This window comes from Peribacillus muralis (assembly GCF_001645685.2).
Taxonomy (GTDB): Bacteria; Bacillota; Bacilli; order Bacillales; family DSM-1321; genus Peribacillus; species Peribacillus muralis_A.
In genome coordinates, this window is sequence record NZ_CP017080.1 from 2145488 (window position 1) to 2203158 (window position 57671).

The window sequence follows — 57671 nt, forward strand, 5'->3', positions numbered from 1 at the left end:
CTTCATTTTAACGGGCATCAGCCGACTGATATCTTCGGCGATCGGGTGGTCAAGCTTGAAATGAAAGGCATGTAGGGATAGACCAAATAATATAGAATATAAGATGGCAAAGATAAATCGTTTCATAATAAATCGTATATAGCTCCTCTATTTAATATTTTCCAGTATATTCATGACTGATTCACAGTTGTCTATTTTGGAAGGAAGAAGTTTGCTTTCCAAATTTTTCAGCTGTTGTAATTCTATCATAATCTTTTATATTAAAAAGACTAATACTGAAATGATTGGACGCTAGTTATATCGTAAATCAAAAGAGGATGGCTACGAGTGGGGAATTTGCCTTGATGACTTGTTAGAAGCATTCGCTTTCGAATAGAATGGAGGAAAGCAATGCTTGCATTCTATTAATGAAAGCTTCTTGGAAATGGTGGTGATTAGGTGGAAATCCATTTGGTGGCAAAGGATGAGATAGAGGCTCAAGGGATTCAGTGGATCGTGGAATCCCATCTTACCGGAATCAAGTTGGTTCTTTGGGAAACGATTGAAGAATTTGACAGGGGGATGCGCAGTCAGCAGCCGGAATTCGTTATATTAGATATGGATATGTGGACAAATGAAAGTGAAGCGCTGGGGATTTCATTAAAACGGAAGGGAATTCGATGGTTAGGCATCTCATCAGAGAGAATTTTTCAAACAGCTTATCGGGCCTTGCAGTTTCGTGCCGAAGATGTCCTGTTCCGGCCGTTTTCTTCAACGGATTTGGTGAAGCATATTCAACAATTGCGTTATCAATTAAGAAATGGACAAGGGATTCACGCGACGAACTTGATGGGAGAGGAACATTCATTGGATATTGATTATCCGGATTTCTTCCTGACGGAACGGAGGCATGATCATCGGATTACCATGGCAGCCTTTTTGACGCCTGATAATAAAACGCTTCCTCTCGTTTATGAAGAACTGCAGCGGTACTCCTTTATCGGAAAAAACCAAATCTTCGCTTTATCGGATTTCATTTTATGTGTACAGGAATCAAAGGTATTCAAGGAAGAATACCAAGCATTCCTTGCTCATTGGAAAGAAAAAATGGATGAGCCTCTAGCCATCATCATCAAAGCGGCCACGTCCGATGATCCTTTGAAAAAGATTTATCAGCAAACACGTGAATTGACAAGACAAATCTTTTTTGATGGATATGACATCATCTTGGCTGAAAGTCAACAAATGTCCCCTCAGGAGATGGATCCATTCCTTACGCCTCTTGAACAAAGACTATGGATAGAAATGCTCGAAAGACGTGATGCGAAAGCGATCAAGGAATGGATTGAGCGAGAATTCCTTACTTTCCAACGTCCATATCCCGACCCGGAAATCGTTCGCATTCGCCTAACAAGCGTACTTGCGCAAATTAGCAGGCATATGAAATCGTATAACCTGCAAAACGGTTCTTTAGAATCGATTTATTATGACGTCTTCCAGCAAATCGTACATAAACCGGTCATTCATCAAATCGTAAAAGCGTTGCACTCGTTTACGACCCATTTACTTCAGCAGGATCATGAACAAGTGCAAGAAGGAGGGAACACTCTAAGCGAAAAGGCAAGGGAACTGATTGAGTCCAACTATTGGGATTCCCAATGGAATTTATCAGCCTGTGCAGACATCCTGCGTCTCAATAAAAGCACGCTCAGCCGCCGTTTTGCCGCTGAGTCAGGTACGTCATTCCGCAGCACACTGCATCAAGTGCGAATAAGGGAAGCGAAACGTCTCTTAAAGGAAACGGATCTATCCTTGGAGGAAATCGCACAATTAGCAGGTTATTCACACCAAACCTACTTTAATGCTAAATTCAAATTGTTTGAGGCGTGCACCCCCTCAGCATATCGGTCGGGGTTAAAGGGCTCAATGTAAACATTTAAAACAAAATGCCCTGTAAAAATGCATGCTTGCAGACAACATCCAACTTGTGCAAACAGATTTTCAGCGAGTTTGCAGCCTGAACGATTCAGTCCCTACTGAATCGTTTTTTTGATCAATATAATAATTTCGGTGAAATAATTTATAAAAAAATAAAATTATCTTTAAAATATTGAAACTATTTATAAAATAATAACTATATTATAATTAATTTTCTGAATTTTTACTATAGAATGAAAATATAACGAATCAAGGAGGCAATAAAATGAACACAATGACAAATAAGGTAATCCGTTATAGAGGAACAGACTTGAATACAAAAGGATGGCAGCAAGAGGCAGTGCTGAGGATGCTGATGAATAATTTGGATCATGAAGTCGCCGAACGTCCTGAGGATTTGGTGGTATATGGCGGGATAGGGAAAGCCGCTCGTAATTGGGAATGTTTCGACGCAATCGTCAAATCACTGAAGGAGCTAGAAGACGATGAAACTTTATTGGTTCAATCCGGTAAGCCCGTGGCCATTTTTAAAACGCATACAGATGCGCCGCGCGTACTGCTTGCCAATTCCAACATCGTCCCTGCTTACGCGAATTGGGAAACATTCCATGAACTCGATAAAAAGGGCTTGATGATGTATGGACAAATGACGGCAGGCAGCTGGATCTATATCGGGTCACAAGGAATCGTGCAGGGTACATATGAAACCTTTGCCGAGCTAGCCAAACAACATTTCAATTCTTCATTAAAAGGCACGATTACGTTAACGGCAGGTTTAGGCGGTATGGGCGGGGCACAGCCTCTAGCCGTTACGATGAACGGAGGAGTCTGTATCGGCATCGATGTGGATGAGACGAGGATCGACAGAAGAATCGAGACTCGTTATACCGATGTGAAAACGGATTCATTGGATGAAGCCATTCGTTTAGCAACCGAAGCCAAGCATACAGGGAAAGCATTATCGATTGGTTTGATTGGGAATGCTTCCGATCTTCTTCCTGAAATGATCGCACGCAACTTCATACCGGATGTCTTGACGGACCAGACTTCCGCTCATGATCCGCTAAATGGATATACACCTTCAGGCTTTTCTTTGGAGGAGGCTGCAAAATTAAGGGCGGTAAATCCAGAAGAATATATTAAACTATCAAAAGCTTCAATGGCCAAGCATGTCAGTGCGATGCTTGAAATGATGGAAAAAGGGGCCGTGACGTTTGATTATGGCAATAACATCCGTCAAGTTGCGAAAGATGAAGGGGTGGAGAATGCCTTTGACTTCCCTGGTTTCGTTCCAGCCTATATCCGACCGCAATTTTGTGAAGGAAAAGGTCCGTTCCGCTGGGTTGCGTTATCTGGTGATCCTGAAGACATTTATAAAACGGATCAAGCGATTCTGCGCGAGTTTGCTGATAATGAACATTTATGCAATTGGATTAAAATGGCTCAAGAAAAAATTCAGTTTCAAGGTCTTCCTTCACGCATTTGCTGGCTTGGCTATGGGGAGCGCGCCCGCTTCGGTAAAATCCTTAATGATATGGTTGCAAGTGGTGAATTGAAGGCGCCGATCGTAATTGGACGTGACCATTTGGATTCAGGCTCGGTCGCTTCACCGAATCGCGAAACGGAAGCGATGAAGGATGGTTCGGATGTAGTCGCTGACTGGCCGATCTTAAATGCAATGGTGAACGCAGTGGGCGGAGCCACTTGGGTATCCGTACATCATGGCGGTGGAGTCGGAATGGGGTATTCCATGCATGCAGGGGTCGTCATTGTGGCTGATGGCACGAAAGAAGCAGGAGCGAGGATTGAACGCGTCCTGACGACGGACCCGGGGATGGGTGTAGTTCGACATGTGGATGCAGGATATGAATTGGCAGAGAAAACGGCCCGTGAAAAAGGGATTAATATCCCGATGCTTAATAAAGGAAATGATCAGTCATGACAAAACCTATTTGGATAAAGCATGCCGCACAGCTCGCCACACTTGCACAATATGAACAAAGCCCTCGTTCCAAGGAGGCAATGTCTGAACTGGGATTGGTTGAAGACGGCAGCATCTGGATGGAAGCTGGTTTGGTTCAAGCGGTCGGGACAACCAAGGAATTGGAAGAACGCTATGCAGATAGGCTTCATGAAGCTGAAGTGGTCGATGCAACAGGCCATTTGGTGACACCAGGGCTAGTTGACCCACATACACATGTGGTTTATGGAGGGAGCCGGGAGCGTGAATTCGAGATGCGTCTCGAAGGTGCAACATATATGGACATCATGAACGCAGGCGGGGGGATTCATGCCACCACACGCATGACCCGTGAAGCAAGTGAACAAGAATTGATGGAGCAAACCGCACGCCGTCTTGATTCATTTCTCACTCATGGTGTGACAACGGTAGAGGGTAAAAGCGGCTACGGGATGAATGTGGAAACTGAATTGAAGCAGCTGAGGGTGATGAAAAGGCTTCAGGAGGAGCATCCGATCGATCTTGTTCCCACTTTTATGGGCGCCCATGCGGTACCTAACGATTATAAGGGCCGTGAGGATGAATATGTCGATCATTTGATTAATGAAATGCTTCCTATTGTATCAAAAGAGAAGCTGGCCGAATTCAATGATGTGTTTTGTGAAAAGGGTGTATTTACTCCTGAACAATCGGAGCGGATTTTAACGGCGGGAAAAAAATATGGACTGATCCCTAAAATCCATGCCGATGAAATTGAGCCATATGGAGGAGCGGAATTAGCGGCGAAGGTAGGGGCTATTTCAGCCGAGCATTTATTGAAGGCTTCACAAGAGGGGATTGCGGCGATGGCAAAGTCAGGCACGATTGCCTGCTTGCTTCCAGCCACCGCTCTGTACTTGCGGGAAGAAGCGGCCCCTGGACGGATGATGATCGATGAAGGCGTAGCCGTTGCCATATCTACCGATTGCAATCCCGGCTCCTCCCCGACGACTTCCATGCCGCTCGTCATGAACCTGGCATGCATTTCGATGCGCCTCACCCCTGCCGAAGCACTGACGGCGGCGACTTACAATGCCGCTTGTGCCATCAACAGGCAAGACAAGGTCGGCTCACTTGAAGCAGGGAAACAAGCGGATGTCGTATTATGGAATGTTGAAAACTATCAGGAATTACAATATTTATTCGGGGTCAACCATGTTAAGTCTGTTTGGAAAAACGGCGTTCAAGTCGTGAAATAAGGAACGGCTTGGTAATCTTGCACGTAATTTTTTTTGGGTGCTCCAGGTGTATTCATCTCCTGTGAGAAGGGAGTATGCCTGGAGGCGATCCAATCAATTTCTTTACATGAGTTAAGCAGGAGTGAGGGTTCTATCTTTCAAGGCAACAAGGGGGAACTATATGTTGAGAAATAATTATCGCTATTTTATCATTTTCATGATCATTGTCATTACGATCATTAACTACATTGATAGAGGTGCCTTGTCGTATGCTCAGGCAGAAATCATCGATGAGTTTGATTTAAATCCGGCTAGCTGGGGGGCAATCTTAGGCTACTTTGGATATGGATACATATTCGGAGCATTGTTTGGGGGAGCGTTGGCAGACAAAAAAGGACCGAAATTCATGTGGATCATCGCCGGTACCACTTGGTCGATTTTTGAAATAGGGACTATATTCGCAGGCCATATCGGGACAGCATTATTCGGTGGTTCAGCATTAGCGGGATTTGCCGTATTTCGCGTTTTATTCGGATTTGCTGAGGGGCCTACACTATCCGTCATGAACCGGACGATGGCCAATTGGGTTTCCCCGAAGGAAAAAGGCTTTGCCGTGGCACTAGGGTTGGTTGGAACTCCAATCGGAGCTTTGATTACTGCCCCTGTTGTAGTGGGCTTGCTTACATATACCAATTGGAAGGCGACGTTTGTAGTTCTGGGACTATTGGGAATCATATGGGTCGTTATCTGGAACAAAGTCTTTACAAACCTGCCTGAAGAACATCCAAGAGTCACTAAAGCGGAGTTGGAAGGCATTCGAAGTGCCGACCAATTGATTCAAGGAGAAACGAAATTGGATGAGCAAATGCATATACCATGGTACCATTTCTTCAAGAACCCTACCTTGGTTATGAATGCCATCGGGTATTTCGCGTTTTTATATGTCAATATACTTTTATTGACCTGGACTCCCAAATACTTGCAGGACGAATTCAATTATTCGCTTTCATCGCTTTCCTATATTGGGATGATTCCGTGGGTAGGGGCCATCATTACGGGACTATTAGGCGGTAAAATCTCGGATCTGCTGCGTGTGAAAACAGGGAATTTACGGATTGCAAGATCTTGGTTCACGGTCGTTTCCCTATTTTGCACGGCTGTTTGTTTCATGTTGATTCCAACGGTCGAGAGTGCAGCCGCCGTTCTTGCCTTGATGTGTCTCGGCAATGCGTTCAATTATTTGCCCAATTCGATTTATTGGATTGTCGTTCTGGACACGGAACCGACAAAAGCAGGCACGTTCGGAGGGGTGACGCATTTCATTGCCAATCTCGCCACGATCATTGCACCTACGCTGACAGGAAGTCTTGTCGCCATTCATGGCTATAATGCGATGTTCATCGCGGCATCCATCGCCGTCACGATCGGCATGATCGCTATGGTTTTCGTCAAGCCTGGCAAGCAGGGCCCTTCCGCGAAGGTCAACAATGAAGTGGCTGATTCGAAAGCATAGCTACATTAAGAACTTACAGCTTGGCTGGAGCAATCGTCACAGCGATTGCTCTTTTTTGAAAGATATCGCTTCGATGTTAACCTGGGACTTTTGAGTGCAAGGCTATGGTGGGACCTGAAGCGGACATATCAAAATTTTTTATTGGTTGAAATCTGAAAATTATAATAATTGAGGGGGCGTTTATATTGAGTGAGGGAACATTTACAATTGATGATGCACCATTTAAAAAGTTTCACTTTAGGATTGCAGGGCTTACTTTCGGGTCAAGCTTCTGTGACGGCTATTCCTTAGGCATCATTGCCATGGCACTGACATTTCTCGGTCCGCAATTAGAGCTGAATGCCATGTGGAGCGGCTTGATTGGGAGCTCAGCATTAATCGGCCTTTTTGCAGGTGCATTGGTGCTTGGAAAACTATCTGACCGTATAGGCAGGCAGAAAATCTTCCTTGTCAATTTTTTGCTTATTACCGTTGTTACGATTCTTCAATTTTTCGTTAATGGCCCGGCAGAGCTATTTGTTTTGCGATTGCTGATAGGTTTTGGGCTTGGAGGAGATTATGCAGTCGGGACAACATTACTTGCAGAATTTTCCCCGAAAAAGTATAGGGCCCCACTCCTTGCATCTTTAAACGTCGTTTGGACGCTTGGTTATGTAGCATCGAACTTTGTCGGTTATTATTTAGGCCAAGCTGGATCAGATTCATGGCGCTGGATGCTCGTCAGTGCGGCCGTTCCAGCTGTAGTGGTTTTATTCTTGCGGATTGGAACGCCAGAATCACCAAGGTGGTTAGTCAGCAAGGGACGTGCAGAAGAAGCGCGGCTTATCGTGAAGAAACATCTTGGAGAGAACGTGGAAATGGGCGAAACGTCGGCACATGCAGAAAATCCATCCGATTTAGGATTTCGTGGCCTTTTCAGCAAAAAGCTTCGCAAGCGTACCGCTTTTGGCGGAATATTCAAATTGACTCTCGTCATTCCGTATTTCGCCATCTATACCTTCCTTCCGTCCATTTTGCATACGATGGGTTTTAAACAAAACTTTTTTGCCGATACGATGCTAAACATTTTCTTGCTGGTCGGTGCGATCGTCGGCCTTTGGTTCCTTGCGAAATTTTCCCGCAGAGGATTTACAATAGGTGCCTTCACGATCCTTACAGTTTCTTTATTTTCCCTCAGTCTCCTGCACGATGGCTCACAATATTTCATGTTGACATTCTTCCTGATTTTCACCTTTTTCATGTCGGCTGCTTCCAACCTAACGTTAGTATACCCTGCAGAACTATTCCCGACGGAGATTCGTGGAACGGGAATCGGCATGGTCACGGCAATCAGCAGGATTGGATCTGCTATCGGAACTTTCCTTCTGCCTTTAAGTCTCAATTCCTTCGGTTTAAGCTCTTCAATGGTCGGCATGGCTATCATCTTGCTAATCGGTTTGATCGCATCCATAGCCTGGGCACCAGAGACAAAATCACTATCGCTAAATGAAGCTAGTGATCCCATGCTTGAAGGTGGGCAGCCTGCCGCTGGAAGTCATGCTTCATTGCAGCGAATCAGAGAAGATATTAAATGATGCTATCCGATGGATTATCATTAAATTATAGTGTTGAAGGAGTGATGAACCGTGACAACGACAAATTGCACGCACGCAAAGGATATAAAAAAAGTCGTGTTGGGCGATGGTCCCATCTCCATCAATGAGGTGATTGCTGTTGCAAGATATGGGGCAGAGGTCTCCTTTACAAGAGAGTATTGTAATAGGGTGGATGAATCAAGAAGTTTAATTGATAGGTTCCTGCAGGAAAATAGAGTTATTTATGGTGTGACAACAGGGTTTGGCAGCAATGTGACAAAGGTGATTTCTCCGGAAGATGCAGAAACGCTTCAACGGAATATCATTCGTTCTCATGCTGTCTCCGTTGGGGAGCCGTTAGAAAAAGAAGTAGTAAGGGCCATTCAACTAATGATCCTGGTAAATTTGGGGCAAGGTTATTCTGGAGTCAGGTTACAGGTTTTGGAGCTGATTGCTTCGCTGTTGAATCACGATATTGTCCCTTTTGCCCCCGGTGATGGGTCAGTGGGATACCTGTCACCAGAGTCTCACATGGCCCTGGTGCTGATAGGGGAGGGAAAGGCATGGAAAGACGGTGAATTCATCCCAGGAGCGGTTGTCTTGGAAAAAGCCGGGTTGGCTCCTGTCACATTAGGTCCTAAAGAAGGATTGGCGCTTATTAGTGGAACGACTTCCGCCACGGCAATGGCCGCTTTAGCGTTATACAATGGCATCCAGGCCGCGAAAACTGCGGATATCACAGGAGCTATGTCCTTGGAGGTTCTTAAGGGTACAATTCATGCTTTTGATCCTCGCTCCCACAAATTAAAAAAGCATGGAGAACAGGCAAAGACAGCCAGAAATGTGTCAAGGATCCTCGAAGGAAGTCAAATCATTGACACATATAAGGATTATAGATTACAAGATGCACTTAGTTTACGATGCATTCCACAAATTCACGGTGCCATAAAAAGAGCGTTGAAGGACGCTGAGGCCACTATTGAAAATGAAATGAACTCTGCAAGTGATAATCCTATCATTTATCCAGATGGTGCTGACGGGACTGCGCTTATGGGGGGGAACTTTGATGGATCATTCGTAGGAATCTATACAGATATGATGTGCATCGCCCTGGCAAATCTGGCTAAAATCACCGAAAGAAGGATTGATCGCCTAGTAAACCATCACCATAGTGAGCTGCCGAATTTTTTGGTGGCAAACCCGGGTTTAAATAACGGCTACATGGTCCCGCAATATACGGCAGCAGGATTATTGAATGAAATCAGAGTACTTACCCAGCCTGCAACAATCGATAATGTGCCGACATGTGCAAATCAGGAAGACGTCATAAGTTTTTCCTATTTCGCTTCGAAGAAAGCCTATCAGATTTCAAAGAAGCTTGAATATATTTTAGCTATTGAACTTATGACGGCAACGCAAGCTATGGATTTTCATCACCCATTGAAACCTGCCCCCATCACGGAGAAAGTGTACCGTTTAATACGCAGTAAAGTACCTACGGTAAAGGAAGACCGATTCTTTCATCCTGACATAGAAGTGATTAAAGGGCAAATTCATGAAGGAGAACTAACCAAGCTTGTCGAATTGGAAATGGGTGAGATGGAGTTTTAATGATGGGTGCACCAGTTTATGCGGATGCATGCAGCAAGATTTCATGACCTGCCACATTATTAAAAGGGTGTCACCATCAAGAACGGAGGAATAACGGAAACATGCATTATGATGTAATTGTAATTGGAGCTGGATCGATGGGTATGTCGGCAGGGCATTACCTATCCAAGGCTGGGAAGAAAGTGTTATTATTGGATTCTTTCGTCCCGCCTCACAATAAAGGCAGTCATCATGGAGAAACAAGGATCATTAGACATGCTTATGGGGAAGGAACGGAATATGTATCATTAGTCCTTAGAGCTCAAGAACTATGGGATGATTTAGAAAAAATAACGGAAAGAAAATTATTTCTTCGGACTGGCGTTCTGAATGCGGGCAGTCAGCATTCCCCATTCATTAAGCAAGTGATTGCAAGTTCAAATAAATTTGATTTACCATTGGAAATCCTTGATACGCATCAAGTTCATGACAGGTGGCCCGGGATCATCCTGCCGGAAGATTATATTGGTTGCTTTGAACAGAATTCAGGCGTGTTAAAAAGCGAAGAGTGCATACGTGCATACCAGCAGACTGCCGAATTACACGGTGCTGATATTAAAGTGAACAGCCCGGTGAGGAACCTGATTGTCCAGAGTGATGGGGTTACGGTGAAAACTGCTGACCAAAGCTATCATGCCGATGCATTGGTCGTTGCAGCAGGAGCTTGGTCACCAAAGATTTTGGAGATGTTGGGATTGGATGTTCCGCTAGCCCCTATCCGGAAAACCTTCGCCTGGTTCGATGCAGATGAAAAATTATATGGTCACAATGGTTTTCCTGCATTCACGTTCGATACACCTGAAGGTACATACTATGGCTTTCCGAGTATAAGTGGAGCTGGTTTGAAACTTGGGAGGCATGACGGGGGAAACCGGATAAATCCCGATGAAACGATGGCCCAATTTGGAGAATACGAGGAGGATGCTGGGGATTTGGAGCGCTTCTTGAACCGGTTCATGCCTTCTGGTCAAACATTGAGACATGGAAAAAACTGCATCTATACGATGACGCCAGATGAGGACTTTATCGTCGACCTACATCCTGCGTTTCCCCATATTGCCATCGCAGCGGGATTCTCGGGACATGGATTCAAGTTCAGCAGTGTGATTGGCGAGAGTTTAAGTGATCTTATTCTTTCGGGAAAGACTGAGAATGATCTTTCCCCATTTTCGCTAAACAGATTCCAATAGGTTCATAGCTTTGTCAACCAATAGAATGAATAGGCTAGCCGTCGATTCCTTTTCAAGAGAATCAACGGCTTTTTTATATGGTTCCCTTGATTTATAAGTTCAGCGTGCAATAGACATCATACAGGCTATCTGTCAACTATTGTCTAAAAAAATAATGCGTGATAGAATAAGAATATTCCGAAATTTGAAACTCTAATTCCGAATTTCGGTATTTCACTACATGCTTTTAAGAAATAGATAAACTGGAACCATTTAAACTGAAGGAGGAGGAACAATGAATGTCGTTGATTTGAATTGTGATTTAGGAGAGAGTTTTGGCACCTATCGGATGGGAAATGACAAGGAGATTTTAGATTATGTCACATCTGTCAATGTGGCATGTGGATTTCACGCCGGCGATCCATCCGTCATGCGAGAAACGGTACAGCTTGCCTTAGAAAAAGGTGTCAGGATCGGAGCACATCCAGGTTTACCTGACTTGATGGGTTTTGGGAGACGCAATATGAATATTGCCCCACAGGAGGCTTATGATATTGTCGTTTATCAGATTGGCGCTTTAAATGGCTTCTTGCAGTCCGAGGGAGGAAGCATGCAGCATGTGAAACCGCATGGCGCGTTGTACAATATGGCGGCCCGAAACGAAGCGTTATCCTTGGCGATTGCCGAGGCGATATACAAAGTGAACCAAGAGCTCATTCTCTTTGGTCTGTCAGGCAGTGAATTAATTCGAGCTGGTGAAGCAGTCGGCTTGCGAACGGCCAGTGAAGTATTTGCCGATCGCACCTATCAAGAAGACGGTTCATTAACTTCCCGACTGGAGAAACATGCATTATTGGAAAATGATGAAGATGCTGCTGCACAGGCGATTCGGATGGTAAAGGAAGGGAAGGTCATGTCCCAACAAGGATCCGATGTCGCTTTGAGGGCAGATACGATTTGCATACATGGGGACGGTGCACATGCATTAACCTTTGCCCAGCATGTGAAAAATTCTTTGGAATTATCTGAAATAACAGTCAAGTCATTTACATAAACCTACATAGGAGGTCATTCCATTGGAGCCGAACAAACATACTGCAGTTCAGGAAGAGATTCCCGCTAAGCCGAAAACGAACCGCACTTTATTGCTGGGTGCTGCCTTCTTGATGGCAACATCTGCAATAGGGCCAGGATTTTTAATGCAAACGACCGTATATACTCAAAGTCTTGCGGCTAGTTTTGGTTTCGTCATTCTTATTTCGGTCATACTCGATATTTTTGCACAAACAAATGTATGGCGCATCATTGCTGTATCTGAAAAGCGGGGTCAAGAGATTGCCAACATGGTGCTTCCTGGACTTGGTTATGTCCTGGCGGCACTCATCGTCCTGGGAGGCCTCGCCTTCAATATAGGCAATATTGCAGGAGCAGGTCTTGGCCTCAATGCAATGACGGGGATATCGCCAACTGCGGGTGCCGCAATAAGTGCGGTCATTGCGGTCTTGATATTTGTCGTCAAGGAAGCAGGAAAGGCAATGGACCGTTTTACGCAAATTGCGGGCTTCTTCATGATCTGTTTGATGATATATGTAGCCTGGACAACCTCACCCCCCATAGGGGAAGCGGTAGTGAGGACGTTTACACCTATCCACTTCGATGTCATTGCCATCGTAACTTTAGTGGGAGGGTCGGTCGGCGGATACATAACATTTGCAGGTGGTCATCGGCTATTGGATGCAGGCGTGAAAGGGGTTGAAGCATTACCTCAAGTCACTAAGAGTTCGGTAGTGGGAATCTTGATCACCACCGTCATGCGCGTCGCGTTATTTTTGGCAGTACTTGGTGTCGTATCGAAAGGTTTGCAAATCGATCAGGATAACCCGGCAGCGTCCGTTTTTCAACTGGCTGCCGGAAACGTAGGATACCGCATATTCGGGGTTGTGATGTGGGCTGCAGCAATCACTTCCGTGGTTGGAGCTGCATATACCTCCGTTTCATTTATCAGAACATTCAGCGAAACGATCAATAAGAAGGCGAACTGGATAATCATTGGGTTTATCGTCGTCTCGACAGTTTGCTTTTTGTTAATTGGCCAGCCGGTTAAAGTACTGCTTATCGTCGGCGCCATTAATGGATTGATTTTGCCAATCGCGCTTGGGACATTATTGATTGCCGCGTATAAGCGAAACATTGTCGGCGATTATAAACACCCGTTATGGTTAACGATTTCCGGAGTCTTTGTTGTAATCGTCATGGCGTTGATGGGAGGATATACATTGATTAAACAATTGCCGGCACTATTTTAATTGAATGATTGTGACGGGCAGTCACTTCTGATCTGCCAGTCCAGAATAGGAGATGTATAGGTATGATAAATCTTTCTCAAGTGACACCTTCTGAGCTGCGTTCAATGATTCGAAAGGATGAATTGATTAAAGCGACCGCAGGAATGGCTAACGGGTATGCCCAAGCAAACTTAGCCATCTTAAAAAAGGAGCATGCTTTTGACTTCTTACTATTCTGCCAGCGTAACCCTATATCATGTCCATTGCTGGATGTAACGGAAATTGGTTCACCCATTCCCGCATTAGCCGCTCCCGATGGGGATATACGTACGGATATCCCTAAATACAGGGTATACAAATATGGTGAATTGGTGGATGAGGTAACCGAAATATCAAAATACTGGGAAGAGGATATGGTTGGTTTTCTGATTGGGTGCAGTTTTACATTCGAATACGCGCTATTAAAAAATGATATTCCGGTTCGCCATATTGAAGAGGGCTGCAATGTACCCATGTTTAAAACCAATATTCCTTGTATGGAGGCAGGGATTTTCCATGGGAAAATGGTGGCTAGCATGAGACCGATACCACAAAAGGATGTGGTGAGGGCCGCCCAAGTGACCTCGCGTTTTCCAGCAGTGCATGGGGGACCGATCCATATTGGTGACCCTGAAGCAATCGGGGTATCAAGCATTCAACATCCAGACTTTGGTGATCCCGTAACGGTGCATCCCGGGGAAGTGCCGGTCTTTTGGGCATGTGGCGTAACGCCTCAGTCCATCGCGATGGAAACCAAACCGGAAATCATGATAACTCATGCACCTGGACATATGTTTATCACAGACATCCGTGATGAAAAATTAGGTGTATTATAAATGTCAGAAAGAGATGAGCTTATGTGGAAAAACCCTTTAAATGAAACAGCTTGTCAAATGTCTCCCTTGGGCGATTCCGCCATCGTACTTACATTTGGGAATGGAATTGAATACAGCATTCATAAAAAGATAAAGTTGTTTATGGAGATGTTGGAAGAAGAACCCTTTGCCGGGTTTGTGGAATGTGTACCGGCTTTTACGAATTTGACGGTTTTTTATGAGCCGCTCGTAATCTATAACACTCATAAGCAAAGCGATGAAGCTATTTCTCCCTATCACGTGGTTCGGTCGATTTTGGAGGAGAAACTGCTGGATTTAATGGAAGATAAAAAGCTGTCCCATCGGACGGTTACCATTCCCGTTTGTTATGGTGGGGAATATGGCCCTGATTTGGAATATGTAGCTCGTTATCATGATTTGACCACTGATGAAGTCATTCATATCCATTCAACCGGTGAGTATTTGATTTACATGATAGGATTTGCTCCTGGGTTTCCATTTTTGGGAGGACTTTCGGAAGACATCGCCACACCAAGGCGATCTTCCCCGAGAATGACGATACCAGCAGGGGCGGTAGGAATTGCCGGTAAGCAAACGGGGGTATATCCGATATCAACACCAGGGGGATGGCAATTGATCGGACAGACGCCAGCGAAACTATTCTTACCGAATGTAAATCCACCAAGCTTATTACAGGCGGGAGACATGGTGAAATTCCAGCCAATCTCTGAACAAGAATATAAAGAGATGAAGGGGGGATAAAATGAGCCATCGTATAATAAAGCCGGGGTTAATGACTAGCATTCAAGATCTTGGCAGGAAAGGATTTCAACAGCATGGGGTGATCGTAGGCGGAGCGATGGACGGCTATTCACTGCGAATGGCGAATATGTTGGTAGGCAATGATGAAGGGGAAGCGGCCTTGGAAATTACCCTCATGGGCCCCACCATTAAAATGGAGAAAGATTGCCTGATATCGATAACGGGAGCGAATTTATCACCTGCAATCGATAACCAGGCCGCTCCGATGTGGAAGCCCATTCATGTAAAGGCAGGATCGATTCTGCGGTTTGAAGGGTGTATATCAGGCTGCCGAGCTTATTTATCCGTTGCCGGTGGATATGCCATACCAGAAGTGCTGGATAGTAAGAGCACCTATTTACGAGCAGGAATTGGCGGCTATATGGGTAGGGCTTTAAAGGCTGGAGATATACTGGCTTGTAATGAGCCTCCAAGTATGATGGATCGGTGGGAGGTAAAAGGTTCTTTCTCTTACCCAAAGTGGTTTGTCAATGAAAGGGAGTTCATGCCAGTTCGAAATCCTCTAATCCGATTCATTGATGGAAGCCAGTACGAGCATTTCACGAATTATAGTAAACTTCGGTTTGTAGAGGGTTCATTTAAAGTTTCCAATCAATCTGACCGGATGGGATATAGACTATCCGGCCCGGCACTTGAATGCCAAAGTCACGAGGAATTGCTTTCCGAAGCGGTCACTAATGGCTCGATCCAGGTTCCGCCGGATGGAAATCCGATCATTCTCCTGGCGGACAGGCAAACGACGGGCGGATATCCTAAAATGGCTCAGGTGATTTCTGCCGATTTACCGATAATCGCTCAAGTTAAACCTGGGGAGTCGATTCAATTCTCACGGGTGACCTTAAGGGAGGCAGAGTGCCTGTACCTTCATAAAGAACGACAAATGAAAGAATGGAAGGCTTCGATTTCATTGGCCTTGCATGACTGGCATATCTACTAGTTCTCTATCAGGAGGTCCCCATATCGGGCGCCTTCTTTTCCTGTTTCAGATATTTTTCGTTTTTTCCTTACATCTTTTTGCGAAGTTTTATAATAGAATGAGAGGAGATAGGGAGCAACATTGAGGAAGACCTTGAGAGGAGACAATACATGCAAGCACATAACAAAACCGTCGTGAAATCCATGCAGATACTTACGCTTTTCATAAATCATCCGAAACTTACCTTTAATGAAATGATGGAGCACTCCAACCTTCCCAAAACCTCTTTGCACCGAATGGTCGGTTCATTGGAAGAAATGGGGTTTTTAACGCGTGATGAACATGGCCATTATTCACTTGGTCTAATATTCTTGCAGTTTGGCCAACTGGTTGGTGAGCGTTTGGATATTAGGACAATTGCTTATCCCATCATGAAAGAACTGCGGGATGACGTTGAAGAGGCCGTGAATTTGATCGTGCGGGATAAGGGCGAGGCCATGTATATTGAAAAGGTGGACACTTTGCACCCCGTCCGGCTTTATACCTCCATTGGCAGGCGTTCACCACTTTATGCCGGCGACTCGCGGATCATACTCGCCTATTTGCCTGAGGAGGAACGTGAAGCGTATATCGACTGCACCGAGCTTAATCCGATAGCAATGGGAACGATAATCGATGAAAACACACTCCGACATGCTTTGGAAGAAGCAAGGTTAAACGGCTACACGATAACTTCGTCAGAATTGGAGAACTATACAAAATCTGTCAGTGCCCCAATCCTTAACGGAAAAAATCAAATTATCGCTGCCATTAGCGTCGCTGGGATTGAAGCGAGATTTCAGGAGAAGCGTTTGCCTGAATTGATAGATAAAGTAACGAAAGCTGCCAAAGAAATTTCCATGAAACTAGGTTCACAAACTTCTTAAGCCAGTTCTTGCTTTACTAGATCAAATCGATTTTTCTTACATAAATGGAAATACCCCTAGTGAAAAATTTTTCCCGGAACAGTTACTGCCTTGATTACTCGATATTGTATAGTGAAAACAAGAAAAAATAATGAGACAGTTATATAGGTTTCATGGTAAAAAGGCTCATAAGTACTCATGTGTATAAGAGGAACGAATGTTCTTTGTTCCCTAAAAGCATTGCAAAGAGTACCCATCTGTTTGTATAATCCCCTTTACCGTTTCATATGGGGAGGGGAATTTAGTTTTGCAATGTGGTCCATTATGTGAAAATAGATAGAAAAAGAGGCTGCCAAAGGGTAGCCTTTTGAATGTATTATTAATATACAAATTTATAATAAGGCTAATCATCCTCTACCTTCAATCCCTCAATTATCGCCCCTATTCTTGAAGATAGATTATATGACCATTACTGTCCTATATGGGATAGCTGTGTAAAAAAGAAAGTGAGTAGGCCATCTTTTTTGCAAAATTCAATGGAGGTTCAATAGATTGAATGTGAATATACATAATTGCAGGATCCGTAAATAGCCAATGATTATGCAGGGCACTCACAATCAAACCCTGTTGGACAACTGAATGTAGGAAACTGGGGATTTCTTCTTGTAAAACGGCGATTTCAGCCAAGTTTAATGCATTCCCACTTTGATCCAAGGATTCAAAGATGAATCCTGCCGGCACTACCGTACTGCTTTGGCGCCCTTGTACCATTACCTTAAAATCGCGGTGTAACGATACTGAACAACTCCCTTGATTTACTTCACTTTTTCCCTTAAGGAGTGTAGCAAATTGTTCACAAAGTGAATCAAAGTTATTCATCCTATTGGCCCTCCCTTTGAAATGATTCCTCCAATTCCTAGTTTCTTAATCATTATAACTATATGAAGATGTATTATATTAAAGAAAAAAGCATCACATCTTTTTTATAAATATTGTGGCTCAATTTATGCCACATTATTATAGAAAGATAATTAAAGATTACCTGAACGTTAGGTGAGCAAAACCCTTCTAAATCATATGATTAAAAAAGTTCTTTATTACTTATGAAATACCATAAAAAAGCAGGGCATAATGATTTATAGTGGCATTTTCCCTTTTTATTAGAAACACCCGATAAATATACATTATTGAGAAAGAAAGTATTCAATATTGTGCTGGTAATTGTGGATTCGATCATGCAAGCAGCAATAAACATGCGCATAATCAGGCAGGGCGATTTAATTTGTGTCAATTATTTGAAGATGATAAAGAAGTTATTAAAGAGCTGTTCGCAAGAGTTAGTCTTGAGCGATCGATACCTAAAGATCCATATTAGTCGTATTTGAATTGTGTAAGATTTAACGTCATGCAATAAGAAAATTCTTGAAGGGCACTGCTAAGGAAGAAGTTAAAGAAATAAATTGAATATGTCGATTTTGTGACCTGGAATCGACTAATCCTAAGGTTTATATATAGTGAGAAAATAGAGAAATTAATTAGAGGGAAAGCTGAAAATCAATGGGAACTTAAAGAAGGTTCGTTTTAAAAAGGCTTGAGAAAAATAAAGGGATTGAGCTTGTTTGTTGGTTGAACAAGAAACTGGAGGAGTCCTAAAGCCTTGAGGGATAACTAATCCATGGCTTATTCCATAAATGCTACTTCTTCTTACAAAACCTTATCAGCAATAAAATCAGTAACGGCAGGAGATTTGTAAAACCTGAATTCATGTATTTTCCCTTAGCTGTCCTAAAGGAAAAGAGGTTGCCGTTAATCGGAAAACCTCACATAGAATGAAGATTCTAAATATTCCAATATAATTTATTTTGATGTAATATATTTACAATTATGGATAAAATGGTATATTTACTTATGTTGGCAATTAAAAACTAATTTAGGAGGAGTTATTATGTTTAAGAAACTAGCAATTGGAGCATTAGCAAGTGGAGTGATGTTTTTTGGGACTGGGGGAGTATTAGCTGCTGAACAGCCATTAACTAATCATCAGACAGAAAATGTTTTAAATTCAATTATTCATCCTGAATTACAAGCTACGTCACAAGGAAATGTTACCGAAACTATAAATGGAATTTCCTCTTATGCATGGTATCCAATATGGGCGCCAGCAGGAAAAAACACATTTAAAGTAAAAATAACTGGGAACAGTACAAAAATCTCGGTTTATCCAACTAGAAATAGTAAAAGTGGTGCTATACAATCTTGGCCCGGAGGAAAGTATAACTCTATAACATTAGACGGTGGACAAACTGGACAGGTTTACTATTTACATGCTGGCCTATTAGAAGATATTCAAAATGTAACGTACCAATTAAATTGGTATTTTAAATAAACTTTTCAATTATACTAAGTCGGTATTCCCTTAAAGTGGGGAAACCGGCTTGTTTTTCGATATCCCTTTGTTACTTGTGCTAGCTGATTGATCCCTCCTCTGCCGATCTCTTATCTCTTACCTTTTTAAGTGTTACCTTTTTGCGTGATTGGCTTCCTTCGGTAAAGTTTTCATTGATATCCCAGTATATTGAAAAATTTGGATTCGTGGGTACGAAGAAGACTCAAAATGTCCCTCTGGAAACAGTGGGAATTTTCAAGGACGGGACTAAGTAAACTCAAAGCCCTAGGTGTTCATTCCGGAAAAGCATATGAATGGGGTAATAGCGGAGAGGGTTATTGGTGCATTGCTCATAGCTCTTTCCTATAAGAAACCCTTTAAGGGTTAGGAAATCTATATGAACGATATACAAAACTACGTCTGACTTAAACTGAAACGCCGTATACCGAACGGTACGGTTGGTGTATAAGGTCGGAGGCTAGGTGCCTCCATTGTGGAATGAATGGATCCCACCCTTTTATTGCTTGCTCTTGAAAAAGCTCTCAATCTCATTAACCAACTTACATACGGAAACAGGCAAATAACGATCCGTCAAGTAGGCCATATAAACCGTCCTTTCCAAAAACATCGAATTTATTTCAAGTATGGCAGTATTTCTAGTTGCAACGGATTTAATATAGCTTTCCGGTAAAATGGTAAAGCCCAAGCCTTCGTCCACCAGACTGCAAGCTGTTTCCAGCCTTTCAATCTCGTAACGGATGTTTGGTGTTACCAGCTCATTTTTGAAAGCCCCCAAAATATCATCTCTTGTTTGAAATCCAGATGTACTGATGATCATTTCCTTCTCCTTAAGGTCTTGTAAAGTGACGGAATCTTTTTCATTCAAGTCGTCATCTTTATGAACCAAAAGCATGAAATTTTCCTTATAGAGGGGAGTGGCTGTGATCTCGGCATGGTTTATCGGCTGATTGGTGATCGTGAAATGAACTTGATACTGGTTTAGCGAATCGATAACATGTTCTTCGCCCAAGATTTCCCGAACCTCTAAATGGATGGTAGGATGATCATGTTTAAACGTCCTGATGATTTTTGGAAACCAGTATTTGAATGATTCAATTAAACCGATAGATATTGTTCCGCTTCCAACCTGTTTCATTTCCTCAAGTTCCACTTGCATATTATTGAACCTTCTCAGCAAATCCTGCGATCTTGAATAAAAAAGGGCACCTGCCTCTGTAAGCTCAATTCCCCTCGTGTTACGTTCCAGAAGTCGTGAATCGATTTCTTTCTCCAGTTTCATGATCGCATTACTTAATGAAGGCTGAGATATATGTAATAATTTAGCCGCTTTGGAATAGCTCATCTCCTGGACAATGGTGTTGAAATAACGAAGTTGGCGAAGATCCATACTAGTCTCCTTTTATAGCTTTAAACTATGTATATATTGGTTATTGGTATTAGTAATTATATATCTTCTCCATTATACTGTAAAAAAAGATATTTCTGAATTTTTTAACGGAAGGAGAAACTATGTATAATGAACCGACCTTAAAGCATTGGAACGGCAGAGTGGATTCCGAAACGGACTTGGATAGCTTCAGATACCACCAAAGAGTGAACGTGACGCCGATTACTGAATTGACCATCCCTGCAAAGGAATCAAAAACTTTTGGAATGATGGGCTTCAAATGTGATGAAGGTGTCAAAAGGAACAAAGGGCGGATCGGTGCTGCAGAAGCCCCTGATTATATTAGGCAGTCCTTGGCCAAGCTTCCCTGCCATTTACCAGCGAAAACTAAGCTGGTGGACGTTGGCGATCTTGTATGTGAAGAAGGGGAAATGGAGGCCGCACAAGACCGATTGGGCGCAGCCGTTGCCCGGATTTTGGAGAGTGAAGTGATTCCCATCATTTTAGGGGGTGGACATGAAACCTTTTATGGTCATTATCTCGGGGCAAGGAAATTCCTTGGGCCGAAGGCTAAATTGGGAATGATCAATATCGATGCCCACTTTGATATGCGTCCCTATGAAAAAGAAAGTTCATCAGGCACGATGTTTAAACAAATCTTGGACAATGATCAAAATTGCGGATATTTATGCATGGGAATTCAGAGGCAAGGCAATACAAAGGCGCTATTCGAAACGGCTAAGAAAAACAAGGTCGACTACATATTGGAAGAGGAATTGTCTTTGGGCGAAATGGAAGATACCAAGCATCGGATCAACGAATTTATTAAGGAAAGAGACTACATCATCCTCACGTTATGCACGGACGTCATCGATTCAGCGTATGCACCTGGCGTAAGTGCACCATCGCCATTTGGGCTCGATCCTAAATTGGTCCGTTCGCTGCTAAGGCATGTCGCATCAAATGAAAAGATCCTTTCCTTTGATATCTCGGAAGTGAATCCAAGTTTGGATGAAAACAATAAAACCGTTACATTGGCGGCACATTTAATTAATGAGGTTTTGCTCCATTTTAAATCATGAGCAGCAAAAGGGAAAAGGATGCTTATATCACGGGTTGAAACGGATCCATCATCTCCTGCCCATTGCAAGCATGAGACTGTCGTGAAATTCACGGCAGTCTTTTTGTTTAAACAAGAGGACGCGAGTGTTACATGATGATACATCGATGTTAATGGTTTATAATATCTACCATTCAGGCTTATGAGGGGGAATTATATGAATGAATATCGTGTAACCGTCAAAAACGGCAGTACCATGGTTTTGTCAGAAATCATTGTAGCTGAAGACGAACGGGAAGTGCTGGGCACGCTTTTGCTTACAAGCGAATTATTTAATCAACCATTCACGGATATCAGGATTTTGGAGCGCTGAGTTGTTCCTGTCTGCTTCTTTTGTTAAACTGTAATAAATTTACAGGATGGCGGGAGATAGTATGTGCGGACGGTTCACTCTTTTTGCAAATTTGGAAGAAATAAAGGAACGCTTTGATATTCAAGGGTCATTCGATGAAGAATATCAAAATAGTTATAATATAGCCCCTTCCCATTCCGTGCTTTCCGTCATTAATGACGGAATCAGGAATCGCCTTGGATACCTTAGGTGGGGACTTATCCCTTTCTGGGCCAAAGATGAAAAAGTGGGTTATAAAATGATTAATGCCAGGGCGGAAACGATTGCAGACAAGGCGAGCTTCAAGAATGCGTACAAGAAGAAAAGGTGTTTGATAATCGCTGATTCCTTTTATGAGTGGAAGAAAACACCCGAGCGAAAAATACCGATGCGAATCAAACTGAAGGATGCCTCTCCATTCGGTATGGCTGGGCTGTTTGAATCGTGGAAATCTCCAGATGGCAAGATCATCCATTCGTGCTCGGTCATTACCACTGTCCCCAATGAGCTGATGGGCGGCATTCATGATCGCATGCCCGCCATTCTTAAACCTGAAGACGAAAAAGCTTGGCTGGACCTTTCCAACCATGATACGGCATATTTGCAGCAATTCTTAAAGCCCTTTGATTCGGAACGAATGGAAGCATTTGAGGTATCTACTGAAGTGAATTCACCTAAGAACAATTCGCCAAACCTCATCCAACCAACTTGCTGAAGGGCGTAGAGGCTTTTTTGCATCCGGACAAACTTCATTTGATCCATGTATGTTTTTAACATTCATGGATATTTTTACTGTTATCACTCGTTTATCAAGGGGCGGGTTTGGAGCCTTCCCGGTATCCTGATTGCCATTTTTAGAATGGAAGTGAAATACTTTCAACTATTCCTTGCGAAACTATACAAAATGCTGTACTCTTATATTTGCTTTTCGATGTGCTTATGGTGCCATTGATATTCATACAACCATATAAATCTTCTTATCAAGAGAGACGGAGGGACTGGCCCGAAGATGTCTCGGCAGCAGACTTTTCAAGAGTGCTGTGCCAAATCCAGCAGGTTCATTTAGCCTGAAAGATAAGGAGGGTGTTTTTTATAAATTAAAAGACCTCTTCTTGCAGTAATGGAAGAGGTCTTTGTTTTTAATTGGATTTGGATATACACGATCAAGCTGAATTACTTGGGCAAATCAATCTAAAAAGGAGTTCATCATGACTGCACACAATAAAGGAAATCCGTGGGCTTTGATCCCATTTGTCGTTTTTTTGATTTTATTTATAGGTTCAGGAATCATTACAAAAGATTTTTATTCATTTCCAGTGTTGGTGGCGATTTCCATTGCATCGGCTGTGGCATTGTCCATGAATCGTAAAGAGTCATTCGATCAAAAGGTCGAAATTTTTTGTAAAGGAGCCGGGGACTCCAATATTATGTTAATGGTTATCATTTTCCTTTTGGCCGGCGCTTTTTCAGAAGTGGCGAATGGCATGGGCGCGGTTGAATCAACGGTCAATTTTGCCTTAGCTGTCTTTCCACAAAATCTTTTGATGGTAGGGATATTCATAATTGCCTGTTTTATTTCTTTATCCATGGGAACGAGCATGGGAACGATTGTAGCTCTTGCTCCTATTGGGGTAGGGATTAGTGAGCAAACGGATATAGCACTTGCGCTTTCAATGGCTGCGGTTATCGGTGGTGCCATGTTCGGCGATAACTTATCGTTCATTTCCGATACGACGATTGCGGCAGTACGGACACAGGGAACGAAAATGAAGGACAAGTTTAAGGTTAACTTTTTCATCGTCCTGCCTGCGGCCATCATCACTTGCGGCATTCTAGGAATATTAACGATAGGTGAGCAAGCGGCCATTACGCAACATTCCTATAATTGGTTGAAAATCCTTCCATATCTGTGTGTATTGATCACGGCATTGGCAGGTGTCAATGTCTTTGTTGTCCTTTCTGTAGGGATTGTATTTGCAGGTATCATCGGATTGGCTGATGGAAGTTATAAATTGTTGGATGTGATCCAAAAAACGGGTGATGGAATGGCTGGCATGTATGAAATCTCTTTCCTTGCCATTTTAATTGCTGGTATGGTAGCGGTCATCCAACATAACGGAGGCATTGATTTTTTACTCCATGTCGTCACTCAAAAAAGCAAATCAAAAAAAGGTGCTGAATTCAGCATTGCCGGACTTGTTGGTTTGACAAACCTTTCTACCGCTAATAATACAATTTCGATCATCATTGCCGGCCCATTAGCGAAAAATATTGCGGAAAGGTATGGTATCGATCCTCGGAAATCAGCGAGCCTGCTAGACGTTTTTGCCTGTTGTGTCCAAGGGTTGATTCCATATGGCGCACAACTGCTCGCTGCAGCGGGGGTGGCAAGAATTTCGCCAATAAGCATTCTTCCATATTCATATTACCCGATACTAATTGGAATTTGTGGAGTTATTGCCATCTTGATAGGGTATCCGCGATTTAAGGCAAAGGATATCGAAGTAAAAGAACGGGCATCTTGATCATGGAAACGCCCTGAATCATAAGATTCAGGGCGTTTGATTATATTCAGATAGTTTTGCGTTCTGAAAAAATATTTTTATTTTCTGTTTATTGAAGACGTTTTTTGGCTTTTTAATACAAATTCTTGAATGAAAAAAATAGAATCGTAGGATATAATAGATTATTGTAAGGAAATTCATGTTTGAATTTCCTTTTTGTTTGTTTATTTCCCGGAGGAAACGGGAAATAAATTAGAGTGAAATATGTTTTCATAATAATTACACGTAGATTAAAGGGGTTATTGGTTAAAATGGATTTTATAGGTAATTTCATTGCGGAGACAAATAATTTATTATGGTCGTACATATTGATCATTTTACTGATTGGCATGGGCATTTATTTTTCGATTCGTACGAAGTTTGTCCAATTCAGAATGGCAAGGGAAATGTTCAGGCTTTTGGGTGAAGGTGCTACGGCGGAAAAAAAGGGTGTTACATCCTTTCAAGCTTTTTGCATCAGCACTGCTTCACGGGTAGGAACTGGAAATCTTGCAGGTGTAGCAATTGCCATTACGATGGGCGGCCCAGGGGCCGTTTTCTGGATGTGGCTAATCGCTCTGATTGGGTCTGCGTCTGCTTTCATAGAAAGTACACTTGCCCAAATCTATAAAGTCAAAGATGGGGACGCTTTCCGTGGAGGCCCTGCGTATTATATGGAAAAAGCTTTGAATGCACGTTGGATGGGCATCACATTCGCTGTATTAATTTCGCTTACATTTGGCCTTGCTTTCAACTCGGTACAAGCCAATACGATCACAAGCGCATTCAATGAATCATTTGGCATTGAAAGGTGGGTTACTGCAGTCATTCTCGCTATCGTTACCGCTTTCATCATTTTTGGTGGCATTCAAATGATTGCAAAAGTATCTGAAGTCATTGTCCCGATCATGGCCGGAGCATACGTAATCGTGGCATTGACAATAATCATCATGAATATATCCGAATTGCCCAGTGTTTTAGGGCTAATCTTTGAAAGTGCATTTGATGGTATAAAAGAAGTGGCTGGCGGAGCCTTGGGAGCTGCCATGATGCAGGGAATAAAGAGGGGTTTATTTTCCAATGAAGCCGGGATGGGCAGTGCACCTAATGCCGGTGCAACCGCAGATGTCAGTCATCCCGTCAAGCAAGGGTTGATTCAGTCTCTTGGCGTATTTGTAGATACGCTCGTCATTTGCAGTTCGACTGCCTTTATCATTTTGTTTTCAGGTCTCTATACCTCGAAAGAAGTGGATGGAATTGTTCTTACCCAAAATGCTCTTGGTACGGCACTGGGTTCATGGGCTGGTGTTTTCCTTGCCATCATTGTACTGTTATTTGCTTTTAGTTCCATTGTGGGAAACTATTATTATGGAGAATCCAACATTGGATTCATCAATGAAAATAAAGTTTGGTTGAACGTTTATCGGTTCGCAGTCGTAGCGATGGTACTATTCGGTTCTCTAGCATCACTGAAATTGGTGTGGGGTCTAGCTGACTTATTAATGGGGTTAATGGCAATTATCAATTTAGTTGCGATAGCTTTACTTGGAAAGATTGCATTTGCGGCCTTGGCAGATTATCAAAAACAAAAGAAGAGTGGACAAAATCCTGTCTTCCATATTAATAATATTAAAGGTTTGAAGAATGTGGAATGTTGGGGAGACCCAACAGATAATATAGACGCTAATAAGGAAAACTAGGCTTTTATTCAGCTTACAAGCATCGGTCCTGAAATGGATTTTGCTTGTAAGCCTTTTTCCATTTTCCCATTGAAGAGCATATAAAAAGTCAGGCTTTGATATATTTCCCTCATGCCTGTATAATGCTTTTTTTTTTGCATAAAATACCTTTGTCTTTATGTAAGACCGTCAAGCAATGATGGGACAAGTTGAATAATGGGAGTGAAAATAATGAATAACAAAAAATCAAATGAAAAATCTTCAAATATTGCCGGAAGAGTATATGATGTAAGTGATTACAAACGGGATGACACGTTATCATCCGGTCTTGCCACCACCCACGAACAAGTTTCGGACGCGTATAACGCCGGCGGGATGACATCTGCAGATCAAAATGAACATGACAGTGAGAAGGAGAAAGAAGGAACTGAGTAAAAGAACGGAAAATCGATCCCCTGCTTGTTGAAATTTCCCAACAAGCAGGGTTTTTGTTTTAATTTTAATCCCTTCATCATGGCGGCCGGTTCATTAGAGGCATGGACCGTCTTCAGCGAAGTGTGAGTCTTCGGATTCTGCCATTTTCCGACTCTTAATAAAAATGAAGCTATCCGGTTAGCCAGACTGCCAGATACGGAATCGTATAATGATGTGCCTAATGATTCCGATTTGCCGGACGTCCTTCATCATCGTCGAGCCGCTAATATCCCCACGCTTCGTTATGTTGGCAGGTGAATGAGTGATGCGTAACGAATTATGATATATACTGGAAATGGAATGGCTCCCCATATCATTTTTATGGAATAAAGCGCAACAGGCATTTATTGTTCATGCTTTGGAAAAGCCCATCCGCAAGTCCCGACTGAAGATGACTTGACATTAGCCAGAACATTCATGTGTTCATGACAGGTAAGAATGCAAAAACGAGCTTATGGATATGGTGAATTGGTATTATACAAACATTCGTCTGGGCAGTCACGTATTTTGGGGTAAAGGGGGATCGAAATGAAGGCACGATCGATCATGATACAGGGAACCGCATCTGATGTAGGGAAAAGCTTGATTTGTACGGCACTTTGCCGTATTTTTGCGAATAAAGGGTACCGTGTCGTTCCGTTCAAATCGCAAAACATGGCTTTGAATTCTTATGTAACCGTGGAAGGCGGTGAAATAGGACGGTCCCAAGGAGTGCAAGCCGAAGCGGCAAGGATCGTGGCAACCTCCGATATGAATCCCATTTTGCTGAAACCAAAGCAGGATATGGTTTCGGAGGTCATCGTCCACGGAAAACATTTTCTTGATATGAATGCCATGGACTATCGAAATCAGTTTGTTCAAGAGGCGATGCCGATCATTCGAAAGTCAGTCGAAAAACTGCAGCAGGAATACGACATCATCGTTCTTGAAGGAGCAGGAAGCCCTGCGGAAATTAACCTTAAAGACCGGGATATTGCCAATATGCGGATGGCTCAACTTGCGGATGCCGCCGTCATTTTAGTGGCTGATATCGATCGTGGCGGGGTATTTGCGTCCATCATCGGGACACTCGCCTTATTGGAAGATGATGAACGTAATCGTGTAAAAGGGATCATCATCAATAAATTTCGGGGCATTCGTGAATTATTGGACGACGGTATCGAATGGCTGCAACAGGAAACTGGAATTCCCGTACTCGGGGTGCTTCCGTATTTAGACGTGAGCATTGAAGCGGAGGATTCGCTGGCACTATCCTCCTTGCGTTTCAAAAAAACTGAAAAGGACGAATTCCCCATTGATGTAGCGTTCTTAAGATTCCCGCACATCTCAAATTTTACCGATGTGGATCCTTTTTTCGATGAACCGGGAGTGGGCGTCAGGCTTGTGGGGAATATCCATGAATTAGGAAGGCCCGACCTTCTTATTTTGCCGGGCACAAAAAATACGATCGAAGATTTAAAATGGATGAGAGATGCAGGATTCGATATGGCGATAAAAGAACTTCGAAAACATGGAACGATCATTGCCGGGATATGCGGCGGATTTCAAATGCTCGGTACAAATCTTTTCGATCCTGATGCTGTTGAAGGTTGCGGTGAAGACGCAGAAGGTCTTTCACTTCTGTCATTGGAAACCATTTTCCAAGCGGAAAAGAAAACGGTGCAAATGGAAGGTGTACTTGCTCCGGGGTTCTTAAAAGGGGAAATGAAGTTAAGCGGCTACGAGATTCATTTAGGCCAAACAGCTTTGGATTCACAAGAACAGTCCTTTCTTTTATTGAAGGATGGGAGAATGGACGGGGCCGTATCGGCGGACAATAAGGTTTTCGGCACATATCTTCATGGAATATTCCATAATCGCCATTTTACTAGAGAACTGGTTAACCAAATACGACGGAACAAGGGGTTGGATGAAGTGATGGAAAACATTCAAAGTGACTCGGAGCGTCGGGAGGAGGCTTATAATCTCTTGGCCTCCCACATGGAAGAAAACATAGATATGGATACCATCTTTCAATGGCTGGAACTTGAAGTTACGGATGTGTGAGACTTTTAATTAGCCTTTATAAGTGACAGAGGCATATAAGATATGTTATGTTGTCTTCTCTACATATTTTTTAAGAAAAAAAGGATGAGGTGTTCATATGAATAAAACAGAATTAGTAAGCAGTGTGGCAGCACAAGCTGAATTGACAAAAGACGATGCAAAAAAAGTGGTGGATGCATTATTTGAAACAATCACGTCTACACTTGCAAAAGAAGAAAAAATCCAATTAGTCGGTTTCGGTACTTTCGAAGTACGTGATCGTGCAGCCCGTACAGGAAGAAACCCGCAAACAGGTGAAGAAATCCAAATTGCAGCAAGCAAAGTACCCGCTTTTAAAGCAGGTAAAGAATTAAAAGAAGCTGTAAAATAATAGATGAACGCAGAAAAAACCTGGCGCCGTAAAGGCGTCAGTTTTTTTTTGAAGTGCTTCAATGAATGAATAAAACTTATAGTACATATTAATGAGGTTTATACTGTGACTATGTTAGGCTAATGTATAACAGGCTTTAAATCCATAAAAAAGAGGTGATAGATATGTTGAAGAAAATAATGAAAAAAATCAAACAATTATCCCAAGGAAGCAGTGAACGTAGACATGGCCAATACCGCAGGGGCAGCAGCAGCAGCCGGGGGTATAAGCGATCTCCCTTGAGCGGCAGTGACCGCTACAAGAGAAGAGGACGCGGCAGCAGCAGCTAATTCAATGCCTTGGAATCCAATGCAGCCTTCAGGTCAATGGAAATTTCTTCGATATCCGAATAAGGCTCTTGGATGCTTAATAGCCTTTTCAGGATATGCACCGTTTCTTTTTCTAACGAAAGCTCTTCTGTCCAAGGAAGAGCCTTTTTATTATTGGCTGAATACGTCGTATAAAGGACATATAAGAGTATTTCCCCCAAGTCATAAAAATCCTGTTGTTTCAAATCCAAAACAGGTTCATCCGTGATAGGTGCCGAAACGACCCATTTAGACAAACCAAAGTCTATCAAAATGGGATGATGGTTCTGAATCAATATATTTGGTATCCGTAAATCTTGATGGGAAATCCCATTGTCATGCAAATAAGCTACTAATCCCGCCAGCTCAGCAAGGAAATGCAGGGATTCCTTCTCAGTGAAGGTTACATGATTGTAGAAAATATGGTCTTCCAAATTATCTCCTTCAATGAAATCCATCACAAAATAAACGTTCCCGTCATCCGTAAATTTCTCGTGAAATTTTGGGATGCTTTTATGGTTCAATGCATGTAATATGTCGATTTCATGTTCGAACCGTTCAAGCTCTTTTTTGCTTCGCCGTTTACTTTTCCGCAGTTGTTTGATCACGATATTTTTATTCGCTTGCCAATCCTTGCAAAGATAAACAATACCGTAGCTTCCTTTTCCGATTACAGTAGTGATTTCGTAGCGGTTATGTAAAACGACTCCTTTTTTTAAGGGCTTATCCACAAAAAATTGATAGATTTTTCTAATGGTACGCAAAATTGAAACTTCCCTCACCGCTTTCGTATAATCTAAAATCTGAAAATACACAATTTCAAAATGAATCATCGCTAGTTTATCACTGATTTAAGAAAAACAGGTAATGAAAGAAATGATTGTTCCGAATTCACCTATAAAAGACCCGAAATTACGAGTCACCCAGAAACTCGCGGCTAAATTGGAGAGTAAACTTGGGAATTGCATGAAAAAATAAAGTAGAAACGCCAATTCATGAAAAAACCGTCCGAATTTTGTAATCATATGAAATTATTATACGATCGCTCCCAATTTAAAATAATCATTAATGTTTTTTTTGAAAATTTCATATTATGAAATTTTTGGATTTTTATGATTTTTAATTTTACTATAGTGAATTCATAATAATAGTCTAGGAGGTGATAAGATGGATGGGCACGAGACGAGAAATTGCACTTTTACCTTGTTTCGCTTCCTGGATGGAATGCAAATCAAAAAATGAGTATGATGCAGGTGACCATGAATTGTTAATTGGTAAGGCTAAGGGATTATATTCCCATTATATGAAAGTTTACTTTTAATTGAGGGAAGATGGGATCTGCTAAAAAAATGAGGGGGGGTCTTATGGGCATCAAAACTGGCGAAGAATATATTACCAGAATAAAATCCAGAAAGCCCGAAGCAACATCTCATGTCTAACATTTTTTTCTTTAATAGATGGCCTGTATGCAAGTGGACAGTCGCAACCGTATCTTGACATTTAGGCCATCTTTTTTAGAATAACCGGATTCACGATGATGCGTTTCAACTCGCTTGGCAGCACTTAAATCACTGATTGGTACAGAACAGGTTTTAGACCAACACGTCTGGTGACAAAGAAAACTTTTTCACTGTCCTTGGCACTGCACAATTAAAAACTCTCTCGTTCGAAAACTAAAAGACGAACGAAGTAAATACAAGAAATTATTGGGATAATTATGAATTATCGCATAGAATTATTTTTCAGGCGTGTTTAACTTATACTCTTATAATCCTTTTATATGACAACGTTTAGAGAACCTTCATAATCCACTTATCTTATTTTTCTACTAAAATCCAAATTTCTGATGCCCCAGGGATGCTCCCCATCGTCCACCACTTTGCTTCGTACACATGCCCTTTATACGTGACTTTATCACCTCCCAAATATGGCTTTTGCGGGTTCCATTCTACCGATGCTTCACTTAACAGTTTCCAAGCATCCGAGGAGTCAGGTTGGTTCCCTTGTGTCCAATACTTTGCCTCGTACTCATATCCATTGAAGAGAACGACCATCCCTGCTGTATAAACCTTGGCGGCATTCCATTTTTCTCCTGAAGCATTCGAGTCATCTTTTACCGTCGTAACTTCTAGGTGAGAACTTGGGAGAGAGAGGTTTTCTGCCTCATCGCGGGAAGACACTGTATATGAGTATCGGGTTCCTGGCTGTAATCCTTTGTCTTCATAATAAGTGTTTACCGTAGTGCCGATTTGTTTTCCGTCACGGTAGATCAAATATTCCTTCACGCCTACATTATCTTCGGAAGCAGTCCACATAAGGCTAACGGAACTCTCTGTTACCTTCATCGTGTGGAGGCCAGTTGGAGCGGAAGGAGATTCCGTATCTTTAGTTAACGGAAGGGTTGTAACAATTACTTCTTCGCTTGCAACACTTTCATTGCCTGAAAGGTCAATGGCCTTGATTGTATAATGATATTCCGTCTCTGGCATTACATCTGTATCGGTATAGAATGCCTGAGCTGTTGAACCGATTTTCTGCCCATTGCGGTAAATATCATACCCTTTGATTCCTGCATTATCGGTTGCTTCCTGCCACTTCAACATAACTTTTCGATCTGATACATGAGAAACTTCAATCGGTCCAGAAAGGGAAGGGGCCTCTGTATCTACCAAACCATCATTAATTAGATTGACATCAATGACATTATAGAACGCATTTGGAGTATCTGCTACGTCCCATACGCCAAGGATGACGTGGTATCCACTCCGGTCTGTCGGCACATTGATTTTATGAGTCAAATTATTGCTAGCCGGTGTACCATCATGAGTCTCTGTCCCAATCAATTCGAAATCAGAACGCTCTAAAGGACTATTTGGATCCCACCCTTTTTTAGTAATGTAATAATGCCATATGGAAGTAGCATGAGGTGCTGTATATTTCCATGTGAACGTATTCAATCCACCTCGCATGTCCTGCTTTTTCCAGGCATCGGCGGACTGACGGTCCATTACCTGATCAATCTGGCCTAGTCCACCCCCAGCTGACGCTATATGACCGTCAGCCGGTCCTGCTTCCGGAAAGCCTTTCGGACCTTCCACGGATTGAGGACTGTCGATAACACGCCCATACTTCTCTAGTGCAGATTGCCAGCCTATTTCCTGCTTCTCCAATGAACCGATATACCCTCTGCTTGCCGGTTTTTCTATGTACCCATGAGCAGAAGCAACTTCTGCTGACAACCAGGCTCCCAATCCAAAAACACCTGCAGTCAATAATCCTTTCAACACTGTACTTGTCCAATTCATCTAATCACCTCTTCATCCAATTTCCAAATTACTCGCTTCCTTTAACGATCTAAAAAAGACAAGCAATTCAATTAATAGAATAACAAAGATAATAATGAAATTGTGGCATTTCTAGTTATTTTTTACTTAAAATGAATTTTATGATAAATTTTCTGTAATGTAATAAGATCGTATACTTAAAACTGGTTAAAAGGAGATGGGGAAACATGGAATGGAAGGTCTAATTTCATGTGATACAAATTCATTTTTGTCCTTAAACCAAAGAAAAAGGGGCCACTAACCATGATAAATAGAACTACGTGTTCACATCAATCATAAAACCATCCCCGTTTGATGATTGAACTAGGATTGAAGTCACTGGTAAGGATGAAAAATGCCGTTCGTTCAAAAGGAACATCGGCAAGATTACGCGTAAAAGAAATTGTCTCGATAATGCGGTCATTCAGTTCAGGATTACTGTATCTTCAAGAATTTGACTAAGCAGAGATATATCCATTACTACAATCATCAACGGATCAAAGTAAAAGTATAAGACATGAGCCCGATAGATTGCCGGGTTCACTCTCTCAAGACTGCCTAAATAAAGTGTCTAACTTTTTTGGGTTCTCTTCTACTAATGAAGACACAATCGCTAAACCCACCCTAAAATTATTGAATGATGAAAAAAATCTTTTCGTGCCATATCAGCGCAAATTGACTGTTAACCCGCCAAACTGTGCAATCCAGCAAATCCAACTTAAGAAGGTATCGGCTTGAATTTTTTTCTAATCTGTTTGACAATTGTATTTATCATGTTAATATAAAGGCAAATGAGTTATATATACAATTTGTACCACTAGGGGTGCTTTATTGGTAAATCCCATTTTACCTGAGAAGCTGAGATTAAAGAATGACTTTAAGACCCTTGGAACCTGATCTGGTTTAAACCAGCGTAGGGAAGTGGGGTCTGGGACGATACGTTTTTTTGTATTATTTCAACTACAACCACTTTCTTACGTTAAAGAAAGTGGTTTTTTATTTGTCAAAAAAGAGGGCGGTGTTTCCTGTATCTTTCATTTGGAAAATAAAATATGGAGGTAATGAGGATGAAGTTTTCAGAGGTAATTCGGCAAGAGGTGGATCATATTTGGGAAGCTAGTTTTGAACACAAGTTCGTTACCGGAATAGGGGATGGCACATTGCCATTGGAGTGTTTTCGTTTTTATGTGATGCAGGATGCATACTATTTATCTCATTTTTCCAGAGTTCAAGCTTTAGGTGCAGTGAAGGCTGAAGATTTACATACAACGAGCAGGCTTGCTGGGCATGCTCAAGGAACGTATGAAGCGGAGTTGAGGCTTCACGAAAATTTTTCCGGGAAATTGGGTATCACGGAAGAAGAGAAGGTAAACTTCAAGCCAGCTCCGACGGCTTATGCGTATACGTCCCATATGTATCGTGTGGCTTATTCAGGACATTTAGGAGATGTAATTGCCGCTATCCTGCCATGTTATTGGCTTTATTATGAAATAGGTGAAAAGCTGCAAGGGTGCAATCCAGATGAGCCGATTTATCAAGAATGGATTGCGGCATACGGTGGAGAGTGGTTCCGTTCTTTAGTTGAAGAACAAATTGCAAGGCTTGATGAGATTGCTGAAAAAGTAACGGATGCAGATAAAGAACGGATGAAAGAGCATTTCATCCTTAGCAGCCAATATGAATATTCATTTTGGGAAATGGCTTATCGTATGGAAACATGGCCGGTACCTAAGAAAACACTAGAAGTGTAAAGGGAGATTGAAACGATGAAAAAAGGGTTGAAATTAACGGATATATTGGTCACGATCGTGATTGCCGTCGCTTTTGGTATTGTCTATATCCTTTGGGGTTCGATTTATTATTCCGTTAAACCATTTGGATTACATCTTGATCAACTGATTTATGGAATGTGGTTTATGGCAGGACCCGTTGCCTTTTTGGTTTTGCGAAAACCTGGTGTGGCACTGTTGGCAGAAATTGCGGCAGCGTCGGGTGAATTCTTTCTTGGCTCTCCGTGGGGGTTGACCGTCCTTTTATATGGGGTTGTGCAAGGGTTATTCGCGGAACTGGTATTCATGGCGTTCAAATATAAAAACTTCAATTTATCAGTGGCCGTTTTAGCGGCGATTGCTTCCTGCCTTGGATCGGTCGTCATGGATTTTGCCTACGGGGAAATCGGCTCGCTCTCCGTTTGGAATTTACTATTGTTTTTAATTGCTAGATTTATCGGGTCGGTTTTCTTTGCTGGAGTGTTTGCGTACTACCTTGTACGGGTGTTGGAAGCAACGGGAGTAACGAATCTTGTCCGTCCAGTATCAAGCAAGGATTATGCCGAACTGGACCAGAAGTAGAGGTGGATGAGGTTGGAACGAATCGCTCATGTCGAAAAGTTAAGATTGAAGTTTCCAGGCGAGGGGACCTTGCTATTCAAGGACCTATCCGTCTCGATTGATAAAGGTGAAAAGGTTTTATTGTTAGGGCCATCTGGAAGTGGAAAGTCGACGCTATTGCAAGTTTTAAGCGGGCTGATCCCACAATCCATCGAAGTTCCGATGAAGGCGGAACAATTGACATGCCCAGCTTCATGGGGATTCGTTTTTCAAGATCCCGATAGTCAGTTCTGCATGCCGTTTGCCGATGAGGAAATTGCCTTCGTCCTGGAAAACCTTTCAGTACCAAAGGAAGAAATGAAGGAGAAAATCCAATATTATATCAGTCAGGTAGGTTTGAAGCTTAGTAATATTCATACAAGTATCGATACCTTATCAGGCGGGATGAAGCAGCGGCTTGCGATAGCGTCTGTCTTGGCGCTGGAACCGGAAGTCATTTTCCTGGATGAACCGACTGCTATGCTTGATCCACGAGGAACAAAGGAAATGTGGGACATGCTGAAGGAAATTGGACAAGATAAGACGATTATTATCGTGGAACATAAAATTGATCATGTTTTGGAATTCATCGAACGAATCGTCCTTTTTAATGATGATGGCCAAATCATTGCAGATGGTGCGAAAGACGACGTTCTTTCTCGATATGAATACGAAATGAAAGAATATGGAATATGGTTCCCGGGAGTTTGGGATGAGTATATCCAACATCATAAACTCGCTCGTGAGTACCGAGTTAGTGATGACAGCCCCATTTTGCATGTGCAGGGTTTTGGCGGCTTTCGGAAAAAAGAAGCGAAAATCAAGGTTGAGGAGCTGAAGGTCTATCCGGGGGAATGGGTTGTCATCAACGGCGAAAATGGAGCGGGCAAGAGTACGTTATTACATGCATTGATGCAATTTATTCACACGACAGGAGAGTATGAAATAGCAGGAACACCAATCAAAAAGGTGAAAAACCTAACCGATTTCATGACCTTCGTGTTTCAAAATCCTGAATTCCAGTTCGTTGCACATTCTGTATACGAAGAAATCGCCTACAGTTTGCGAATCAACAAAAAACATCCGCAAGAAATAGATGAAGTAGTCCGTGAACTCCTTGAAGTATTTCATTTGGAAACACATCACGCTAAAAATCCGTTTCAATTATCAATGGGTCAAAAACGTCGCTTGAGTGTGGCTGCCTCAATCGTGACCGACAAACAAATCATTCTTTTGGATGAGCCTACCTTTGGCCAAGATTCGAAAAATACCTTTGCGTTACTGGAATGGTTCGAGGAATATCGCCGCCATGGGGGGACGGTTATCATGGTGACCCATGACGATCATATTTCCGATCACTTCGCAACGAGGATCTGGACGGTGGAAGATGGTCGCGTAATTAGTGATGAAAAAGTCATCCAGCAGCACCGATTACCGGAGCCTGAAGCATATATATTTTAGAAGGAGTGGCATGCAGGTGAATTTTGCAGGTGCAGAAACATGGCTTCATAAGGTTAATCCAAGCTTGAAGCTATGCATTTTGATTGCGTTATGCTTCGTGGCATTATTCATCCATGATTCCAATTACATGATGAATGTGACCATTGGTGTTTTACTATTGCTCTTGTGTTTTTCAGGTCATTCGATAAAACGTATGTTACTTTTGTTCATCCCTTTTTGCTTCATATTCATTTCCACTTCTTCGGCGATGATTTTCTTTGGCAAAGGTGAGACACTCTGGTTTGAGTGGGGCTTGATATCGATCACGGAAGAAAGCTTCATGAGGGGGGTACTGGTCGGCTTTCGGGCGCTGCTTTTTGCGGCTCTGGGATTGACTTTTTCCTTGACGACGAGACCCGTGAACTTGTTTTATTCCTTGATGCAGCAAATCAAGCTTAAACCGAAATATGCCTATAGTTTCATGGCGGCATTAAGGCTCATACCGATCATGATGGAGGAGTTTCAAATGATAAGGAACGCAATGAAAGTACGCGGGTTCGAACGGGGAACCGGAATCAAGGCGATCTATTTCAAGATGAAGGCTTATTCCATCCCGTTGTTATCTGGAAGCATTAGACGGGCTCACCGGATTGCGGTTGCGATGGAGGCGAAGCGATTTACGGATACGAGGGAGAGGACCTACTATTATGAGTATGGTTTTTCCAAAAAAGATCAAGGATTCATTCTTTATTTCACCCTCGTGCTGCTGGCAGGCTTTTACTTAGCGGCTCATTTCCCGATCTTGCCAAGATGAACCCATGAGATTACTTTGCTAGTTAAGGAGGCCTGAATATGAGTGCACAAGAATTGCATATTATTTCTACCGGGAAACAGCATTTGGAACAGTTCGTGGAGATTGCGTCGGAGATACAGGATGATGTTGATTTCTTTCATTTAAGAGAAAAGCAGATGAATGCTTCAGAGCTTTATCGAGCCGTCACTCTATTACAAGACCAAAAGATACCGTTATCGAAACTCATCGTTAATGACCGTGCGGATGTAGCCTGGACGAAGCAGGCATTTGGCGTGCATTTAGCTTTCCACAGCTTGGATGCCGCCGTCGTAAGGAGGGCATTTCCAGGATTGGGTGTAGGCTGTTCGGTTCATTCCATGGAAGAAGCAAAAGTCGCTTGCCAACAGGGAGCCGATTATGCGATGTATGGACATATTTTTGAAACGGATTCCAAGCGTGGCCTCCCTCCTAAAGGCGTAGAGGAACTTCAGGCAATCACAAGCAATGTCAGTCTTCCGATCATTGCAATCGGAGGCATTACACCTTCGAATTGCCAGAGCGTGCTGGAGGCAGGTGTCCGAGGGATTGCGGTCATGTCAGGTATACTCGAGGCAAAAAACCCCATGGAGGCCGTTAAAGAATATTCGAAGTCTCTAGGAAAGGAGCGATAAGATGAATTCTTATGATGCAATCATTGTCGGCGGAGGAGTAATTGGCGGATCGATTGCGTTTCAATTCGCGAAACGAGGCAAAAAAGTCCTTTTACTGGAAAAAGATCGACTTGCAGGCAAAGCATCAAGTGCTGCAGCCGGGATGCTCGGGGCACAAGCTGAGTTGGAAGCAGATGACCCGTTATTTACATTGGCAGCGAGAAGCAGGGGGATGTTTCCTGCACTGGCGAAAGAATTGAAAGCGACTGGTGGTATAGACATTGAATTGGTGAACAAAGGTATGTTCAAGGTGGCGCTAACGAATGAACAAGAAGCAGGATTGAAAAAAAAGATCAATTCCCAGCAAGCTGCCGGACTTGAGGCGGAATGGTTGTCATCAGCCGACTTAAGGAAAGTGGAGCCGCTTCTTTCGGATGAACTCAAAGGTGCCATGTATATTCCTGATGACGGACAAGTTTCAGCCGAGAAGCTGGCACTCGCCTTTACTAAATCTGCTGTAGCGCTGGGGGTGGAGATAAAGGAGTTTGTCGAAGTCAGTGATTTACGTACGGAAAATGGAGAGATATCAGGCGTGACCACTGCCATGGGTGAATTCTCAAGCAGGAATGTCATTGTTGCAGGGGGGGCGTGGAGTGCTTTTCTCCTTGAGAAATCAGGCATAAACCTGGATACCCATCCAGTAAAAGGTGAATGCTTTTCCGTTCTGACTAATCGGCCATTGATTGAAAAAACGATTTTTTCGGATGGCTGCTATCTTGTACCAAAAGTCGGCGGTAGAATCATCGTTGGTGCGACCGTCAAGCCGAATACGTTCAATCAGCAGGTGAGCATCGACGGAATAGCAACGTTAATCAAAAAGGCAACACGATTGCTTCCGGCCATGAAAGAGACGGAATGGGAAAAAACGTGGGTAGGAATTCGCCCCCAGACAGGTGACGGCTTGCCTTATTTCGGTGAACATCCCGCATGCAAAGGATTGTTCATTGCAACGGGCCATTTTAGGAATGGAATCTTACTTTCTCCAATTACGGGGGTACTGATGGCTGACATTATGGAAGGAAAGCAGAATCAGGAATGGACCGCTTTCCGATTGGATCGTTCGGTACAAACCATATTTTCTTGAATGGAGGTGACTGGATTGGAATTGGTGATTAACGGGGAAAAAATCCAGGTTTCAGCTGCCGAGTCCACTATTACTGGATTGCTGCAACATTTTAATTTACAACATAAAGTGGTGATCGTGGAATTGAATGATGAAATAGTGGCAAAGGAAAACCAAAGTGAAACACTATTGTCAAACGGCGACAAGGTCGAGATCGTACATTTTGTAGGAGGCGGATGATATGTTAAAGATTGGTTCTTATGAATTTTCTTCAAGGTTATTATTAGGTACTGGTAAATATCCGGATTTTGATATCCAAAAGCAATCGGTGGAGGTTTCGGGGGCGGAAATCTTAACGTTTGCCGTCCGAAGAATGAATATATTCGAAGCGAGTCAGCCCAATTTTTTAGAAAAGCTTGATCTAAAAAAATATACACTCCTTCCCAATACAGCAGGGGCGAAAACGGCCAAGGAAGCTGTGCGCATCGCTCACCTTGCCAAGGCCTCTGGGTTGTGTGACATGATCAAGGTAGAAGTGATCGGATGTCAAAAAACGCTCTTGCCTGATCCCATTGAAACGTTAAAAGCTGCTGAGGAATTAGTGAAACTGGGATTCATCGTATTACCTTATACTTCGGACGATGTGCTGCTTGCGAAACGACTGGAGGAAATCGGATGTCATGCAATCATGCCAGGTGCATCGCCGATTGGCTCTGGTCAAGGCATTCTCAATCCGCTTAATCTTAGGTTCATCATCGAACAAGCCCAAGTTCCGGTAATTGTTGATGCCGGGATTGGCACGCCCTCGGATGCGGCGATTGCCATGGAATTGGGCGCGGACGGTGTTCTGCTTAACACGGCAGTTTCCGGTGCAAAAGATCCTGTCAGAATGGCGAAGGCGATGAAACTTGCCATCGAGGCCGGTCGGTTAGGGCATGATGCAGGAAGAATAGCAAAAAATGAATACGCCATAGCCAGCAGCCCTATTGAAGGAATGAGCATAGGATGAATGAACGGTATTCACGGCAAGAGCTTTTCAGCCCAATAGGGAAAGCGGGCCAACTGAAAATTCGTGAAAAACACGTGTTGGTAATCGGGGCGGGTGCTCTCGGTACGGGAAGTGCGGAAGGGCTTGTACGTGCAGGAGTCGGTAAACTGACGATTGTCGATAGGGATTATGTCGAGTGGAGCAACCTTCAAAGGCAACAGCTATACTGTGAAGAGGATGCGGAGAATAGAACGCCGAAAGCAGTGGCGGCAAAGAAGCGTTTGAATGCCATAAACTCGGATGTGTCGGTGAATTCACTTGTATCGGATGTTTCAGTAGAGGAAATGGCAAAGCTTGCTTGCGATGTGGATTTGATCGTTGACGCCACCGATAATTTCGATACGAGAATGATCATAAATGATAGTGCACAAAAATCTAGAATCCCATGGATTTACGGAGCGTGTGTCGGCAGCTATGGAATCAGCTACACGGTGATTCCAGGCGTGACCCCATGTTTGAATTGCTTGATGGAAGCGGTTCCTATCGGCGGGCAGACTTGCGATACGGCGGGAATCATCAGCCCTGCCGTACAAACGGTCGTCGCCCATCAATTGACCGAGGCTTTGAAAATACTTGTCGAGGATTATGCATCGTTAAGAAACAAGGTCGTTTCATTCGATCTGTGGAAAAATGAACAGGCCGCCATTGCTGTGGCAAAATTAAAAAAGGACAACTGCCCTTCTTGCGGGGAAAAACGGACATACCCCCATCTTTCTTATGCAAACCGCACAAAAACAGCCGTTTTATGCGGGAGGGACTCCGTACAGATTCGGCCGTCTAAAGAATATGTCGGTGATTTGAAGGACCTGGAAAAAAATTTACGCGCCCAAGGCAGACGTGTCGTTAGAAATGATTATTTACTATCATTTTCGGTCGGCGCATATCGGCTGGTGGTGTTCAATGATGGTCGGGCTTTGATTCATGGAACAAAGGATATCGCAGAAGCCAAAACGTTATATCACCGATTTTTAGGCTGAATTATTATAATGACCAATCAGGGGCTTGGATATCCAAGCTCCTATTATTCTTGTATTCAATTGACTATGAGTGACGATAAGTAGGTTTACAAGTAAACTGCCATAAGGAACTAAAAAAATACTGATAAAGGCGATTGTTTTTAAGAGCAGTATACAAGTGGTGTTGCTTCCCTGATTATTTTTCCTTCATCTATATATGAGTGAGAGTGAGCATGTCAATTTCAGCTTGCGACATCATTTCATCCCGCTTTCCATGAAACAAACAAAAGCGGGCCTGCCATTAGCAGGCACCGCGTTCGTTAAAAGCAGCTTACATATCGTGGCCGCTATTATGCTTCTGTCGGGAGTGCTGTCTATTTTTCACCTTATGGGAACCGCTTAACGGAGCAGGTTGACCTGGGTTGTTCCCTTTAGGTGCGTTTTTTCGAATATCTTTGCCATCATTTTTGTTCATATGCTGATCCCTCCTATATCTTAAGATAAGCAGTCCGCGGAATTTTATTCACATACATATATTTGTAACCCTCGTACATCCTATGAGTGATACTAATTAAGGAGCTGAATCACCATGCAGGATAAACAAGATAAACGGAGGGCATTTCAGGAAGCGCAGCAAAGTTACCACCAAGTATATGATGTGTATTCTTCAATCGAAAAGACGGCACCGGACTATGGAACGGAATTGAAGCATGTGAAGCAGGAAGTGAACGAGGCTTACCAGCAAATACAAACCGCCTTGATTACTGCTTCTGAACATCAACGGAAACAATTGAAGCAATTCGAGCAGGATATTTCTGCAATCGTCGATGAAGTGAATTCGGAGTACTGATGGATGTCTGGTTAAGGGGTGAAAAGGCTTTTTGACATGTCATCTTCAAAAAGCCTTCCTTATTAATGCCGGGAAAAAAGATTATTGGTTTTTCTTTCTTTTTTTATTGTTTTGCCTTTGTTCTTCCGATAACGGTGGTTCATTACCCAATTCATCATGATACCCTGCTCCATTACCCTGTCCATTTGCAGCATTCATTCCTGGTTTGACATGATTTGCCTTTTGTTTTGTCATTTCGACACCTCCACCAATAGAATGTGATAATGCGGAATGATTATGTACGTTTGACTAATAAGTTTTATTGGTATAATTTATAAGCTTGTATATAGTTGTGTTTTTGCAATACGGCATGCATGTAAGGCTACTAAAACTCTCTTTCAGATGTGCAGGGATTTTTTCCATAAGAGAAACTTATCAAAAACAATAACTTTCTTGTTATTTACTTATACTCATTTCTATATTAGTATTAAGTTGAAGGAAGAGTTAGGATGGGAGAAGAGAGAGAAAATTCGACAAACTAACTTTTTTGTTTATATTTATCGGTAAACATGGTTTCAGTGAACCAGGTTTTACTTTCATGTGCAGAATAAGTTATTCTGACAGTTTAATAGGGGGTAATATTCATGACGAAAAATGACGTATACCAAGCGCGTAAATCCTTTGAAATCGAAGGGAAACGCTACAACTACTACAGCCTAGACGCTATTGAAAAAGCAGGGGACGGCAAAGTTTCACGCCTTCCATATTCCATTAAAGTATTACTTGAAGCAGTCCTGCGTCAAGTGGACGGGAGAGTCATCACAAAAGAACATGTTGCGAACCTTGCTAAATGGGGAACAAGCGAGCAACAAGATATAGATGTACCTTTCAAGCCTTCACGTGTCATCCTTCAAGATTTCACGGGTGTGCCGGTTGTTGTTGACTTAGCTTCTCTACGTAATGCCTTCGCGGCCCTTGGTGGAGACCCTGACAAAATCAACCCGGAAATTCCAGTTGACCTTGTAATCGACCACTCAGTACAAGTTGATAAAGCAGGTACAATGGATTCCCTTGATGCCAATATGGATCTTGAATTCGAACGGAATGCAGAGCGTTACCAGTTCCTAAGCTGGGCTCAAAAATCATTCAACAACTACCGTGCAGTTCCGCCAGCAACTGGTATCGTTCACCAAGTTAACCTTGAGTACCTTGCGAACGTAGTACACGCGGTGGAAACTCCAAACGGTGACTTTGAAGTATTCCCTGACTCTGTATTCGGTACGGATTCACATACGACAATGATCAACGGTATTGGTGTTCTTGGATGGGGCGTCGGCGGTATCGAAGCTGAAGCAGGCATGCTTGGACAGCCATCATACTTCCCAGTGCCAAAAGTGGTTGGTGTTAAACTAACTGGCCAACTTCCTAAAGGAACGACAGCTACTGACCTTGCCTTGAAAGTAACGCAAGTTCTTCGTGCACACGGTGTAGTCGGTAAATTCGTTGAGTTCTACGGCCCTGGAGTAGGACACCTTCCGCTTGCTGACCGTGCAACGATCGCTAACATGGCTCCTGAATACGGTGCTACAGTCGGATTCTTCCCAGTCGATGCAGAAGCGATCGATTACATGCGCTTAACAGGCCGTGATGAAAAACAAATTCAAGTGGTTGAATCTTACTGCAAGGAAAATGGCTTGTTCTACGCTCCTGAAAACGAAGATCCAGCATACAATGATGTTGTGGAAATCGATCTTTCAGCAATCGAACCAAACCTTTCAGGCCCTAAACGCCCGCAAGATTTGATCCCGCTTTCCCAAATGAAGAAATCTTTCCATGATGCCATCAATGCACCTATGGGCAACCAAGGCTTCGGCATGGACAATTCTGAATTGGATAAAGAAGTGACTGTTAAATTCGCTGATGGCAAAGAATCGGTCATGAAAACTGGCGCGATCGCAATTGCTGCAATCACGAGCTGTACAAATACTTCAAACCCATACGTAATGCTTGGAGCAGGTCTGATCGCTAAAAAAGCGGTTGAAAAAGGCTTGACTGTACCGGATTATGTAAAAACATCATTGGCACCAGGTTCTAAAGTCGTTACTGGTTACCTTCGTGATGCAGGTCTTCAAACATACCTTGATCAATTAGGATTTAACGTAGTCGGTTACGGCTGTACAACATGTATCGGTAACTCAGGTCCATTAGCGGACGAAATCGAAGCAGCTGTTGCTGAAGCGGATCTTCTAGTAACTTCTGTGCTTTCTGGTAACCGTAACTTCGAAGGCCGTATTCATCCGCTTGTGAAAGCAAACTACCTTGCTTCTCCGACTCTTGTTGTGGCATATGCTCTTGCAGGTACTGTGGACTTCGATCTTAACCATGATTCACTTGGTAAAGATAAAGACGGAAACGATGTATACCTTGCTGATATTTGGCCATCACAAGAAGAAGTAAACGCTGCTGTTAAGGCAACGGTTACACCTGAATTATTCCGTAAAGAATACGAAACAGTATTCAACGATAACAAACGTTGGAATGAAATCCAAACAAGCAACGAAGCGATTTACGCTTTCGATTCTAAATCAACATACATTCAAAATCCTCCGTTCTTTGAAGGATTATCACCAGAACCAGGTTCGGTTAACCCACTTTCTGGTTTGCGCGTAGTTGGTAAATTCGGTGACTCAGTTACAACTGACCACATTTCTCCTGCAGGTGCAATCGGTAAAGATACACCAGCTGGTATCTACCTTCGTGAAAACGGCGTAAAACCACGCGACTTTAACTCTTATGGTTCTCGTCGTGGTAACCATGAAGCGATGATGCGCGGAACGTTCGCAAACATCCGTATCCGTAACCAAGTGGCTCCAGGTACAGAAGGTGGTTACACTACTTACTGGCCAACAGGCGACGTAATGGCTATCTATGATGCTTGCATGAAATACAAAGCTGATGGAACAGGCCTTGCCGTCATCGCTGGTAAAGACTATGGTATGGGAAGCTCTCGTGACTGGGCTGCGAAAGGTACGAACCTTCTTGGCATCAAAACGGTCATCGCTGAAAGCTTTGAACGTATTCACCGTTCTAACCTTGCATTAATGGGCGTTCTTCCTCTTCAATTCAAAGAAGGCGAAAACGCTGAAACACTTGGATTGACTGGTAAAGAAGCGATTGCAGTTAAAATCGACGAAACAGTTAAACCGCGTGATATCGTAACGGTTACAGCTACTGATGAAGCTGGAAACGTAAAAGAATTTGATGTACTTGTTCGTTTCGATTCCGAAATTGAAATCGACTACTACCGTCATGGCGGTATCCTTCAAATGGTATTGCGTAATAAATTAAAAGGCTAATTTCAGCCTTCAGAATCGGTAAACCTATATAATAGGTTTACCGATTCTTTTTTTGTGTCAAAATTATGTAATCAAGCTGATTACATGCAATATATAAACGAATTTACTATTCCAAGTGTCTTTTTATTGTTAATATGAAAAAGGGAAGTTGTTCTATTTTTGGAAATGGGCTAATAAATTAATTGTATTGGGACAAGGGGGACATAAGTGTATGCTCAAAAAAATTATTGCCTCAGCGCTCTTACTGTCATTAATTACGATTGCGATTGTACAAGCGGTGGATAATGAACCAAACAGCCAAGAGGAAACGGAATCATTGGGTGGATTGAAAATCGGGGCTAAGGCGCCGAACTTCTCCTTGAAGACCTTGGATGGAAAACAAGTAGAATTAGCGGATTATAAAGGGAAGAAGGTCATGCTGAATTTTTGGGCAACCTGGTGTCCGCCCTGCAAAAAGGAAATGCCGGATATGGAGCTATATACGAAGCAAGCGGGTGATGATGTCATCGTTCTTGCGGTCAATATAGATCCTGAAAACGATGTACAAGCGTTTGTGAAGGAAAATGGAATTACCTTCACCATACCTCTGGATAGCAACAGTGCAAAAAATCCAGTGAATGAGCAGTATAAGGTATTAAGCATTCCGACTACATACTTTATTGACAAGAAAGGCGAGATCAGGCATAAAGTGATATCAGCCATGCAACTCAAAGATATGGAACGATATATGAATAGCATGCAGTAACGGGACCTTATGAGGTTCCGTTTTACGTTGAATGTTAACAAAGTTGTCAAAAATCACAGGAAATAATTAATTAAATTCTTAATTTTTGGTTAATGATAATAAAAAAGGGTTAAAGTAAAGAGGAAGGAAGTATTTGATGAAATAAAAAAACTGATAATTATGATAACTTTAAGGATAATAACCATATAGTCATAATTTTACGTTAATTTGGCAATGCTGAATCATATACTAAAAATAAGTAGGTGAGAACCATGAAAAAAAGAAAAAGAACATTTGAAGAATTAATTAAAGAAAATAAAAGGGAATTGATGATGGACCTTAAACAAATGGAAAGACTTGAGGAACGTCTGGAAAAAAAACATATGCAAAAAGCTGAGTAACATTAAACAAAATATGAGTCAGTACAATGTCCTCCATTGTGCTGGCTTTTTATTTTGTGCTTTTCAAAATCTGGCACTCATGAATTCCCTTCTTTTCATCCATGATAAGAAAAGGAGGCGATAATATGAGTAATCCAAAAAAAGATTCAAAACACTTCAGGCCAAGTCACCTTGGAACACAATCAAGGGCAGCGGGAAGTAACAATGGTAAGCAAATGCAGGACAAATCCGGGAAGCATGCACAGGTCATACAAACCAAAGGCGAATAACGAAGGCTTGAAAAATTTCAATAATATTATTATGTAAACCATCCTTGATTAGAGGTGAAAATACAATGAATTCATTCAATAAGGATAACCGTTTGGATAATGTAGAAAAACTCCAGGACGCGATTCATAACACGGAGCAGAGCATGATAGCAGCGAATGATGCGATATCCTTTTCATCAGCTGAGGACAAGCTGGCGATAAAAGCTAAAAACGAGCGAAGAAAAGCGAGCATTGAAGCGATGAAGGAAGAAGTGCAGGATGAGGAAGAAGCGAGGGACAGCGGCTACAATAATATTTAGAGAATAGACGAGGAGGAAGAAAGAAGCAAGGCACCTTTCTTCCTCCTTTTTCCATGGATACTTAAGACTGCTTAAATGAAAAGGGAACGGTTGTTATGGTAAAATGTTTATATTGCAAAAATGAAAGTGGGGAAAGAAAAATGTTCATAGCTGAAAATGATATTGAAGTTCGATATGCTGAGACGGATCAGATGGGTGTCGTTTACCATGCCAATTATTTTATATGGATGGAACTGGGCAGGACAAAATTAATCGATGATTTAGGGTTCCGTTATGCTGATATGGAGGCGGAGGGTATCCTTTCCCCTGTCATGGACATACAGGCTTCATACAAAACGCCAGTGCGGTATGGTGAAAAAGTAAAAGTGAAGACGTGGATTGATATGTATGACGGATTACGGGTCATTTATGGCTATGAAATCGTCAATGGTAAAGGAGAAGTGGTGACTACCGGTCATTCTTCACATGTTTGCGTCAAAAAGGACAGCTTCCGGCCGATATCCATCAAACGCATGTTTCCTGATTGGCATGAGGCCTATGAAAAAAATAAAAAGCAGAATGAGCTGGTTTAATAAATCGAGGTGTTTTAGACATGGCTTTCGGCATTAAACGGAAAGATGTAGTGGAGTGGAAAAAGCGGATCGATCAAGGAGAAATCGCTTTTTTAACTCATTATTGGCTGGATGACCGTTTCCCTGGCTGCAAGACGGTCACAAAAGTCGGCAGTAAGGATTTAGGCCGATTATCCGAATGGGGTAAGGAATACGGGCTGAAAAAAGAATGGATCCATCACCGCAAGGATGGCTACTCGCATTATGATCTTCTGGGCGATAAGCAAAGGGAAATACTCAAGGCGGAGGGGATCATTGAGGTGCTGCTCGAAAATTAGACAAAGAAGCAACAGCAGTTTACACCGCTGCTGCAAGGTCATGCTCCCTTTTCATAATGAAATTCAGGCTCGGTCAGTTTTTCGTTGAAGGTGATCCGCAAATCATGACCATCGAAGTACCAAATATCTTTTTCTTCTACATAGAAATGAATATTTTTCGTCGATGATAAGGCTGCTGCATTTTCTGGCGCTTCTTGGATGATGCCCAATGAAAAGCCGCTCTGAACGGAACTATGTCCGCCATATCTTACATAAAAGCGCAAATGTGAGCCTTCTTGGAGCTCCAATTCGTCCATATACCACTGTGCCGCTTGATCGGAAATGGTCAGTTTCATACTCATTCTCCTTCCTTGAGGTCCGTTACTTAAGTATAAAGTAATTATGAAGCAGATGCGAATATTGTGCGTTTTAGAAAGGAAATACGATGGAGATCATCTATACAATTTGTTTCATTACTCGAACAACGTATAACGAAGATGAAGTGTTGATGCTGTTCCGCAAAAAAGAGCCGAACCGGGATAAATGGAATGGCATTGGCGGGAAAATCGAAAAAGGTGAGACAGTCCTTGAATCGATGGAACGTGAAATCCGCGAAGAAACTGGATTAACGGTCAAGCGATTGACCTATAGGGGAATCGTGACATGGAATGAGACGGGCGGAATGTATGTGTACCGCGCTGAAGATACCGGAGGTGAGCTTAGTCCTTGTGATGAGGGAGAACTAGCTTGGAAGCCGGTTCAATGGGCCATGGAGGCGGATGAAGTCGTATCCAACATCAAGCATTATCTCGGTGATGTATTACGGCAAGCACCTCCTCAGCAATTTGCCTGCATTTATGAAAATGATCGCTTCGTCTCCATGGAAACGAAGCCGCTGCCTCATTTCGCAAAAGAATCGGCTTTAACTAATTGAGTACCGTCCAGGTCAACTGCACCTCCAATTGTTAGACAACATCTAACTGGAAGTGCAGTTTTTTTGACCAATTATACCATTGACGCAAAATCAAATGCAGTTTTAGAGTACTTAGAAAGGCTGGAAGGAAATACGATTGTGGGACTAAATCGGGCGTTATCCAATTCGAGAGCAGTGGGGAGAATGGAATGCCTTTCAGCAAGTAATCTCAATAGTCGTAACGCACACATCCGGGGGAACACGAAAATAGCTGCAGGTTTCTGCAGCTATTTCCTCTTTTCGTTTTCTATTGATTCAGCCTCGGCTAGCTTTTTCAGTAAGATGGGTGTGGGCATATGCATGATTTGTTCCAAGGGCAAATTGAGAGATTTTGATAATTTCAAAGCGGTTTCCGGTGAAATTTGCAGTGGCTTCATGACTGATTCTCCTTAGGGAAAATGATTAATTAGTTCCAGTTTATCCTCTATGCAACAATTAATCAATTCTTTCTTAGCTGTTTAGGCTTTACAAAACGAAACCCCCATCAAGCTCATACCCCCTATACAGATCATTATCGCTTGACTTTGGAATGAAGTTATGTTCAAAATGACCTCAAGGAAAGTGATCATATTGAACTATTTAACGCGGGAATTTTTATCGAATTTCAGGTATAAAGGTTCATGTAATTGTAAGTTTCAATATGGCTTCATCTTTTCTGGAATGACAAGAACAGGGAGAGAAGGGAATGGGCATATATCGTATTGTTAAATCAATCCTTCCATAGTATCACCGAGTTTGTAAAACTAGTGCAGGAAATAGCCGGCCAAACCAATCTGCTGTCATTGAATTCCGCCATCGAGGCTGCCCGTGCAGGTGAAAATGGCATGGGTTGCAGTTGTTGCGAATGAAGTAAGAAAGCTAGCGGAACAGACAAAAAATTCTATCGCAGAAATAGAATCAATCGTGAATAGTGAATACATCAGGTGAGTATATGAAGGAAGTGGTTGGATCTGTTCAAAGGGTTAAGGAGGTTGTTCAGGCAGGGGGGGGGGGAATCAGTTTTAACCGAAAGGCCTTTCAATGAAATCATTGGCGTAATTGAAGGGAATATTTCCGATTCAAGGGACATGGAAAGGGATATTCAAGGTTTGGTATCGGTCATTCAGGAAATCGGGAATTCTTCGGAAAAGGTATCCGACCAAGCTGGTATTCTGAATAACACGGCAAATGCATTATAGAATGGAAATAGACCTGTTAGAACTGGCCCATCCCCATTCTAAAAATCGCTTATAACCATTTGACTTTTGGTTCGGTTTTATCAATAATTCGTTTAATGTTCGCCCGGTGCCGGTAAAAAATGAAGATAGTAAAGATGCCAATCACTGTAATGAGAGCCCAATCACCTGTATGAAACACCAAACTATAGATAAAAGCAAGTAGAGAGGCAATCATGGAAGAGAGCGACACATATTTGGAAAAGTATAGGGATATAAAGAAAATGATAACGGCAATGACAAAAAACAATGGTTCATAACCAAGGATGACGCCAGCTGAAGTCGCAACCGCTTTCCCGCCCCGGAAGTTTGCAAAAATGGGAAACATATGGCCGACGACGGCTATAACGCCTACGAGCATCTCGTTCAAATCATTGGCTCCAAGCAAAAATGGGAGTGATGTTGCAAGCGTCCCCTTAAGTATATCCATGATTGTGACGGTAAGTCCTGCCTTGACGCCCAATGTCCGGAAGGTATTTGTACCGCCAAGGTTTTTACTGCCGTGCTCGCGAATGTCGATATTGTAAAAGGTTTTACCGATAATTAAACCGGATGGAATCGATCCAATCAAGTAAGCAGACAGTATAATGATAAATGTAAGCATTCTATGACCCTTTCTTTAAGAAAAATCTTTTTATTTTTTCATGATAGAGAAGCTGATTGTTAGCATTTATGAAAGAAATAGCTAAAAACAGCCATAAACTGTGTGATAAGCATCTCTTATTGTAACATTTTCGTGACAAAATGGTACGCCTGTCCGAAAAAAACCCACTGAAAAATGAATTTTCCTTGATAGAAATGCACCTTTTGATATAGGTTAAAGTTGATGCAAGGTAAAATGTTTATCTTTTCTTATTTTCGTATATATAAAAAACAGGAAGGCATGAGGTGGAGTCAGTCTTTTCGAAACTTATTTTTTCTTGTATAATTATTTTTCTTAATAATGGTAATAATCAGCTTGTCTGTTAATTTTCCATGTTAAGAATACTTTTTGTGCAAATATTACATTTTATAAATAGAGAGGATTGGTAAGAATGATAGAAAATCCGAGCAGAGCGGAAATGGGACAAATGCTAAAAAAAGCAAAACGAATCGCTGTAGTCGGATTATCGGATAATCCCGAGCGAACCTCTTATATGGTATCAAAGGCCATGCAGGACAGTGGATATGAAATTATCCCTGTCAACCCTTCCATATCCGAAGTGTTGGGTGTCAAAGCCGTGAAAGCCCTCAAAGATGTTGAAGGCCATGTCGATATCGTCAACGTGTTCCGCCGCTCAGAGTTCCTTCCGGGGATTGCCAAAGAGTTTGCCAACATTGATGCAGATATATTTTGGGCTCAGCTAGGTGTTGAAAATGAGGAAGCTTATCATTTTTTGATCGAAAAAGGTTATACTGTCATCATGGATCGATGCATTAAAGTCGAACACGCCCTTACGAAGTAAAGTCAAAAGAGCGGGCCCTCCGCTCTTTTTTAAAGGCATTTCAAGTTCCGGTTCGAGGGTATCCAGCATATTCTGAATGCCGCTGATTTTCGTGGATTCAAGAACAATTTGATCAAAATAATAAAAGTATATTTGCCAAATGAGAAATTACCGCTACAATTAGAACGGTAGCTATGATACGTTTTTTAGGGCGACAAGCTCCAAACAAATGGGCTAACGCTAATAAAAGGGACATAAAAATAGAACACTTGTTCTTTTCTCGTGAAAGTATTATACTTTTTATATGAATAGTGACGTATGTGAAAAATTGTTAAAGCTAGTGAGTCATTTCATTGCAGTATGATTTGGCCCGGAAATTGTGTTTAGTAAGGAAAGGGGAATTTCTGTGGCAAAAAAGGTAAAAGCAATCGAGTACAATGATGATGCAATTCAGGTACTGGAAGGACTCGAAGCGGTCAGAAAACGTCCCGGTATGTATATCGGCAGTACTGATGCACGCGGACTTCATCATTTAGTGTACGAGATTGTAGATAACTCCGTAGATGAGGCTTTGGCTGGGTATGGAGACCAAATTAGTGTGAAAATACATAAAGATAACAGTGTAAGTGTAACTGATAGGGGCCGCGGGATGCCTACGGGTATGCATAAATTGGGTAAACCGACGCCTGAAGTCATTTTGACGATCCTTCATGCAGGGGGGAAATTCGGACAAGGTGGATATAAAACGAGCGGGGGCCTTCATGGTGTGGGTGCTTCGGTCGTTAATGCGCTTTCCGAATGGCTTGTCGTGACGATCAAAAGGGACGGGTTCATATACGAACAACGGTTTTTCAATGGTGGTAAACCGGAAACGACGCTGGAGAAAATCGGCAAAACGAATCAATCGGGTACGAAAATCCATTTTAAGCCTGATCCAAAGATATTCTCGGTGACAACATACAATTATGATATCCTATGTGAACGCCTCCGTGAATCAGCTTTTCTATTAAAAGGCATGAAGATAGAATTGACGGATGAACGCAACGACCGAAATGAAACCTTCCATTATGAAAATGGAATCGAAGCATTTGTGGATTATTTAAATGAGGAAAAAGAAACCCTTCATAGTGTCGTTAGCTTGGAAGGGGAGCAAAATGGGATAGAAGTTGAACTTGCCTTTCAATTCAACGATGGCTATTCAGAGAATATATTAAGCTTCGTCAATAATGTTCGTACAAAAGACGGCGGCACCCATGAAATTGGCGCAAAAACGGCCATGACCAGGGCATTTAATGATTATGCGAGAAAAATGGGGCTATTGAAGGAAAAAGATAAAAACCTCGAAGGTACCGATATACGTGAAGGCTTGTCATCGATTATCTCTGTCCGCATTCCGGAAGAACTGCTTCAATTCGAAGGGCAGACCAAGAGCAAGCTTGGCACCAGCGAGGCTCGCTCTGCAGTCGATTCCATCGTGTCAGAGCACTTAGCCTACTTTTTCGAAGAAGATCCGACCACGAGTACTTTATTGGTTAAAAAATCGATTAAAGCGTTCCAAGCCCGCGAAGCGGCCCGCAAAGCAAGGGAGGATGCAAGGAGCGGAAAGAAACGAAAAAAATCCGATGCCATCCTATCTGGTAAGCTGACGCCGGCTCAATCGAAAAATCCCGAACGTAATGAATTGTACCTTGTGGAAGGGGACTCTGCCGGAGGATCTGCAAAGCAAGGCAGGGATCGCCGTTTTCAGGCGGTTTTGCCGTTAAGGGGTAAAGTCATCAATACGGAAAAGGCAAAGCTGGCGGATATTTTTAAGAACGAAGAAATAAATACGATCATCCACGCCATTGGCGGAGGGGTCGGGGCCGAGTTCAATACCCCGGACACCAATTACGATAAAGTGATCATCATGACCGATGCCGACACGGATGGTGCCCATATCCAAGTGCTTCTTCTTACTTTCTTTTACCGTTATATGAAACCATTGATAGAGTCAGGGAAGGTTTATATTGCTCTGCCACCGTTATATAAAGTGAGTAAAGGGACAGGGAAGAAAGAAGTGATTGAATATGCCTGGAGTGACGAGGAGCTTCAGGGAGCGATAGACAAGGTAGGGAAAGGCTATATGATTCAGCGTTATAAAGGGCTTGGAGAGATGAATGCCGATCAATTGTGGGATACCACGATGAACCCGGAAACGAGGACGTTGATCCGTGTGAAAATCGATGATGGGGCCCGTGCGGAAAGAAGAGTGACAACGTTAATGGGTGACAAGGTTGAACCGCGCCGCAAATGGATTGAAGCCAATGTCGCTTTTGGTCTCGAGGAAGAATCGAATATTTTAGATAATGAAAATATGTCGATTGAAGAGGAGGTCAATAACGATGGTATTTGAAGAAACGTTTCGAGATTTGCCGCTTGAAGAGGTCATCGGAGATCGCTTCGGGCGCTACAGTAAATACATCATCCAGGATCGGGCACTTCCCGATGCCAGGGACGGCTTAAAACCGGTACAGCGCAGGATCCTGTATGCGATGCATGTGGAAGGAAATACACAGGAAAAAGGTTTCAGGAAATCTGCAAAAACGGTCGGTAATGTAATTGGTAATTATCATCCTCATGGAGATTCATCGGTATATGAGGCGATGGTCAGGATGAGTCAAGACTGGAAGCTGCGAAAAGTCATGGTCCAAATGCACGGTAACAATGGGAGCATTGATGGAGACCCGCCTGCTGCGATGCGGTATACGGAAGCCAGGCTTTCATCGATCGCTTCGGAGATGTTACGTGATATTGAAAAAAGGACAGTCGACTTCGTGCCGAACTTTGATGATACTTCTGAAGAGCCTATCGTATTGCCTGCGATGTTCCCTAATTTATTGGTAAACGGTTCCACTGGCATCTCAGCCGGATATGCAACGGAAATCCCGCCGCATCAAATAGGAGAGGTCATCGATGCTGCCATTATGCGGATTGATAAACCGGAAGCGACCGTCGCGGATTTAATGACGGTCATAAAGGGGCCGGATTTCCCTACTGGCGGAATCATACAAGGCATCGAAGGCATTCGTAAAGCCTATGAAACAGGTAAAGGGAAAATCATCATACGCGGCTTGGCGGATGTGGAAACGATCCGTGGCGGCAAACAGCAAATCGTCATCACCGAAATTCCGTATGAAGTCAATAAAGCGAACCTAGTCAAGAAAATGGATGAGTTCCGTCTTGACCGGAAAGTGGAAGGCATCGCAGAAGTAAGGGATGAAACGGACCGGACCGGACTGCGTATCGTCATTGAACTGAAAAAAGATGCGGATGCAAACGGTGTCCTGCATTATTTATACAAAAATTCCGATCTTCAAATTGCCTATAACTTTAATATGGTCGCGATATATAAAAAGCGGCCGACTTTGATGAGCCTGCCAAAAATGCTTGATGCGTATATCGATCACCGTAAAGAGGTAATCGTGAACCGTTCCCGTTATGAGCTGCAAAAGGCACATGACCGGGCACACATCGTCGATGGATTAGTGAAGGCCCTATCGATATTGGATGAAGTCATTGCCGTCATCCGTGCTTCCAAAGACAAGCGCAATGCCAAAGATAACCTGATTGCCCAATTCGCGTTTACAGAAGCGCAAGCCGAAGCCATCGTTTCTTTACAGTTATATAGACTGACAAATACGGATATTACAGCACTCGAGGCAGAGGCAGCGGAATTGAAAAACAGAATTGAAGAATTGACGAAGATCCTGGGCAGTGAAAAGGTGCTTCTTCAAGTCATAAAAAAAGAACTTCGCTTCATTAAGAAGGGCTTTGATGACGGAAGGCGTTCAAAAATCGAAAAGGAAATAGAAGAAATCAAAATTAATCTTGAAGTCTTGATCGCGAGTGAAGACGTGATGGTGACCGTGACGAAAGAGGGCTATGTCAAACGGACATCATTGCGATCATATGCGGCATCAGGCGGTCTTGATTTTGGCATGAAAGATTCCGACCGATTGCTTCAGCGTTTGGAAATGAATACAACGGATGTCCTGTTGCTGTTCACCTCCAAAGGGAATTTTCTCTATTGCCCAGTTCATCAGCTTCCTGATATTCGCTGGAAGGAAACGGGCCAGCATATCGCGAACATCATTCCGATCGACAGGGAAGAGCAGATCATAAAAGCGATACCAATCAAGGACTTTACCCTTCCGCAATTCCTGGTGTTCATCACGAAAAACGGGATGGTGAAAAAGACTGAACTTGCTGCTTACAAAGCGCAACGCCATTCAAAACCTTTGGTTGGCATCAATTTAAAGGGCGATGATGAACTGGTCGATGTTCATCATACCGATGGTCAGGAAGATCTTTTCCTTGTCACCCATAACGGCTATGGTTTATGGTTCGATGAAGAAGAAGTAAGTGTCGTCGGTGTACGTGCAGCGGGAGTCAAAGGGATTAATTTGAAAGAAGATGACTATGTTATCGGTGGCAAGATGTTAACCAAAGATAGCAAAGAATCCATCCTTATCGTTACCCAGCGCGGTGCCATCAAGAAAATGAAATTAACCGAGTTTGAAAAAACGAGCCGGGCCAAGCGCGGTGTCGTGGTATTAAGGGAATTGAAATCCAACCCTCACCGGGTCATCGGATTTACTACGGTCAATAAAACCGACAGTTTGTTCATTCTTTCCGAAAAGGGTACGGTTGAAACCGTTCATGCCGCCTCATTAAAAAATCACGATCGCTACACGAATGGATCTTTTGTTTTTGATGAAACGGTCAGTGGCAAAGCGAAAGAACTATGGAAAATATCATTGGAAGATGAAGCCTCGATGGAGGAGTGAGTCATTTTTCTATCGGGATGCTGGTCAAAATCAGCATCCCGTTTTTTGCGACGTAAAAATCTCCCTCGGTCTCTATCCACATAAAGTCTTTGAGTCAAAAATGACTTATTGAATCAATTTTAAATTCCTAGTTTTATCAGTCTGTTAATTACATATGAACAACGAATAATTCAATTATGAATTTTTTTGCGACTGAAATCTCAATATCAACACCTTCCGTTTTTGGCACAATCCTTGCATGTTAATAGGATGACTTCTTTGTTGTATTGAAAGAAGAAAGGGGAGGACAAATGGATAGACCTTGGAAAAAGCATATCCCGTCCGGAAATCCATTGGAAATTGAAATACCTGAAATTTCTTTGACAGACCTTTTTTACCATTCAGTCGAAAAATATGCGGAACATACCGCGGTTACGTTTAAAGAGGATAGGTATACATATTCACAGTTAGGACAGCTAGTGAAAAGATTTGCCCGCTTACTAGCAGACGCGGGGGTTGAAAAAGGTGATCGTGTGGCGCTTATGCTTCCCAATTGTCCACAATATCCGATCAGTTTTTACGGGACGCTTTTACAAGGGGCGATCGTTGTCCAAATCAACCCGATGTATAAGTCAAACGAATTGATACATGTCCTGAAAGACTCGGGTGCAAGGTACATCATCGTCCTCGATGACTTGCTGCCTTTAGTCGAAGAGGTCTTGGTTGAAACGAATCTTGAAAAGATATGGCGCGTGTCGAAGGAAAAGAACGATTGTGAAATGATGAAGAGTCTGTTATCTGTATCGGAAACTGATTCCTATGCATCCATTGACCCCGGTGAAGATGTTGCCGTCCTTCAATATACGGGAGGAACCACCGGACGGTCAAAAGGAGCGATGCTGACCCATCGGAATATTGTGGCCAATACGCTGCAAAGTGCCGCCACTTCCAAAATCAATATTCAGGAGGGCAAGGAAAGGGTGCTTGGCGTTTCACCTTTATTTCATGTATATGGAATGACTTCAGGAATGAATTTGACGTTTTATAATGGCGGAGACTTGATTATTATCTCCCGATTTGAGGTGGCAGAATTCGTCGATATGATCAAAACTCTTAAACCAACCATTTTTCCAGGTGTCCCCACGATGTATATCGCATTATTACAATACTACCGGTCCCATCCGTTCGATATGGATTGCTTGAAGTCATGTATATCAGGTTCGTCACCATTGCCCTTGCATGTGTTATCAAGTTTTAACGAAGTGAGTGGCTCGAAGATCGCAGAGGGCTATGGACTTTC

56 protein-coding genes, 1 pseudogene and 2 riboswitches (2 of these 59 running past the window's edge) are annotated in these 57671 nt (G+C 42.6%); of the genes and pseudogenes, 47 read left to right on the forward strand and 10 right to left on the reverse strand.

All coding sequences use genetic code 11. The features are described from left to right. Nucleotides 1-126 carry the beginning of an FAD-binding oxidoreductase gene (locus ABE28_RS10515; RefSeq protein ID WP_064465252.1) on the reverse strand. The gene continues 1305 nt to the left of window position 1, outside the view, so 126 of the gene's 1431 nt are visible here — the first part of the coding sequence; its start codon is at nt 124-126; its stop codon lies off the left edge, out of view. Between the two features lie 312 nt (nt 127-438). Here ABE28_RS10515 and ABE28_RS10520 point away from each other — a divergent pair, with 312 nt between their 5' ends. The 13 genes from ABE28_RS10520 to ABE28_RS10580 all read left to right on the forward strand — a co-directional run bounded on the left by ABE28_RS10520 (nt 439) and on the right by ABE28_RS10580 (nt 16824). Next, entirely contained in the window at nt 439-1911 is a 1473-nt protein-coding gene (locus ABE28_RS10520) for a response regulator transcription factor (RefSeq protein WP_064465251.1), read from the forward strand. Nucleotides 1912-2182: 271 nt separating this feature from the next. Continuing rightward, nucleotides 2183-3859, forward strand: coding sequence for a urocanate hydratase (gene hutU, locus ABE28_RS10525; RefSeq protein WP_064465250.1), 1677 nt, complete (start codon nt 2183-2185; stop codon nt 3857-3859). Continuing rightward, the gene (gene hutI / locus ABE28_RS10530; protein WP_064465249.1) at nt 3856-5115 is read left to right on the forward strand and encodes an imidazolonepropionase; all 1260 of its coding nucleotides are present in this window, start codon (nt 3856-3858) and stop codon (nt 5113-5115) included. Before hutU ends, hutI begins: the two co-directional genes overlap by 4 nt. Before the next feature lie 160 nt (nt 5116-5275). Beyond that, the gene (locus ABE28_RS10535) at nt 5276-6607 is read left to right on the forward strand and encodes an MFS transporter (RefSeq protein WP_064465248.1); all 1332 of its coding nucleotides are present in this window, start codon (nt 5276-5278) and stop codon (nt 6605-6607) included. A 185-nt stretch (nt 6608-6792) separates the two neighbouring features. After that, nucleotides 6793-8181, forward strand: coding sequence for an MFS transporter (locus ABE28_RS10540; RefSeq protein WP_064465247.1), 1389 nt, complete (start codon nt 6793-6795; stop codon nt 8179-8181). Nucleotides 8182-8232: 51 nt separating this feature from the next. Continuing rightward, the gene (gene hutH, locus ABE28_RS10545) at nt 8233-9792 is read left to right on the forward strand and encodes a histidine ammonia-lyase (RefSeq protein ID WP_064465246.1); all 1560 of its coding nucleotides are present in this window, start codon (nt 8233-8235) and stop codon (nt 9790-9792) included. Between the two features lie 101 nt (nt 9793-9893). Further along, nucleotides 9894-11021 (forward strand): N-methyl-L-tryptophan oxidase, encoded by a 1128-nt coding sequence (gene solA / locus ABE28_RS10550; protein WP_064465245.1) that lies wholly within the window; start codon nt 9894-9896, stop codon nt 11019-11021. A 274-nt stretch (nt 11022-11295) separates the two neighbouring features. Then, a complete protein-coding gene (locus ABE28_RS10555; RefSeq protein WP_064465244.1) occupies nt 11296-12054 on the forward strand; it encodes a LamB/YcsF family protein in 759 nt (252 codons plus the stop codon). A gap of 112 nt (nt 12055-12166) precedes the next feature. Next, nucleotides 12167-13306 carry an NRAMP family divalent metal transporter gene (locus tag ABE28_RS10560; RefSeq protein WP_156775933.1) on the forward strand — a complete coding sequence of 380 codons (1140 nt, stop codon included), beginning with the start codon at nt 12167-12169 and terminating at the stop codon, nt 13304-13306. A 62-nt stretch (nt 13307-13368) separates the two neighbouring features. Continuing rightward, nucleotides 13369-14160, forward strand: coding sequence for a putative hydro-lyase (locus tag ABE28_RS10565; RefSeq protein ID WP_064465242.1), 792 nt, complete (start codon nt 13369-13371; stop codon nt 14158-14160). A 21-nt stretch (nt 14161-14181) separates the two neighbouring features. After that, on the forward strand, nt 14182-14922 hold the full coding sequence (pxpB, locus tag ABE28_RS10570; RefSeq protein WP_064465342.1) for a 5-oxoprolinase subunit PxpB: 741 nt from the start codon (nt 14182-14184) through the stop codon (nt 14920-14922). A gap of 1 nt (nt 14923) precedes the next feature. Beyond that, nucleotides 14924-15919 (forward strand): 5-oxoprolinase subunit C family protein, encoded by a 996-nt coding sequence (locus tag ABE28_RS10575; RefSeq protein WP_064465241.1) that lies wholly within the window; start codon nt 14924-14926, stop codon nt 15917-15919. 149 nt (nt 15920-16068) lie between these two features. Continuing rightward, nucleotides 16069-16824: an IclR family transcriptional regulator gene (locus ABE28_RS10580; protein WP_064465240.1), complete on the forward strand. Its 756-nt coding sequence runs from the start codon at nt 16069-16071 to the stop codon at nt 16822-16824. 456 nt (nt 16825-17280) lie between these two features. On the opposite strand, the gene ABE28_RS10585 is transcribed toward ABE28_RS10580, so the two are convergent. Next, complete coding sequence (locus ABE28_RS10585) at nt 17281-17682, reverse strand: DUF1259 domain-containing protein (protein WP_064465239.1); 402 nt, start codon at nt 17680-17682, stop codon at nt 17281-17283. A 1066-nt stretch (nt 17683-18748) separates the two neighbouring features. Between ABE28_RS10585 and ABE28_RS10590 the strand changes: the two genes are divergently transcribed. Further along, nucleotides 18749-19189, forward strand: coding sequence for a hypothetical protein (locus tag ABE28_RS10590; protein ID WP_064465238.1), 441 nt, complete (start codon nt 18749-18751; stop codon nt 19187-19189). Nucleotides 19190-19706: 517 nt separating this feature from the next. Here the strand turns inward: ABE28_RS10590 and ABE28_RS10595 are convergent. Then, entirely contained in the window at nt 19707-20597 is an 891-nt protein-coding gene (locus ABE28_RS10595) for a LysR family transcriptional regulator (RefSeq protein WP_064465237.1), read from the reverse strand. A gap of 122 nt (nt 20598-20719) precedes the next feature. On the opposite strand from ABE28_RS10595, the gene hutG reads away from it, so the two are divergent. The 9 genes from hutG (at nt 20720) to ABE28_RS25010 (ending at nt 29489) form a co-directional block, all read left to right on the forward strand. Then, entirely contained in the window at nt 20720-21679 is a 960-nt protein-coding gene (gene hutG, locus ABE28_RS10600; protein ID WP_064465236.1) for a formimidoylglutamase, read from the forward strand. Nucleotides 21680-21874: 195 nt separating this feature from the next. Continuing rightward, nucleotides 21875-22030 (forward strand): hypothetical protein, encoded by a 156-nt coding sequence (locus tag ABE28_RS25005; protein WP_156775741.1) that lies wholly within the window; start codon nt 21875-21877, stop codon nt 22028-22030. A gap of 61 nt (nt 22031-22091) precedes the next feature. Then, nucleotides 22092-22763 (forward strand): SOS response-associated peptidase, encoded by a 672-nt coding sequence (locus tag ABE28_RS10605; protein WP_064465235.1) that lies wholly within the window; start codon nt 22092-22094, stop codon nt 22761-22763. A 259-nt stretch (nt 22764-23022) separates the two neighbouring features. Further along, a riboswitch (SAM riboswitch) is annotated at nt 23023-23129 on the forward strand. Nucleotides 23130-23256: 127 nt separating this feature from the next. Then, entirely contained in the window at nt 23257-24573 is a 1317-nt protein-coding gene (locus ABE28_RS10610) for a Na+/H+ antiporter NhaC family protein (protein ID WP_064465234.1), read from the forward strand. A 290-nt stretch (nt 24574-24863) separates the two neighbouring features. Beyond that, nucleotides 24864-26291: an alanine/glycine:cation symporter family protein gene (locus ABE28_RS10615; RefSeq protein WP_064465233.1), complete on the forward strand. Its 1428-nt coding sequence runs from the start codon at nt 24864-24866 to the stop codon at nt 26289-26291. 210 nt (nt 26292-26501) lie between these two features. Continuing rightward, the gene (locus ABE28_RS10620) at nt 26502-26705 is read left to right on the forward strand and encodes a YozQ family protein (protein ID WP_064465232.1); all 204 of its coding nucleotides are present in this window, start codon (nt 26502-26504) and stop codon (nt 26703-26705) included. A 567-nt stretch (nt 26706-27272) separates the two neighbouring features. Next, complete coding sequence (locus tag ABE28_RS10625) at nt 27273-28790, forward strand: cobyric acid synthase (protein ID WP_064465231.1); 1518 nt, start codon at nt 27273-27275, stop codon at nt 28788-28790. A 97-nt stretch (nt 28791-28887) separates the two neighbouring features. After that, on the forward strand, nt 28888-29160 hold the full coding sequence (locus ABE28_RS10630; RefSeq protein ID WP_061141559.1) for an HU family DNA-binding protein: 273 nt from the start codon (nt 28888-28890) through the stop codon (nt 29158-29160). A 164-nt stretch (nt 29161-29324) separates the two neighbouring features. Then, entirely contained in the window at nt 29325-29489 is a 165-nt protein-coding gene (locus ABE28_RS25010) for a hypothetical protein (protein WP_156775742.1), read from the forward strand. Here ABE28_RS25010 and ABE28_RS10635 read toward each other — a convergent pair. Continuing rightward, the gene (locus ABE28_RS10635) at nt 29486-30271 is read right to left on the reverse strand and encodes a serine/threonine protein kinase (RefSeq protein WP_257390764.1); all 786 of its coding nucleotides are present in this window, start codon (nt 30269-30271) and stop codon (nt 29486-29488) included. The genes ABE28_RS25010 and ABE28_RS10635 overlap by 4 nt on opposite strands. Nucleotides 30272-31324: 1053 nt before the next feature. Continuing rightward, a complete protein-coding gene (locus tag ABE28_RS10640; RefSeq protein ID WP_064465230.1) occupies nt 31325-32812 on the reverse strand; it encodes a lytic polysaccharide monooxygenase in 1488 nt (495 codons plus the stop codon). An 827-nt stretch (nt 32813-33639) separates the two neighbouring features. After that, nucleotides 33640-33767, forward strand: a riboswitch (TPP riboswitch). Nucleotides 33768-33897: 130 nt separating this feature from the next. Between ABE28_RS10640 and tenA the strand changes: the two genes are divergently transcribed. From tenA to ABE28_RS10685, 9 genes are read left to right on the forward strand one after another with little or no spacing between them, the layout of a single operon-like run. After that, nucleotides 33898-34581 carry a thiaminase II gene (gene tenA, locus ABE28_RS10645; protein WP_064465229.1) on the forward strand — a complete coding sequence of 228 codons (684 nt, stop codon included), beginning with the start codon at nt 33898-33900 and terminating at the stop codon, nt 34579-34581. A 15-nt stretch (nt 34582-34596) separates the two neighbouring features. Further along, the gene (locus ABE28_RS10650) at nt 34597-35181 is read left to right on the forward strand and encodes an ECF transporter S component (RefSeq protein ID WP_064465228.1); all 585 of its coding nucleotides are present in this window, start codon (nt 34597-34599) and stop codon (nt 35179-35181) included. 12 nt (nt 35182-35193) lie between these two features. Next, nucleotides 35194-36660, forward strand: coding sequence for an ABC transporter ATP-binding protein (locus tag ABE28_RS10655; protein WP_064465227.1), 1467 nt, complete (start codon nt 35194-35196; stop codon nt 36658-36660). A 10-nt stretch (nt 36661-36670) separates the two neighbouring features. Continuing rightward, nucleotides 36671-37453 carry an energy-coupling factor transporter transmembrane component T family protein gene (locus ABE28_RS10660; protein WP_064465226.1) on the forward strand — a complete coding sequence of 261 codons (783 nt, stop codon included), beginning with the start codon at nt 36671-36673 and terminating at the stop codon, nt 37451-37453. Between the two features lie 38 nt (nt 37454-37491). Continuing rightward, nucleotides 37492-38103, forward strand: coding sequence for a thiazole tautomerase TenI (tenI, locus tag ABE28_RS10665; RefSeq protein ID WP_064465225.1), 612 nt, complete (start codon nt 37492-37494; stop codon nt 38101-38103). 1 nt (nt 38104) lies between these two features. Continuing rightward, on the forward strand, nt 38105-39226 hold the full coding sequence (gene thiO, locus ABE28_RS10670) for a glycine oxidase ThiO (protein ID WP_064465224.1): 1122 nt from the start codon (nt 38105-38107) through the stop codon (nt 39224-39226). A 24-nt stretch (nt 39227-39250) separates the two neighbouring features. Beyond that, complete coding sequence (gene thiS / locus ABE28_RS10675) at nt 39251-39445, forward strand: sulfur carrier protein ThiS (RefSeq protein ID WP_306807338.1); 195 nt, start codon at nt 39251-39253, stop codon at nt 39443-39445. Between the two features lies 1 nt (nt 39446). Next, entirely contained in the window at nt 39447-40214 is a 768-nt protein-coding gene (locus ABE28_RS10680; protein ID WP_064465222.1) for a thiazole synthase, read from the forward strand. Continuing rightward, nucleotides 40211-41230 carry a thiazole biosynthesis adenylyltransferase ThiF gene (locus tag ABE28_RS10685; RefSeq protein WP_064465221.1) on the forward strand — a complete coding sequence of 340 codons (1020 nt, stop codon included), beginning with the start codon at nt 40211-40213 and terminating at the stop codon, nt 41228-41230. The genes ABE28_RS10680 and ABE28_RS10685 overlap by 4 nt, the downstream gene beginning before the upstream one ends. 310 nt (nt 41231-41540) lie before the next feature. Here ABE28_RS10685 and ABE28_RS10690 read toward each other — a convergent pair whose 3' ends face one another. Further along, on the reverse strand, nt 41541-41684 hold the full coding sequence (locus tag ABE28_RS10690) for a small acid-soluble spore protein P (protein ID WP_061141525.1): 144 nt from the start codon (nt 41682-41684) through the stop codon (nt 41541-41543). 114 nt (nt 41685-41798) lie between these two features. Between ABE28_RS10690 and ABE28_RS10695 the strand changes: the two genes are divergently transcribed. Then, entirely contained in the window at nt 41799-42059 is a 261-nt protein-coding gene (locus tag ABE28_RS10695; RefSeq protein ID WP_064465220.1) for a hypothetical protein, read from the forward strand. Between the two features lie 81 nt (nt 42060-42140). On the opposite strand, the gene sspO is transcribed toward ABE28_RS10695, so the two are convergent. Next, nucleotides 42141-42293 (reverse strand): small acid-soluble spore protein O, encoded by a 153-nt coding sequence (gene sspO / locus ABE28_RS10700; protein ID WP_064465219.1) that lies wholly within the window; start codon nt 42291-42293, stop codon nt 42141-42143. Between the two features lie 389 nt (nt 42294-42682). Between sspO and acnA the strand changes: the two genes are divergently transcribed. From acnA to ABE28_RS10730, 7 genes are all read left to right on the forward strand, one after another. After that, complete coding sequence (gene acnA, locus ABE28_RS10705) at nt 42683-45394, forward strand: aconitate hydratase AcnA (RefSeq protein WP_064465218.1); 2712 nt, start codon at nt 42683-42685, stop codon at nt 45392-45394. A 211-nt stretch (nt 45395-45605) separates the two neighbouring features. Continuing rightward, complete coding sequence (locus ABE28_RS10710; protein ID WP_064465217.1) at nt 45606-46139, forward strand: TlpA disulfide reductase family protein; 534 nt, start codon at nt 45606-45608, stop codon at nt 46137-46139. A 251-nt stretch (nt 46140-46390) separates the two neighbouring features. Then, nucleotides 46391-46519 (forward strand): FbpB family small basic protein, encoded by a 129-nt coding sequence (locus ABE28_RS24485; RefSeq protein WP_081092343.1) that lies wholly within the window; start codon nt 46391-46393, stop codon nt 46517-46519. Nucleotides 46520-46644: 125 nt separating this feature from the next. Next, nucleotides 46645-46788, forward strand: coding sequence for an acid-soluble spore protein N (locus ABE28_RS10715; protein WP_064465216.1), 144 nt, complete (start codon nt 46645-46647; stop codon nt 46786-46788). Between the two features lie 65 nt (nt 46789-46853). Beyond that, nucleotides 46854-47087, forward strand: a complete 234-nt coding sequence (tlp, locus tag ABE28_RS10720) for a small acid-soluble spore protein Tlp (RefSeq protein ID WP_064465215.1) — start codon at nt 46854-46856, stop codon at nt 47085-47087. A gap of 140 nt (nt 47088-47227) precedes the next feature. Then, a complete protein-coding gene (locus ABE28_RS10725) occupies nt 47228-47659 on the forward strand; it encodes an acyl-CoA thioesterase (protein ID WP_064465340.1) in 432 nt (143 codons plus the stop codon). A gap of 20 nt (nt 47660-47679) precedes the next feature. Next, nucleotides 47680-47976 carry a hypothetical protein gene (locus ABE28_RS10730; RefSeq protein ID WP_064465214.1) on the forward strand — a complete coding sequence of 99 codons (297 nt, stop codon included), beginning with the start codon at nt 47680-47682 and terminating at the stop codon, nt 47974-47976. Nucleotides 47977-48014: 38 nt separating this feature from the next. Here ABE28_RS10730 and ABE28_RS10735 read toward each other — a convergent pair whose 3' ends face one another. Then, a complete protein-coding gene (locus ABE28_RS10735; protein ID WP_064465213.1) occupies nt 48015-48311 on the reverse strand; it encodes a HesB/YadR/YfhF family protein in 297 nt (98 codons plus the stop codon). A gap of 89 nt (nt 48312-48400) precedes the next feature. Between ABE28_RS10735 and ABE28_RS10740 the strand changes: the two genes are divergently transcribed. Then, entirely contained in the window at nt 48401-48889 is a 489-nt protein-coding gene (locus ABE28_RS10740; protein WP_064465212.1) for an NUDIX hydrolase, read from the forward strand. A gap of 266 nt (nt 48890-49155) precedes the next feature. On the opposite strand, the gene ABE28_RS10745 is transcribed toward ABE28_RS10740, so the two are convergent. Further along, on the reverse strand, nt 49156-49305 hold the full coding sequence (locus ABE28_RS10745) for a YycC family protein (RefSeq protein WP_064505153.1): 150 nt from the start codon (nt 49303-49305) through the stop codon (nt 49156-49158). A gap of 375 nt (nt 49306-49680) precedes the next feature. Here ABE28_RS10745 and ABE28_RS25960 point away from each other — a divergent pair. Both ABE28_RS25960 and ABE28_RS10750 read left to right on the forward strand, forming a co-directional pair. Continuing rightward, nucleotides 49681-49810 (forward strand): annotated as a pseudogene (locus ABE28_RS25960) (methyl-accepting chemotaxis protein); the annotation flags it as partial. Nucleotides 49811-49899: 89 nt separating this feature from the next. Beyond that, nucleotides 49900-50106, forward strand: a complete 207-nt coding sequence (locus ABE28_RS10750) for a hypothetical protein (protein WP_064465211.1) — start codon at nt 49900-49902, stop codon at nt 50104-50106. Nucleotides 50107-50155: 49 nt separating this feature from the next. On the opposite strand, the gene plsY is transcribed toward ABE28_RS10750, so the two are convergent. Further along, the gene (gene plsY, locus ABE28_RS10755) at nt 50156-50746 is read right to left on the reverse strand and encodes a glycerol-3-phosphate 1-O-acyltransferase PlsY (RefSeq protein ID WP_064465210.1); all 591 of its coding nucleotides are present in this window, start codon (nt 50744-50746) and stop codon (nt 50156-50158) included. Between the two features lie 430 nt (nt 50747-51176). Here plsY and ABE28_RS10760 point away from each other — a divergent pair, with 430 nt between their 5' ends. The 4 genes from ABE28_RS10760 to ABE28_RS10775 form a co-directional block, all read left to right on the forward strand. Continuing rightward, complete coding sequence (locus tag ABE28_RS10760) at nt 51177-51587, forward strand: CoA-binding protein (RefSeq protein WP_064465209.1); 411 nt, start codon at nt 51177-51179, stop codon at nt 51585-51587. A 385-nt stretch (nt 51588-51972) separates the two neighbouring features. Beyond that, complete coding sequence (parE, locus tag ABE28_RS10765; protein WP_064465208.1) at nt 51973-53958, forward strand: DNA topoisomerase IV subunit B; 1986 nt, start codon at nt 51973-51975, stop codon at nt 53956-53958. Continuing rightward, nucleotides 53948-56392, forward strand: coding sequence for a DNA topoisomerase IV subunit A (gene parC / locus ABE28_RS10770; protein ID WP_064465207.1), 2445 nt, complete (start codon nt 53948-53950; stop codon nt 56390-56392). The genes parE and parC overlap by 11 nt, the downstream gene beginning before the upstream one ends. 290 nt (nt 56393-56682) lie before the next feature. After that, nucleotides 56683-57671, forward strand: partial view of a long-chain-fatty-acid--CoA ligase gene (locus ABE28_RS10775; RefSeq protein WP_064465206.1) — the 5' portion only. Its footprint extends 634 nt past the window's final position; only the first 989 of its 1623 coding nucleotides appear in the window; the start codon lies at nt 56683-56685; the stop codon falls past the right edge of the window.

What these genes read in the sequence shown, in the direction of transcription:
- ABE28_RS24485 (WP_081092343.1), top strand. Translation starts at nt 46,391, where the DNA reads ATGAAAAAAAGAAAAAGAACATTTGAAGAATTAATTAAAGAAAATAAA.
- ABE28_RS10690 (WP_061141525.1), bottom strand. Translation starts at nt 41,684, where the DNA reads ATGAACAAAAATGATGGCAAAGATATTCGAAAAAACGCACCTAAAGGG.
- ABE28_RS25010 (WP_156775742.1), top strand. Translation starts at nt 29,325, where the DNA reads ATGTTGAAGAAAATAATGAAAAAAATCAAACAATTATCCCAAGGAAGC.
- hutU (WP_064465250.1), top strand. Translation starts at nt 2,183, where the DNA reads ATGAACACAATGACAAATAAGGTAATCCGTTATAGAGGAACAGACTTG.
- hutI (WP_064465249.1), top strand. Translation starts at nt 3,856, where the DNA reads ATGACAAAACCTATTTGGATAAAGCATGCCGCACAGCTCGCCACACTT.
- ABE28_RS10615 (WP_064465233.1), top strand. Translation starts at nt 24,864, where the DNA reads ATGGATTTTATAGGTAATTTCATTGCGGAGACAAATAATTTATTATGG.
- ABE28_RS10680 (WP_064465222.1), top strand. Translation starts at nt 39,447, where the DNA reads ATGTTAAAGATTGGTTCTTATGAATTTTCTTCAAGGTTATTATTAGGT.
- solA (WP_064465245.1), top strand. Translation starts at nt 9,894, where the DNA reads ATGCATTATGATGTAATTGTAATTGGAGCTGGATCGATGGGTATGTCG.
- ABE28_RS10575 (WP_064465241.1), top strand. Translation starts at nt 14,924, where the DNA reads ATGAGCCATCGTATAATAAAGCCGGGGTTAATGACTAGCATTCAAGAT.
- hutG (WP_064465236.1), top strand. Translation starts at nt 20,720, where the DNA reads ATGTATAATGAACCGACCTTAAAGCATTGGAACGGCAGAGTGGATTCC.
- ABE28_RS10585 (WP_064465239.1), bottom strand. Translation starts at nt 17,682, where the DNA reads ATGAATAACTTTGATTCACTTTGTGAACAATTTGCTACACTCCTTAAG.
- ABE28_RS10725 (WP_064465340.1), top strand. Translation starts at nt 47,228, where the DNA reads ATGTTCATAGCTGAAAATGATATTGAAGTTCGATATGCTGAGACGGAT.
- ABE28_RS10595 (WP_064465237.1), bottom strand. Translation starts at nt 20,597, where the DNA reads ATGGATCTTCGCCAACTTCGTTATTTCAACACCATTGTCCAGGAGATG.
- ABE28_RS10685 (WP_064465221.1), top strand. Translation starts at nt 40,211, where the DNA reads ATGAATGAACGGTATTCACGGCAAGAGCTTTTCAGCCCAATAGGGAAA.
- ABE28_RS10560 (WP_156775933.1), top strand. Translation starts at nt 12,167, where the DNA reads ATGGCAACATCTGCAATAGGGCCAGGATTTTTAATGCAAACGACCGTA.
- plsY (WP_064465210.1), bottom strand. Translation starts at nt 50,746, where the DNA reads ATGCTTACATTTATCATTATACTGTCTGCTTACTTGATTGGATCGATT.
- ABE28_RS10745 (WP_064505153.1), bottom strand. Translation starts at nt 49,305, where the DNA reads ATGAAGCCACTGCAAATTTCACCGGAAACCGCTTTGAAATTATCAAAA.
- ABE28_RS10640 (WP_064465230.1), bottom strand. Translation starts at nt 32,812, where the DNA reads ATGAATTGGACAAGTACAGTGTTGAAAGGATTATTGACTGCAGGTGTT.
- ABE28_RS10710 (WP_064465217.1), top strand. Translation starts at nt 45,606, where the DNA reads ATGCTCAAAAAAATTATTGCCTCAGCGCTCTTACTGTCATTAATTACG.
- ABE28_RS10625 (WP_064465231.1), top strand. Translation starts at nt 27,273, where the DNA reads ATGAAGGCACGATCGATCATGATACAGGGAACCGCATCTGATGTAGGG.
- ABE28_RS10620 (WP_064465232.1), top strand. Translation starts at nt 26,502, where the DNA reads ATGAATAACAAAAAATCAAATGAAAAATCTTCAAATATTGCCGGAAGA.
- parC (WP_064465207.1), top strand. Translation starts at nt 53,948, where the DNA reads ATGGTATTTGAAGAAACGTTTCGAGATTTGCCGCTTGAAGAGGTCATC.
- tlp (WP_064465215.1), top strand. Translation starts at nt 46,854, where the DNA reads ATGAATTCATTCAATAAGGATAACCGTTTGGATAATGTAGAAAAACTC.
- ABE28_RS10535 (WP_064465248.1), top strand. Translation starts at nt 5,276, where the DNA reads ATGTTGAGAAATAATTATCGCTATTTTATCATTTTCATGATCATTGTC.
- ABE28_RS10580 (WP_064465240.1), top strand. Translation starts at nt 16,069, where the DNA reads ATGCAAGCACATAACAAAACCGTCGTGAAATCCATGCAGATACTTACG.
- ABE28_RS10605 (WP_064465235.1), top strand. Translation starts at nt 22,092, where the DNA reads ATGTGCGGACGGTTCACTCTTTTTGCAAATTTGGAAGAAATAAAGGAA.
- tenI (WP_064465225.1), top strand. Translation starts at nt 37,492, where the DNA reads ATGAGTGCACAAGAATTGCATATTATTTCTACCGGGAAACAGCATTTG.
- ABE28_RS10715 (WP_064465216.1), top strand. Translation starts at nt 46,645, where the DNA reads ATGAGTAATCCAAAAAAAGATTCAAAACACTTCAGGCCAAGTCACCTT.
- sspO (WP_064465219.1), bottom strand. Translation starts at nt 42,293, where the DNA reads ATGACAAAACAAAAGGCAAATCATGTCAAACCAGGAATGAATGCTGCA.
- ABE28_RS10590 (WP_064465238.1), top strand. Translation starts at nt 18,749, where the DNA reads ATGTTTAAGAAACTAGCAATTGGAGCATTAGCAAGTGGAGTGATGTTT.
- ABE28_RS10760 (WP_064465209.1), top strand. Translation starts at nt 51,177, where the DNA reads ATGATAGAAAATCCGAGCAGAGCGGAAATGGGACAAATGCTAAAAAAA.
- ABE28_RS10740 (WP_064465212.1), top strand. Translation starts at nt 48,401, where the DNA reads ATGGAGATCATCTATACAATTTGTTTCATTACTCGAACAACGTATAAC.
- ABE28_RS10695 (WP_064465220.1), top strand. Translation starts at nt 41,799, where the DNA reads ATGCAGGATAAACAAGATAAACGGAGGGCATTTCAGGAAGCGCAGCAA.
- ABE28_RS10660 (WP_064465226.1), top strand. Translation starts at nt 36,671, where the DNA reads ATGCAGGTGAATTTTGCAGGTGCAGAAACATGGCTTCATAAGGTTAAT.
- ABE28_RS10650 (WP_064465228.1), top strand. Translation starts at nt 34,597, where the DNA reads ATGAAAAAAGGGTTGAAATTAACGGATATATTGGTCACGATCGTGATT.
- ABE28_RS10565 (WP_064465242.1), top strand. Translation starts at nt 13,369, where the DNA reads ATGATAAATCTTTCTCAAGTGACACCTTCTGAGCTGCGTTCAATGATT.
- ABE28_RS10555 (WP_064465244.1), top strand. Translation starts at nt 11,296, where the DNA reads ATGAATGTCGTTGATTTGAATTGTGATTTAGGAGAGAGTTTTGGCACC.
- ABE28_RS10610 (WP_064465234.1), top strand. Translation starts at nt 23,257, where the DNA reads ATGACTGCACACAATAAAGGAAATCCGTGGGCTTTGATCCCATTTGTC.
- acnA (WP_064465218.1), top strand. Translation starts at nt 42,683, where the DNA reads ATGACGAAAAATGACGTATACCAAGCGCGTAAATCCTTTGAAATCGAA.
- ABE28_RS25005 (WP_156775741.1), top strand. Translation starts at nt 21,875, where the DNA reads ATGAATGAATATCGTGTAACCGTCAAAAACGGCAGTACCATGGTTTTG.
- ABE28_RS10730 (WP_064465214.1), top strand. Translation starts at nt 47,680, where the DNA reads ATGGCTTTCGGCATTAAACGGAAAGATGTAGTGGAGTGGAAAAAGCGG.
- tenA (WP_064465229.1), top strand. Translation starts at nt 33,898, where the DNA reads ATGAAGTTTTCAGAGGTAATTCGGCAAGAGGTGGATCATATTTGGGAA.
- pxpB (WP_064465342.1), top strand. Translation starts at nt 14,182, where the DNA reads ATGTGGAAAAACCCTTTAAATGAAACAGCTTGTCAAATGTCTCCCTTG.
- thiO (WP_064465224.1), top strand. Translation starts at nt 38,105, where the DNA reads ATGAATTCTTATGATGCAATCATTGTCGGCGGAGGAGTAATTGGCGGA.
- ABE28_RS10735 (WP_064465213.1), bottom strand. Translation starts at nt 48,311, where the DNA reads ATGAAACTGACCATTTCCGATCAAGCGGCACAGTGGTATATGGACGAA.
- ABE28_RS10630 (WP_061141559.1), top strand. Translation starts at nt 28,888, where the DNA reads ATGAATAAAACAGAATTAGTAAGCAGTGTGGCAGCACAAGCTGAATTG.